Annotated in this window: 48 protein-coding genes (2 of these 48 cut by a window edge); 26 read left to right on the forward strand and 22 right to left on the reverse strand. The window is 72.0% G+C overall.

Going from position 1 to position 57,671, the window contains the following annotated elements:
* The 3 genes in view from V1634_RS19045 to V1634_RS19055 are tightly spaced (at most 56 nt apart) and all read left to right on the forward strand, a layout consistent with a single transcriptional unit that may run on beyond the window.
* Positions 1-1,023, forward strand: partial view of a Bug family tripartite tricarboxylate transporter substrate binding protein gene (locus V1634_RS19045; protein WP_331209218.1) — the 3' portion only. 3 nt of this gene lie to the left of the window's left edge; only the last 1,023 of its 1,026 coding nucleotides appear in the window; its start codon lies beyond the left edge, outside the window; the stop codon is at positions 1,021-1,023.
* Between the two features lie 56 nt (positions 1,024-1,079).
* Positions 1,080-1,541, forward strand: a complete 462-nt coding sequence (locus V1634_RS19050) for a tripartite tricarboxylate transporter TctB family protein (RefSeq protein ID WP_331209219.1) — start codon at positions 1,080-1,082, stop codon at positions 1,539-1,541.
* Positions 1,542-3,146 carry a tripartite tricarboxylate transporter permease gene (locus tag V1634_RS19055; protein WP_331209220.1) on the forward strand — a complete coding sequence of 535 codons (1,605 nt, stop codon included), beginning with the start codon at positions 1,542-1,544 and terminating at the stop codon, positions 3,144-3,146.
* Positions 3,147-3,206: 60 nt separating this feature from the next.
* Here V1634_RS19055 and V1634_RS19060 read toward each other — a convergent pair whose 3' ends face one another.
* The 7 genes from V1634_RS19060 to V1634_RS19090 all read right to left on the reverse strand — a co-directional run bounded on the left by V1634_RS19060 (position 3,207) and on the right by V1634_RS19090 (position 10,700).
* The gene (locus V1634_RS19060; RefSeq protein WP_331209221.1) at positions 3,207-4,304 is read right to left on the reverse strand and encodes a pectate lyase family protein; all 1,098 of its coding nucleotides are present in this window, start codon (positions 4,302-4,304) and stop codon (positions 3,207-3,209) included.
* 156 nt (positions 4,305-4,460) lie between these two features.
* Positions 4,461-5,642, reverse strand: a complete 1,182-nt coding sequence (locus V1634_RS19065) for a carbohydrate-binding protein (RefSeq protein ID WP_331209222.1) — start codon at positions 5,640-5,642, stop codon at positions 4,461-4,463.
* A gap of 103 nt (positions 5,643-5,745) precedes the next feature.
* The gene (locus tag V1634_RS19070) at positions 5,746-6,642 is read right to left on the reverse strand and encodes a carbohydrate ABC transporter permease (RefSeq protein WP_331209223.1); all 897 of its coding nucleotides are present in this window, start codon (positions 6,640-6,642) and stop codon (positions 5,746-5,748) included.
* Entirely contained in the window at positions 6,639-7,565 is a 927-nt protein-coding gene (locus V1634_RS19075; protein WP_331209224.1) for a carbohydrate ABC transporter permease, read from the reverse strand. Before V1634_RS19075 ends, V1634_RS19070 begins: the two co-directional genes overlap by 4 nt.
* Positions 7,566-7,571: 6 nt before the next feature.
* The gene (gene ngcE / locus V1634_RS19080; RefSeq protein ID WP_331209225.1) at positions 7,572-9,008 is read right to left on the reverse strand and encodes an N-acetylglucosamine/diacetylchitobiose ABC transporter substrate-binding protein; all 1,437 of its coding nucleotides are present in this window, start codon (positions 9,006-9,008) and stop codon (positions 7,572-7,574) included.
* Between the two features lie 19 nt (positions 9,009-9,027).
* The gene (locus V1634_RS19085) at positions 9,028-9,786 is read right to left on the reverse strand and encodes an SIS domain-containing protein (protein ID WP_331209226.1); all 759 of its coding nucleotides are present in this window, start codon (positions 9,784-9,786) and stop codon (positions 9,028-9,030) included.
* On the reverse strand, positions 9,783-10,700 hold the full coding sequence (locus tag V1634_RS19090; RefSeq protein WP_331209227.1) for a MurR/RpiR family transcriptional regulator: 918 nt from the start codon (positions 10,698-10,700) through the stop codon (positions 9,783-9,785). Before V1634_RS19090 ends, V1634_RS19085 begins: the two co-directional genes overlap by 4 nt.
* 106 nt (positions 10,701-10,806) lie before the next feature.
* On the opposite strand from V1634_RS19090, the gene V1634_RS19095 reads away from it, so the two are divergent.
* Positions 10,807-11,793 carry an N-acetylglucosamine kinase gene (locus tag V1634_RS19095; protein ID WP_331209228.1) on the forward strand — a complete coding sequence of 329 codons (987 nt, stop codon included), beginning with the start codon at positions 10,807-10,809 and terminating at the stop codon, positions 11,791-11,793.
* A 59-nt stretch (positions 11,794-11,852) separates the two neighbouring features.
* On the opposite strand, the gene V1634_RS19100 is transcribed toward V1634_RS19095, so the two are convergent.
* The 3 genes from V1634_RS19100 to V1634_RS19110 all read right to left on the reverse strand — a co-directional run bounded on the left by V1634_RS19100 (position 11,853) and on the right by V1634_RS19110 (position 17,869).
* Positions 11,853-15,182 (reverse strand): ThuA domain-containing protein, encoded by a 3,330-nt coding sequence (locus V1634_RS19100; RefSeq protein ID WP_331209229.1) that lies wholly within the window; start codon positions 15,180-15,182, stop codon positions 11,853-11,855.
* A gap of 45 nt (positions 15,183-15,227) precedes the next feature.
* A complete protein-coding gene (locus V1634_RS19105) occupies positions 15,228-16,334 on the reverse strand; it encodes a sugar phosphate isomerase/epimerase family protein (protein WP_331209230.1) in 1,107 nt (368 codons plus the stop codon).
* Positions 16,335-16,627: 293 nt separating this feature from the next.
* Positions 16,628-17,869, reverse strand: a complete 1,242-nt coding sequence (locus V1634_RS19110) for an alanine racemase (RefSeq protein WP_331209231.1) — start codon at positions 17,867-17,869, stop codon at positions 16,628-16,630.
* A gap of 153 nt (positions 17,870-18,022) precedes the next feature.
* Between V1634_RS19110 and V1634_RS19115 the strand changes: the two genes are divergently transcribed.
* The 8 genes from V1634_RS19115 to V1634_RS19150 all read left to right on the forward strand — a co-directional run bounded on the left by V1634_RS19115 (position 18,023) and on the right by V1634_RS19150 (position 27,148).
* Positions 18,023-19,351 carry a helix-turn-helix domain-containing protein gene (locus tag V1634_RS19115; protein ID WP_331209232.1) on the forward strand — a complete coding sequence of 443 codons (1,329 nt, stop codon included), beginning with the start codon at positions 18,023-18,025 and terminating at the stop codon, positions 19,349-19,351.
* The gene (locus tag V1634_RS19120) at positions 19,348-20,649 is read left to right on the forward strand and encodes an amidohydrolase/deacetylase family metallohydrolase (protein ID WP_331209233.1); all 1,302 of its coding nucleotides are present in this window, start codon (positions 19,348-19,350) and stop codon (positions 20,647-20,649) included. The genes V1634_RS19115 and V1634_RS19120 overlap by 4 nt, the downstream gene beginning before the upstream one ends.
* Before the next feature lie 3 nt (positions 20,650-20,652).
* The gene (locus V1634_RS19125) at positions 20,653-21,033 is read left to right on the forward strand and encodes a RidA family protein (protein WP_331209234.1); all 381 of its coding nucleotides are present in this window, start codon (positions 20,653-20,655) and stop codon (positions 21,031-21,033) included.
* 171 nt (positions 21,034-21,204) lie between these two features.
* Positions 21,205-22,491 carry an extracellular solute-binding protein gene (locus tag V1634_RS19130; protein WP_331209235.1) on the forward strand — a complete coding sequence of 429 codons (1,287 nt, stop codon included), beginning with the start codon at positions 21,205-21,207 and terminating at the stop codon, positions 22,489-22,491.
* Positions 22,492-22,497: 6 nt separating this feature from the next.
* Entirely contained in the window at positions 22,498-23,397 is a 900-nt protein-coding gene (locus V1634_RS19135; protein WP_331209236.1) for a carbohydrate ABC transporter permease, read from the forward strand.
* Positions 23,398-24,231, forward strand: coding sequence for a carbohydrate ABC transporter permease (locus tag V1634_RS19140; protein WP_331209237.1), 834 nt, complete (start codon positions 23,398-23,400; stop codon positions 24,229-24,231). It abuts the gene before it with no gap.
* Positions 24,231-26,039: a beta-N-acetylhexosaminidase gene (locus V1634_RS19145; protein WP_331209238.1), complete on the forward strand. Its 1,809-nt coding sequence runs from the start codon at positions 24,231-24,233 to the stop codon at positions 26,037-26,039. The genes V1634_RS19140 and V1634_RS19145 overlap by 1 nt, the downstream gene beginning before the upstream one ends.
* Positions 26,040-26,062: 23 nt before the next feature.
* Complete coding sequence (locus tag V1634_RS19150) at positions 26,063-27,148, forward strand: hypothetical protein (protein WP_331209239.1); 1,086 nt, start codon at positions 26,063-26,065, stop codon at positions 27,146-27,148.
* A gap of 111 nt (positions 27,149-27,259) precedes the next feature.
* On the opposite strand, the gene aceB is transcribed toward V1634_RS19150, so the two are convergent.
* Positions 27,260-28,891: a malate synthase A gene (gene aceB, locus V1634_RS19155; RefSeq protein ID WP_331209458.1), complete on the reverse strand. Its 1,632-nt coding sequence runs from the start codon at positions 28,889-28,891 to the stop codon at positions 27,260-27,262.
* A gap of 29 nt (positions 28,892-28,920) precedes the next feature.
* Entirely contained in the window at positions 28,921-30,207 is a 1,287-nt protein-coding gene (aceA, locus tag V1634_RS19160) for an isocitrate lyase (RefSeq protein WP_331209240.1), read from the reverse strand.
* Positions 30,208-30,408: 201 nt separating this feature from the next.
* Here aceA and V1634_RS19165 point away from each other — a divergent pair, with 201 nt between their 5' ends.
* The gene (locus V1634_RS19165; protein ID WP_331209241.1) at positions 30,409-31,806 is read left to right on the forward strand and encodes a short-chain fatty acyl-CoA regulator family protein; all 1,398 of its coding nucleotides are present in this window, start codon (positions 30,409-30,411) and stop codon (positions 31,804-31,806) included.
* Between the two features lie 327 nt (positions 31,807-32,133).
* Positions 32,134-33,831, forward strand: coding sequence for a peroxidase family protein (locus V1634_RS19170; RefSeq protein ID WP_331209242.1), 1,698 nt, complete (start codon positions 32,134-32,136; stop codon positions 33,829-33,831).
* 73 nt (positions 33,832-33,904) lie between these two features.
* On the opposite strand, the gene V1634_RS19175 is transcribed toward V1634_RS19170, so the two are convergent.
* From V1634_RS19175 to V1634_RS19185, 3 genes are all read right to left on the reverse strand, one after another.
* Complete coding sequence (locus V1634_RS19175) at positions 33,905-34,447, reverse strand: dihydrofolate reductase family protein (protein WP_331209243.1); 543 nt, start codon at positions 34,445-34,447, stop codon at positions 33,905-33,907.
* 98 nt (positions 34,448-34,545) lie between these two features.
* Positions 34,546-35,598, reverse strand: coding sequence for a sigma-70 family RNA polymerase sigma factor (locus tag V1634_RS19180; protein WP_331209244.1), 1,053 nt, complete (start codon positions 35,596-35,598; stop codon positions 34,546-34,548).
* 58 nt (positions 35,599-35,656) lie between these two features.
* Positions 35,657-37,240 carry a phospholipase D family protein gene (locus V1634_RS19185; RefSeq protein WP_331209245.1) on the reverse strand — a complete coding sequence of 528 codons (1,584 nt, stop codon included), beginning with the start codon at positions 37,238-37,240 and terminating at the stop codon, positions 35,657-35,659.
* A gap of 228 nt (positions 37,241-37,468) precedes the next feature.
* Between V1634_RS19185 and V1634_RS19190 the strand changes: the two genes are divergently transcribed.
* On the forward strand, positions 37,469-38,152 hold the full coding sequence (locus tag V1634_RS19190) for a superantigen-like protein SSL4 (RefSeq protein ID WP_331209246.1): 684 nt from the start codon (positions 37,469-37,471) through the stop codon (positions 38,150-38,152).
* 97 nt (positions 38,153-38,249) lie between these two features.
* Here V1634_RS19190 and V1634_RS19195 read toward each other — a convergent pair whose 3' ends face one another.
* The 3 genes from V1634_RS19195 to V1634_RS19205 form a co-directional block, all read right to left on the reverse strand.
* A complete protein-coding gene (locus tag V1634_RS19195) occupies positions 38,250-39,950 on the reverse strand; it encodes a CocE/NonD family hydrolase (protein ID WP_331209247.1) in 1,701 nt (566 codons plus the stop codon).
* 145 nt (positions 39,951-40,095) lie between these two features.
* Positions 40,096-41,334, reverse strand: coding sequence for an FAD-dependent monooxygenase (locus tag V1634_RS19200; RefSeq protein ID WP_331209248.1), 1,239 nt, complete (start codon positions 41,332-41,334; stop codon positions 40,096-40,098).
* A gap of 119 nt (positions 41,335-41,453) precedes the next feature.
* Complete coding sequence (locus V1634_RS19205) at positions 41,454-42,017, reverse strand: MarR family winged helix-turn-helix transcriptional regulator (protein ID WP_331209249.1); 564 nt, start codon at positions 42,015-42,017, stop codon at positions 41,454-41,456.
* A 152-nt stretch (positions 42,018-42,169) separates the two neighbouring features.
* Between V1634_RS19205 and V1634_RS19210 the strand changes: the two genes are divergently transcribed.
* From V1634_RS19210 to V1634_RS19220, 3 genes are all read left to right on the forward strand, one after another.
* A complete protein-coding gene (locus V1634_RS19210; RefSeq protein WP_331209250.1) occupies positions 42,170-42,829 on the forward strand; it encodes an FMN-dependent NADH-azoreductase in 660 nt (219 codons plus the stop codon).
* A gap of 89 nt (positions 42,830-42,918) precedes the next feature.
* Complete coding sequence (yaaA, locus tag V1634_RS19215; protein WP_331209251.1) at positions 42,919-43,716, forward strand: peroxide stress protein YaaA; 798 nt, start codon at positions 42,919-42,921, stop codon at positions 43,714-43,716.
* 116 nt (positions 43,717-43,832) lie between these two features.
* Complete coding sequence (locus tag V1634_RS19220; protein ID WP_331209252.1) at positions 43,833-44,630, forward strand: SAM-dependent methyltransferase; 798 nt, start codon at positions 43,833-43,835, stop codon at positions 44,628-44,630.
* 60 nt (positions 44,631-44,690) lie between these two features.
* Here the strand turns inward: V1634_RS19220 and V1634_RS19225 are convergent, their stop codons facing one another.
* The gene (locus V1634_RS19225; RefSeq protein ID WP_331209253.1) at positions 44,691-45,638 is read right to left on the reverse strand and encodes a LysR family transcriptional regulator; all 948 of its coding nucleotides are present in this window, start codon (positions 45,636-45,638) and stop codon (positions 44,691-44,693) included.
* A gap of 70 nt (positions 45,639-45,708) precedes the next feature.
* Between V1634_RS19225 and V1634_RS19230 the strand changes: the two genes are divergently transcribed.
* From V1634_RS19230 to V1634_RS19260, 7 genes are all read left to right on the forward strand, one after another.
* A complete protein-coding gene (locus V1634_RS19230; protein ID WP_331209254.1) occupies positions 45,709-46,488 on the forward strand; it encodes a class I SAM-dependent methyltransferase in 780 nt (259 codons plus the stop codon).
* 1 nt (position 46,489) lies between these two features.
* Entirely contained in the window at positions 46,490-47,323 is an 834-nt protein-coding gene (locus tag V1634_RS19235; RefSeq protein ID WP_331209255.1) for a class I SAM-dependent methyltransferase, read from the forward strand.
* Between the two features lie 144 nt (positions 47,324-47,467).
* Positions 47,468-47,878, forward strand: a complete 411-nt coding sequence (locus V1634_RS19240; protein WP_331209256.1) for a hypothetical protein — start codon at positions 47,468-47,470, stop codon at positions 47,876-47,878.
* A gap of 205 nt (positions 47,879-48,083) precedes the next feature.
* Positions 48,084-49,238, forward strand: coding sequence for a sensor histidine kinase (locus tag V1634_RS19245; protein WP_331209257.1), 1,155 nt, complete (start codon positions 48,084-48,086; stop codon positions 49,236-49,238).
* Complete coding sequence (locus tag V1634_RS19250) at positions 49,235-49,891, forward strand: response regulator transcription factor (protein WP_331209258.1); 657 nt, start codon at positions 49,235-49,237, stop codon at positions 49,889-49,891. The genes V1634_RS19245 and V1634_RS19250 overlap by 4 nt, the downstream gene beginning before the upstream one ends.
* An 81-nt stretch (positions 49,892-49,972) precedes the next feature.
* Positions 49,973-50,650 (forward strand): MBL fold metallo-hydrolase, encoded by a 678-nt coding sequence (locus V1634_RS19255; protein ID WP_331209259.1) that lies wholly within the window; start codon positions 49,973-49,975, stop codon positions 50,648-50,650.
* A 187-nt stretch (positions 50,651-50,837) separates the two neighbouring features.
* On the forward strand, positions 50,838-53,627 hold the full coding sequence (locus V1634_RS19260) for an AfsR/SARP family transcriptional regulator (RefSeq protein ID WP_331209260.1): 2,790 nt from the start codon (positions 50,838-50,840) through the stop codon (positions 53,625-53,627).
* A 28-nt stretch (positions 53,628-53,655) separates the two neighbouring features.
* Here the strand turns inward: V1634_RS19260 and V1634_RS19265 are convergent, their stop codons facing one another.
* Together V1634_RS19265 and V1634_RS19270 are read right to left on the reverse strand one after the other, a co-directional pair.
* A complete protein-coding gene (locus V1634_RS19265) occupies positions 53,656-54,825 on the reverse strand; it encodes an epoxide hydrolase family protein (RefSeq protein ID WP_331209261.1) in 1,170 nt (389 codons plus the stop codon).
* A 167-nt stretch (positions 54,826-54,992) separates the two neighbouring features.
* On the reverse strand, positions 54,993-55,598 hold the full coding sequence (locus tag V1634_RS19270; protein WP_331209262.1) for an amphi-Trp domain-containing protein: 606 nt from the start codon (positions 55,596-55,598) through the stop codon (positions 54,993-54,995).
* Positions 55,599-55,902: 304 nt separating this feature from the next.
* Here V1634_RS19270 and V1634_RS19275 point away from each other — a divergent pair, with 304 nt between their 5' ends.
* Complete coding sequence (locus V1634_RS19275) at positions 55,903-56,919, forward strand: NAD(+)/NADH kinase (RefSeq protein ID WP_331209263.1); 1,017 nt, start codon at positions 55,903-55,905, stop codon at positions 56,917-56,919.
* Between the two features lie 60 nt (positions 56,920-56,979).
* Here V1634_RS19275 and V1634_RS19280 read toward each other — a convergent pair whose 3' ends face one another.
* Positions 56,980-57,671 carry the 3' portion of a coiled-coil domain-containing protein gene (locus tag V1634_RS19280; protein ID WP_331209264.1) on the reverse strand. 679 nt of this gene lie beyond the right edge of the window, so the window shows 692 of its 1,371 coding nt (coding positions 680-1,371); the start codon falls outside the window, past its right edge; the stop codon is at positions 56,980-56,982.

A 57,671-nucleotide genomic window follows, 5' to 3' on the forward strand; every position in this document is an offset into this window, starting at 1 on the left:
ACCGAATCGAATCCGCGGCACCCGTTGGACCGGCGTGCCGTCCTGCGCCTCGGCGCGGGGCTCGGCGCGGGAGCCTTCCTCGCCGGTTGCCGCGTGCAGACCGGCGACGGCGGCGACGAGGGCGGCTCGGGATATCCGGAACGCTCCGTCGAGCTGATCGTGCCGTTCGCACCGGGCGGCAGCACGGACCTGATCGCCCGGACCCTCGGCAAGGCGATCGAGAAGCCACTCGGCCAGTCGATGGTGATCGTCAACCGGGACGGTGCGGCCGCCGCCGTCGGCACCAGGGAGGTGGCCTCGGCCGAGGGCGACGGTTACAAGATCGGCTTTCCGCCCAGCTCGCTCTTCACCCTCACCCCGCAACTGGGCAGGGGCGCCGCCACCGTCTCGCTCGACGAGCTGCGGGTGGTGATCGGGCTGACCGTGGAGAACATCGTGCTCGTCGCGCACCGGGACTCCCCGTTCAAGACCATCGACGACGTCATCGCGCTCAGGGGCAGCGGCCGACGGATCACGTACGGGCACTCCGGGGTGGGCACCGGGGCGTACTTCGCGCAGACCGCGTTCTACAAGCTCGCCGGGATCAACGCCACCGACGTACCGTTCGGCGGCGGCGGTCCGGCCGTCACCGCCGTGCTGGGCAGGCAGGTCGACATCGGCGCCTCCCAACCGGCGGAGTCGATGCGGCTGGTGCAGTCCGGCGAGCTGCGCTGGCTCGGTGTCTTCAGCCAGCAGCGCAGTCCCTCGCTGCCCGACCTGCCGACCGCCGTCGAGAAGGGCTTCGACCTCACCGTCGACCAGGCCCGGTTCATCGCCGGGCCGAAGTCGATGCCGGACGACGCGGTGACCGCGCTCCAGGAGGCGTTCCGGGAGGCGGTCAAGGCACCGGAGTACGACGACTTCCTGAAGAAGAACTACATCGACCGGTTCGAGGTCGCCGGTACCGAGGTGGCGAACAAGATCAGGGGTGACTTCGACCGGTACAAGGCCCTGATCGACCGGTTCGGGTTGGGGCCGAAGTGAGCCACTCCGGCCTCGACGGGGCTCCCCCACCCGCCGGGGAGGGGGAGCCCGGCGCATTGCCCTCCGACGAGATCCCGCCGGCCGGCCGGACCGGACAGCTCGTCGCGGGCGTGGTACCGGTCGCGCTCGGCCTGGCCGGGCTCGCGTACTCGGTCTCGCTCTCCCTCGGTACCCCCGCCGAGGCCGGGCCGGGGCTCTGGCCGGCACTGGCCAGCCTGCTCCTGCTCGGCGCCGGCCTCTGGTCGCTGGTCTTCGAACGGAAGGCGGCGGCGGTCGAACAGTTCAGCCGGGGCGGGATCGGGATCGCCCTCGGTGTCGTCAGCCTGATCGTCTTCGTACTGCTGATCAGCCGGATCGGTTTCGAGATCCCCACCCTGCTGGTGCTGGCGTTCTGGCTCAGGGTGCTGGGCCGGGAGTCCTGGCTCGCCACCGCCGTGGTCAGCATCGCCACCACGGCCGCGCTCTACCTGCTGTTCATCACCCTGCTGGACGTGAAGCTCCCGAGATTGGCCTTCTGAGTGGACTTCCTCGACCCCGTCCTGGCCGGCTTCGGGGTGGTCTTCACACCGGTGAACCTGCTCTACGTGCTGGCCGGTGTCGTGATCGGCATGGTCATCGGGGTCCTTCCCGGCCTCGGTCCGGTCGCCACGATCGCCCTGCTGCTGCCGATCACCTACGAGATCCCGGCCGAGTCGGCGATCATCATGCTCGCCGGGATCTACTACGGCGCCATGTACGGCGGCACCATCACCTCGGTACTGCTGCGGCTGCCCGGCGAGGCGGCCACGGTGATCACCACCATCGACGGCTACCAGATGGCCCGGCAGGGGCGGGCCGGCTCGGCGCTGGGCATCGCCGCGATCGGGTCGTTCATCGGCGGTACGGTCAGCATCGTCGGGCTGACCCTGGTCGCCCCGGTGCTGGCCAGGTTCTCGCTCGGCTTCGGGCCGCCGGAGAACGCCGTACTGGCCGCGATGGGGATCCTGCTGGTCGCCAGCCTCGGTACGGTCTCGACCGCGAAGAGCCTGGTCGCGGCGGGACTCGGCCTGCTGCTCGCCGCCGCCGGACCGGACCCGCTCTTCGCCTCGCCCCGGTTCACCTTCGGCAACATCAACCTGGCCGACGGCGTCGACTTCGTCGCCCTCGCGATGGGGCTGTTCGGGCTCGGCGAGATCCTCTACCTGCTCGAACACCGGGCCCGGAACCGACTGCCGAAGCCCCGGGTCAGCAACGCCTGGCCGTCCCGGGAGGACTGGCGGCAGTCCCGGGGAGCGGTGGGGCGCGGTTCGGTGGTCGGGTTCTTCATCGGGCTGCTGCCCGGTGGCGGCGGGGTGCTGTCGTCGATGGCCGCGTACGCCCTGGAGAAGCGGCGGAGCAGGACGCCGGAGCGGTTCGGCCGGGGCGCCATCGAGGGGGTGGCGGCGCCGGAGACCGCGAACAACGCGGCCGCGACCTCCTCGTTCATCCCGCTGCTGACCCTGGGCATCCCGACCAACCCGGTGATGGCGCTGATCTTCGGCGCGCTGCTGCTCCAGGGCATCCCGCCCGGCCCCCGCCTGATCAACGAGAACCCCGAGGTCTTCTGGGGCGTCGTCGACTCGATGTACGTCGGCAACATCTTCCTGCTGATCCTGAGTGTTCCGCTGGTCGGCGTCTTCGTCCGGCTGGTCTCGGTGCGGGACAGCATCCTCGCGCCGGTCGTGGTGACCGTGACGATGCTCGGCGTCTACACCGTCAACAACAGCACCTTCGACATGCTGCTGGTGATCGTCTTCGGCGTCGTCGGGTACCTGATGAAGAAGACCGGCTTCGAGCCCGGCCCGCTGGTCCTGGCGTTCGTGCTCGGCAGCGTGCTGGAGACGGCGTTCCGGCAGTCGATGCGGATCTTCGACGGCGACCCGAGTGGGTTCGTGACCCGGCCGATCTCCGGCACCCTCTTCGTGGTCACCGTGCTGGCCCTGCTCGTGCCGGTCGGCGTACGGCTGCTCCGGCGGCGCCGGACGGCCGGGGCGGCGCGGCAGACGGCGGTACCGGCTCAGCGGGAGGGTGCGGCAGTGCCGGACCGGGACGCCGACGAGGAGCTGCGCCCACCCGCCGCTCCCGGCCCGTCCGATCGGCCGTGACGGGCGACGGCCTACCGGACGGTGCCCGGGAGCGGTGGGTGGGCGATCCGGTGCGGCGGGCTACGGGACGATGTCCGCGCCGCCGACCCCGGCGCCCGCGGACGGCGGGCTGCTGCTGGCGGAGCCGGCCGAGTAGCTGTACGGCGGCGGCCCGACGCTGCCGTCGGCACGCAGCCAGTCATCCTTGGTCTTGCCGCTGTCGTTCGCCCGGGTGATGGTGGCGATGTCGTAGAAGTTGCTGTTGGTCCAGGTCAGCCGGGCGTTGCCGAAGTCCTGGGTGATGGTCTTGGCACCCCGGACGTAGTTGCTCTCGGCGTAGATCCGGCCCTCGACCCCGAGCCCGATGAAGTAGTCGTCGACGCTGACGTAGTTGGCGTAGACGTGGGCGTAGCCGAACCGCACCCGGGGGTGGCGGGTGTTCGACCCGTCGAACCAGTTGTGGTGGTACGTCACGCGCAGGTAGCCGGTGTCCTGGGCGGCGTTGTTGTCGCTGTGCCCGAGCAGCATCGACTTGTCGGTGCCGGCGAACCGGTTGTACGAGACCGTCGCGAGATCGGACCCGCGCTTGATGTCCACCGAGCCGTCCGAGGCCGGGTAGAAGGTGTTGTGGTCGATCCAGACGTGGTGCGAGTAGCACTGCACGTTGATCGAGTCGTCCGGCGAGTTCCGGAACGACAGGTTGCGGATGATGACGTTCTGCACGGGGGTGAAGCGGTCCCGCTCGGCGGGGTCGCAGGTGTCGCCGCCCCAGTCCACCTCCGCCGGCCCCCAGCCGTTGACGTCCAGCCCGAAGCCGCTGATCGTCGCCGACGATCCGACGCCGATGATGGTCTTGTTGGAACCGACGTCCAGCATGTCGTCGCCGCTGCCGGTGATGGTGCCGGAGACCCGGACGATCCTCGGCAGGTCGTCGGCGACCGCCGCCGCCAACTGCGCGTAGTTGCCGACCGTCACCGTCGGGCCGCCGGTCCCGCCGTTGGTGCCGGTGCGGCCGTACCCGGAGATGGTGGCGAAGCCGACCAGGCCCTCGCTGGACACCGCGGCGGCACCGGCGGGCGCGGCGGAGACGACCGCGGTGGCGGTCAGCAGCGTGACCACGCCGCCGGCCAGTGACCGGCCGAGCCGGGCTTTCGGGCGGACTGGAGCACGGACACCCATGGGTGCCTCCCTGTGCGGTTGCGGGATGGGGTGGACGATGAGCAGGAAAGCGCTTTCCTGAAACAGGATGGTAACGATCTGATTCAGGTCCGTCAATGTCTTCCGCCCACCCCGGCTCTCCCGCCCCGACACGCGGGCGGGAGAGCCGGCGCTCGTTCAGCAGGGGCCGAGGTCACGCCACTGTGCGGTCAGGCCCGGCTCGGAGCCCTGGGTCCACCAGTTCGCCTGCCAGAGCCGGCCGTTGTGCCGCACCCGGGCACCCTCCAGATAGACCGTCCCCCACTCCCACGCTGGCGCACCGGCGCAGTTCACCGGCGGCTGGGTGGTCGGCGGGGTCGTCGGCGGCCGGGTGGTGGGTGGCGTCGTCGGCGGCCGGGTGGTCGGGGGCGTCGTCGGGCACGCACCGCCGCTACCCACCGTGTCGACGTGGCCGGTCCCGGCCGACCGGTACGCGGCCACCCGGTTCTTCGCCTCGGCGGTGCTGATCACCTCCCGGTCGGCGTAGTAGAGGTAGTCGACCTGCTGGATGTAGCTGGCCGATCCGGTACCGGTCCGGCCGGTCAGGTCGATGAACCAGAGGTTGAAGTTGATCGACATCGACGTCTCCGGGTAGTACCGGTCGCCGTGGTCGGCCACCTGCTGACCGTCCACGTAGTACTTCACCCGGCCGCCGGAGACGGTGAAGACCAGGTCGTGCCAGCCGGCGAAGCTGCTCCGCTGTGCGGTGTGCGTGTTGTCGGCCTGCCACGGCTCGTTCTGGTACGTCTCCCAGGTGGTCTGGTAGAAGATCGGCCCCTGCTCGCCCCACCCGCCGTTCGGCAGGTACTCGAAGTCGATCTCGCCGTAGTTGGGGTCGAGCGGCCGGTCCAGCGGGGTGATGGTGAAGAAGGTCTCCACCAGGTGGTCACCGTCCGGCCCGGACTGCGGCGCGTCGGTGAACCGCACCCGGCTGGCGTAGGTGCCCTCGAAGAACTTCCGCTGGTGGAAAAACTCGGCGTGGCTGGTGCCGCCGGCCGTACCGTCGGTGCGGGCGGTCAACTGGAGCACCTTCTGCCCGCTGTCGGTGGGGAAGCTGACGTTCGACGCCGGCCAGGCGGCACCGGGCACGCCCGGGCCGCCGGAGTTGGTCCGCACCGTCCAGCCCCGGGCGGCGATGGCGGGATCGGACGGCGACGAGTAGCCGAAGTCGTCGAAGAGGACGCCGCAGGCGGCGGCGAGGGCGGGGGCGGCGGCCGGTACGGCACCGGCGGTGGTCGCGGTGATGCCGGCGAGCGTGCCGGCGGCCAGCAGGGCCGCCGTACCGGCGGCGAGGCTTCGCGCGCGGGGTCTGGCTGACACGGGGGTTCTCCTCCCGGTGGGGGTGACAAGGGGTTGCCGGACGCCGGCCGACGGTGGCCGGCGCCCGGGTGGTGACCCAGGAGAGGTGCGGTGCTGCGGGGGTCTAGCGGACCGCACCGGCGGTCAGGCCGGTCCGGATCTGGCGTTGGAAGAGCACGTACGCGGCGAGCACCGGCAGCATCGAGATGGTGAGGCCGGCGAAGAGACCGCTCCAGTCGCTGCGGTAGCCCTGGCTGACCGAGAGCGCGGCCAGCCCCTGGGCCAGCACGTACCGCTCGGGGTCGGGATTGAGCACCAGCGGCAGCAGGTACTGGTTCCACAGGCCGAGGAAGTTGAAGATCGCGACGCTGACCAGCCCCGGCCGGGCCAGCGGCAGCATCACCCGGAAGAGCACGCCCCAGTGCGAACAGCCGTCCAGGAACGCCGCCTCGGCCAGCGCCGAGGGGAGCGACCGGAAGAACCCGTGCAGGAAGAAGACGGTGAACGGCAGGGCGTACGCGGTGTAGACCAGGATCAGTCCGGGATAGGTGCCGAGCAGCCCGAGTTGGCGTACCACGAAGAAGAGCGGCACCAGGGCGAGGAAGACCGGGAAGAGCAGCCCGGCGACGAAGAGGTGGTAGAGCAGGCGGTTACCCGGGAACGAATACCGGGCCAGGGCGTACGCGACCAGCGCGCCGAGCAGCATGGTCAGCACCAGCGCGATGCCCACCACGATCGCGCTGTTCAGGAAGTAGCTGCCGATCGACGCCTGGTTCCAGGCCCGGGCCCAGTTGTCGAACCGGGGCGTCGCCGGCACCGTCCACGGGCTGGTCAGGATCTCCCGGTCGGTCTTCAGCGAGCTGAGTACCGCCCAGAGCAGCGGCACGGTGACCAGCGCGGCCCAGCCGACCAGGAAGAGGTGCGCCGCCGCGTCGCCGAACCGCCCGGTGCGGCGGGCCGGGGTGCGGGCCGGTGCGGCGGCCGGCTGCCGGCGGGCGGGACGGTCGACCAGGGTCGTCATGACAGTTCCACCCGCTCCCGGCGGCCGGCCCGCAGCGCCACGACGGCGAGCGCGAGGGTGAGGAAGAACAGCGCCACCCCCATGGCGGCGGCGTAGCCGAACCGGCCGTAGGTGAAGGCGTTGCGGTAGAGGCCGAGCCCGATGACCTCGGTCGACCCGTCCGGCCCGCCGGGCCCTACCGTCATCACCTGGACGACCGCGAAGCCGTCCAGCGCGAGCACGCCGAGGTAGACGAAGGCGACCTGCACGTTCTCGCGTACCAGCGGCAGCACCACCCGGCGGAGTACGGCGAGCCGGCCGGCGCCGTCCAGCACCGCCGCCTCCAGTACGTCGCGCGGGACCGACTCCATCGCGGCGGAGAAGAGCACCATGTAGAAGCCGACCGACGACCAGACCAGCACTCCGGCGACGGCCCAGAGCGCCAGGTGCGGGTCGCCGAGCCAGGTCCGGGCCAGGAAGTCCAGCCCGACGGCCCGCAGTGCCCCGTTGAGTACGCCCTCGTTCGGGTGGTAGACGAACTGCCAGAGCACCGCGATGATCGGCAGCGAGAGCAGTTGCGGGAAGAAGTAGGCGACCTTGTAGAACTCGCCGCCGCGGACCCCGCCGACCATCGTGCTCCCCCGCCGGCCGCCGAAGTTGACCAGTGCGGCGAGCAGCAGGCCGAGCCCGATGGTGACCGCCGGGACGACGAGCAGGAGCAGCCCGTTGTTGCGCAGCGCCGCCAGGAAGAGCGGATCGTCGACGAGCCGCCGGAAGTTCTCCAGCCCGACGATCTCCACCTGCCCGGAGACTCCGGTCCAGTCGGTCAGCGCCAGATAGAACGCCTGCGCGTACGGGGAGAGTACGAAGACCGCGTAGAGCAGCAGTCCGGGCAGGATCGCCCCGGCGAGGAAGCGGTACTTGCCGTGCCGCAGGGCCGCCATCTGGACCTACCGGCTGTACTTCTTGACGGCGGAGTCGGCGGCGATCGCGTCGGCGGCCTTCTGGATCCGGTCCGCCCACTGCCGGGGGCTGATCCGGCGGGTGGCGAGTTCGCCGGTGGCGTCGTCGACCGCCTTGGCCAGCGGGGCGTACCAGGTGCGGAACCGGTAGGTGACGGTGTTCGCCCCGGCGGCCTGCACGGCGGAGCGTACCGAGCCGAGCCCGGTGCTCAGGGTCAGCCCGTCGGTGGCTCCGGCGACGCTGGGCAGCGTGCTGTTCAGTTCGGCGAACCGCCGGGCGCTGCCGGCGGAGAAGAGCACCCGGAGGAACTCCAGCCCGCCGCGCGGGTTCTTCGCTCGGGCCGGGACCAGGAACGATTCGCTGCTGGCGGCCTGGACCGTCCCGTACGGCAGCTTGTCGGCCGCGCCCAGCGACGGGACCGCACCCATCACCATGTCGAAGCCGGCCGGGGTGACGCCCTTCTGCTCGGCCTCCAGCCAGGAGCCGCACGGGATGATGGCGGCCTTCCCCTGCGACCAGGCGGCCTGGGCCTCGGTGTGCGACAGCGCCTCGGAGCCGGGCAGCAGGTAGCCCCGGCCGGCGAGTTCGGCGATCGCGGTCGCCGCGTCCAGCAGCGGCTGCTGTTTCCAGGCGCCCGGCTGGAGGTTGTCGACCGCCTTCACCAGCTCCGGCCCGCCGGCCTTGGCCGCCATCGCCAGCAGCGGATCGTTGAGGTATTCCGGATATTTGCCCTGGTAGGTCCAGGGTGCGATGCCGGCCTTCTTGATCTGGGCGCAGAGCGCCAGCATCGCGTCCCAGCTCGTCGGGTACGCCCAGCCGTGCTTGTCGAAGAGCGGCTTGGAATACCAGAGCCCCCAGACGGTGTAGGTGAAGTTGAGCGTGTAGACCTTGCCGTCGAGGGTGCCGTCGGCGACCACCCCGGGCAGCAGGGTGTCCCGGACCTTCGTGCCGGGGTCGTCCAGCGAGGGCGCGTCGAGCAGTTCGGTGAGGTCGGTCAGCTTGCCGGCGCCGACCAGGGTGGCCAGGTCGAGCCGGCCGGCGCCGGTGTTGTCGACCACGTCCGGCGGGGTGTCGGCGACGAACCGGGGTTGCAGCGCCTCGCCGACCTTCTGGATCGCCTTGTGCTCGACCGTGGCGCCGGGAAACCGTCCCTTGTAGAGGTTTTCGGCGTTGACCGCGTACTCGTCGCCGTAGCCGCCGTCGAAGACCACCACCTCCAGCGGGGTCGAGGCGGGGACCCCGAGCGGATTCTCGGCGCTGGTCTCGCCCTTGGCGGCGGCTGGCCGGCCGTCGTCACCGCCGCTGGTGACGCAGCCGGCCAGCGCGGGAGCGGCCAGCCCGACGGCGGCGGCCCGCAGCACGGCGCGTCGTCTCGGGCCGGTGGTCGGTGCCGGCCCGGAGCGGGCCGGACGGAAAGAGTTCATGGCGCCTCGCCTTCTCTGCTCAGGCGGTGCGCCGGATGCGTCCGGCGTACCGCGCCTCTAGCTCGCTGTTGCGCTCCCGGCCGCCCGGTACGTTCGCGGACAGGTAGACCGGTGGCCGGGTACCGGCGTCGAGCAGCCGGGCGACGACCTCGGCGACGACCTGTTGGGCGAGCAACGCGCCGGTGATCGAGGAGATCGCCCCGACGGCACCGCCGTCGGGCAGGGGCAGGGCGGCGTCGCCGTACGGCGCCCCGTTGTCGAGTACGACGTCGGCGAGGTCGGCGAGCCGCTGCCCCGACGGGTGGCCCGGGGTGACCCGGGCGGTGTGGTCGAGGGAGGTGATCCCGATCAGCGGGTGGCCGTGCTCCTTGACCAGCAGGGCGAACTCGACGATCACCCCGTTGACGCCGGAGTTGGAGGTGAGCACGAAGACGTCGTCGGGCTTGACCGGGGCCAGTTCGTAGAGCCGGTGCGCCACGGTCGGGTCGCGTTCCAGTAGCGGATCCTCGAGTATCGACCGGTCGGCGCCGCCGTAGAGCACCAGGTCCCGCAGGGCGATCCGATTGCTCGGGACCAGTCCGCCGGCCCGCCCGGCGATCTCCATCGAGAGCGCCTCGGAGTGCCCGCAGCCGAACGCCTGCACCACGCCGCCCCGGTCCAGCGCGGCGGTGATCAGGTCGGCGGCCCGGCGTACGCCCTCGGTCTGGGTCCGGGCGACCCGGTCGATCGCGGCGGTGACGGCGGTGAGGTAGGCGGGTGCGCCGATCTCGTTGGTCATTGGCCCTCCGTAACTTTGAGCTGTCGCCGTGCCGCCCGTGGCGACTCGTCCGGCACCCGGTGCGCGTCGACGGCCCGGGCGGTCACCTCGAACGCCTCGGTGGTGCGCTGGTAGGTCCGCTGGGCCACGGCGACGTAGATCAGGTCGAGCACCAGCAGTTGGGAGTGGAGCGCGGAGAGCGCCGCCAGCCGGAACGTCGTCTCCTGCACGGCGGTGGTCAGCACCACGTCGGCGACCTCGGCCAGCGGCGAGCGCCGGAACGAGGTGACCGCGACGGTCAGCGCGCCGTGGTCGGCCGCCTCGGCCAGCACCTCGATCACCTCCCGGGTACGCCCGCTGTGTGACAGCCCGATCGCCACGTCGCCGGGGTCGAGCAGCGCGGCGTTGGTCAGCGCGGTGTGCGGGTCGGCCCGGTGCCAGACCGGGATCCGGATCCGTTCCAGCCGGAACGCCATCTCCCGGGCGGCGTTGCCGGAGCTGCCCAGCCCGAACAGGTCGACCCGGTTGGCCCGCGCGACGGCCTCGGCGACCCGGTCGACGGCGGAGAGGTCGACCTGTCCGGCGGTGTCCTGGATCGCCCGGGCGTCCGCGCTGGCCACCACCCCGAGCAGGTGGTCGAGCGGGTCGTCCGGCCCGATCTCCCGGTCGATGTCGGTGTCCCAGCGCGCCTGGGCGGCTCGGCCGATCTCGGTGGCGACGGCCACCCGGAGCTGGGCGTAGCCCCGGTAGCCGAAGACCCGGCAGAACCGGGTCACGGTCGCGGTGGAGGTGCCGGCGCGCTCGGCCAGGTCGATGATCGTGGCCCGGGCGGTCTCCTCCGGTGCGATCAGGATCTGCTCGGCGACCCGCTGTAGGGCGACCGGCAGCGTGGCCAGCTCGGTGCGCAGCCGGCCCAGCAGCCCGCTCTCCTCCATCAACATTCCTTTCACGACTTCCGGGTGATGAAAAAAGTTATGACCGTCGAGCCGGTCGAGTCAATAGGTTTGACATTTTCTATCGGTACGCCGCACCATCGGCAGCGTGACCGATGCGCTCGTGCTCGGCGTCGACTGCGGCGGCACCGCCACCCGGGCGGTGCTGGCCACAGTGCACGGCCGGATCGTCGGGCGCGGCCGGGCCAGCGCCGGCAACCCGGTCGCCGCCGACCCGGCCGTCACCGCCGCCGCGCTCGGCGAGGCCGCCGGGGCGGCGCTGCGCGGACACTCCCCGCACCGGGTGGTCGGCGCCGTGGTCGGACTCGCCGGAGTGTCCCGGCTCGCCGAGCCGGAGGTCTCCGCCCGGTACGCCGCGCAGTGGGCACGGCTCGGGCTGACCTGCCCGATGCGTACGGCCGGCGACGCCGTGGTGGCGTTCGCGGCCGGCACGGCGGCGGAGCGCGGGACGGTGCTGATCGCCGGCACCGGCGCGGTCGCCGCCGAGGTGCACGACGACACGGTCGGCCGGACCGCGGACGGCCTCGGCTGGCTGCTCGGCGACGAGGGCTCGGGGTTCTGGCTCGGCCTGGCCGCGGCGCGGTCGACGGCCCGGGCACTCTACCGGGCCCCGCCGGCCGGTCCGCTGGCCCGCACCGTGGCCGGCGAACTCGGCAGCACCGATCCGGACGCCTTCGTGACCCGGGTCTACCAGCTCGGCCGCGACCGGCTCGCCGGGCTCGCCCCGCTGGTCAGCACGGCGGCCCGGGAGGGTGACCCGGACGCGACGGCCATCCTGGAGACCGCCGCCGAGCGGCTCGCCGGCACGCTCCTGTCGCTGCATCCGCTGCCGGGCCCGGTGGTGCTGGCCGGCGGTGTCCTCGCCGGGGTACCGGAGATCCGCGCCGCCGTGCAGCAGCGGCTCACCGCCCGACTGGGCCAGCCCGGTGTGCCGGCCGGCGACCCGGCCGCCGGCGCCGCCTGGGTCGCCCTCCGTCTCCTCGGGTACGCCGACCCGGCGCTGCACGGCCGGCTCCTGGCCACCCCGCCCGGCACCGCCGGTCCGGGGTGGACGGACAACCTACAGTCCCACTGACGGAGGTGCCAGGAAGTCATGGTGACCTCCTGGCACCCCGCCCGTTCGATCCCTCGGCACTACCTGGGGGTGAACTCCACCCAGTTGAGGTTCACCAGCCCGGTGGTCGGGCCACCGGTGACCGGCTGGAAGACCAGGTAGAGCCGGTGGCCGCCGGCCGGCTGGTCGACCGCCACGGTCTGGCTGGACCAGTCGTTGTTGCCGGTCGTGGCGTTCAGCGTGGCCGTACCGACCAGCGGGCCGGTCGGCGAGTCGAGCCGCAGCTCGACGGTGGCCCGAGGCGTACCGGCGGTGGTCGCCGAGCCACCGGAGACCCGGAAGGTGACCGCGCTGGCATCACCCAGGTTGATCGGGTCGAACGCGATCGCGTCACCCGCGTCGATCCCGTTGACGTGCTGGCCACCACCGGCGTCGCTGGTGTTGGCGACCGTCACGTTCTGCTTCACCTGGGCGAACTCGGCCTGCTGCCGGGGCGTCTGGATCACGACCTGGTTCACCGTGGTCAGCGCCGGCTGGCCGCCACCGCCGAGATCGGTGTAGGAGGCGCTGATCCCGCCGTACAGGTAGCCGCCGGCGTGGTCGGCACCGTCGGCCGGGGAGAGCAACGTACCTGTGCAGCCGGTGGTCGAGCCGTGCTCGTGGCCGTGGGTGTCGTGCCCGAGTACGAAGCTGACCGTCACCCGGGAACAGTCGATGGTGCCGTCCTCCGGGTCGGTGACCGTCACCGTGTACGGCACCGGGTCACCCCAGTTGAAGAAGGAACCCGGGATGGGGCTGGTCACCGTCACCGTCGGGGCGGTGTTGCCGACCGTGATGGTCCGGGTCAGCACTCCGGTCCTGCCGCTGGAGTCGGTCACCGTCAACCGCGCCGTGTACGTCCCGTTCGCGGTGTAGGTGAACGACGTGGTCGGGTCGGCCGAGTCGACCGTACCGTCGCTGGTGAAGTCCCAGGCGTAGGAGATCGACTCCCCCGGGTCGGGGTCGTGCGAGCCGACCGCCGAGAAGTTCACCGTCAGCGGTGCCTGCCCGGAGGTCGGGCTCGCGTTCAGCACCGCGACCGGCGACCGCTTGCCCTTGACGTAGCGGATCACCGAGAGCTGGGCGTCCGGGTTGGCGGTGAAGAAGCCGTCGCCGTACTCCAGCAGATAGAGGCTGCCGTCCGGGCCGAACTCCATCTCCATCGGGTTGTCGAAGACGAAACCGGGCAGCAGTTGCTCGACGCCGGCCAGGTTGCCCCTGCCGTCGGTCCGCATCATGAAGATCTTGTCCCGGGTGAACTCGCCGAAGACCACGGCGTTGTCGTAGTACTCCGGGAACTTCGTCTCCGAGGTCGACTCCGGGTCGTAGTTGTAGATCGGTCCGCCGTGCGGGCCGACCCCGCCGGTCCCGATCACCGGCCACTTGAAGTCGCAGCCGCGCGGCGGCGTCTCCAGGTACGTCCCGGGGCACGGGGTACGCGCCTCGTAGGTGTACCAGAACTGCGGGTCCTGCACCGGCGGCAGCACCGTCCGGCCGGTGTTCCGGGGCGAGTCGTTGACCGGGGCACCGCAGTTGAACGGCTTCCCGGAGGTGCGGGTGGCGAAGTCGTAGTCGACGTACGGCAGGGCCGGCGAGTAGCAGTACGGCCAGCCGTAGTTGCCGGCCTTGTCGGTGGCGAACCACCGACCGGTCCCCTCCGGTCCCCGCGCCGGGTTGGCGGTCCGGCTGTCCGGCGAGTAGTCGCCGACGTAGACCCGGCCGGAGGCGTCGACGTCGAACCGGAACGGGTTGCGCAGCCCCATCAGGAAGATCTCCGGACGGGTTCTGTCGTCGTGGTCCTGCGCCTCCGGGAAGAGGTTGCCGGCCGGGATCGTGTAGGTGCCGTTCGGCCGTACCCTGATCCGGAGCAGCTTGCCGCGCAGGTCGTTGGTGTTGCCGGCGGAGCGCTGGGCGTCGTAGCCCGGGCCCTGGGTCGGCGACTCGTTGATCGGGGCGAAGCCGTCCGAGCCGCCGGCGTTGGTGTCGTCGCCGGTGATCAGATAGAGGTTGCCCCTGCCGTCGAACTTCACCTTGCCGGCGACGTGGCAGCAGATGCCCCGGTCCACGTCGACCCGCAGGATCTGCTGCTCGGTGCTCATGTCCAGGTGCGGGTTCTCGCCGTCGACGAACTTGACCCGGGAGAGCTGGTTGTAGCCCTTGAACTTGTCCCAGACCGTCGGGTCGGTGCTGGTGGCCGGCGCGTCACCCTCGTTGACCCCCGGGGTGGCCGGGTTGTCGACCGGGGTGGAAAGCGGCGGCGAGTAGTAGAGGTAGACCCACTTGTTGGTGGCGAAGTCGGGGTCGATCGAGACGGTCTGCAGGCCGTCCTCGTCGTGGCTGTAGACCGGGATCGTGTTGATCACCGGGCTGGCGCCGCTGGCCGGGTCGTAGAGCCGGACCTGACCGCCCCGGGTGTTGTGCAGCACCCGGCCGTCCGGCAGCACGGCGAGCGACATCGGCTCGCCCGGCTCGTCGTTGAGGGTGACCTTCTCGTAGTTGCCGGTCACGGTCGCCCCGCAGTCGCCCTCGACCACGCCGGCCGCCCACCGGATGCCGCCGAGCAGGTGCCGGGTGAACGGCTTCGAGCGATAGGTTTCGATGGAGTGGCCGAGTCCGGTGTACCAGGAGCGCCCGCCCTGGTAGTCCTTGCACCAGGCGATCGGGTGGTCGAACCCCATCGCGCCGTCGGCGAAGCTGCGCTCGTCGGCGGTGGCCAGCACGTGCGAGACGCCCCGGACGTTGGCGGAGAAGTTGTACCACTCCTCGGTCAGGGTCAGCGTGCGCGGCACCGTCTCGGTGGAGGGGTGCGCCCGGTCGGCGACGTCGACGTTGCCCGGCTCGACCGGGGATGCGCCGGTGGCCTTCGCCCCGAGCAGGCTCTGGTAGAAGGCCCAGTCCGGCTCGGTCTCGGCCGCCGCGTGTACCCCGGCGAACCCGCCGCCGGCCCGGACGTACTTCTCGAACGCCGCCTCCTGGGTGGCGTTCAGGATGTCGCCGGTGGTGTTGAGGAAGACCACCGCCCGGTACGTGCCGAGGTTCTGCTCGGTGAACGCGGCCGCGTCCTGGGTGACGGTGACCCGGAACCCGTGTTCCCGGCCGAGGTCACGGATCGCCCGCACACCGTCCGGAATGGACGCCCGCCGCGCCCCCGCCGTCTTGGTGAAGACCAGTACGCCGTAGTCGCGTGGCGCCCGGGCGTCCGAGCGGAGCGCCACCGGACCGTTCTCCTCGGCCACCAGTTGCTCGGCGGGTACGCCGCCGGAACCCGGGCCCGGGTCCGGTACGGCCACCGCCGGGGCCTGGGCCGTCAACGGGACGATCGTCGCGGTTGCCGCCAGTACGGTCAGCCAGCGCCGCATCCTTGTCGTCATCTCTCCTCCGTCTGCACGCCGTAGGGGGTTACGGGAGGTGGGCGGTCACCGGCGGTAGATGGTCAGCTCCGACATGTTCGTGTAGCTGAGCGCCGCGAAGTCGAGCGACTGGCCGGGGTTGGCCGCGCCGCCGGGTGCGGTGTCCTGCTCCCAGTTGGCGTGCCGGAAGTCCGGGTCGCCGATGGTCTGGAAGAACTGCTGGAAGTTGATGTCGCCCTCGCCGAGCGGGGTCATCTCGTAGCCGTTGGCCAGTGCGGCGTTCCGGTTGCCGTCCTTGGCGTGGAAGAGCGGGAACCGCCTGCTCTGCGAGACCACGTTGAGGATCGGGTCGAAGAGGTCGGTCTTTTCCCGGCCCCACCGGTCGACGTACTTCTGGTGCTTGAAGCGGGCGACGTAGGCCCAGTAGATGTCCAGCTCGAAGAAGACGTACCTCGGGTCGGTCTTCCGGAAGAAGTACTCCAGCCGGCGGGTGCCGGAGGAGCGGGTCGGCTTGCCGTTCGCGTCCAGCGGCCCGGCGTCGAGCAGAAAGGAGTACGCGGTGTCGTGGTTGTGGGTGTAGAGCCGCAGCCCGCGCCGACGGGCCTGCCGGCCCAGCTCGTTCCAGACGTCCGCCGCCGCGTCCCAGTCCGAGGTGTACGCCGAGTTCGTCGGGTCGCTGCCGGTGCCGATGTTCCGCATGCCGAGCGTCTCGGCGATGTCCATCTGCTGTTCGAAGGTGGCCGGGTTGATCGAGGTGTGGGTGCCGTTGGCGACCAGCCCGTTGTCGTCGAGGATCTTGCGGATCTCGGCCGGGGTGATCTGCCGGCCCAGGATCTCCGGGCTCTGGGTGTAGCCGGCGAACTCGACCTCTTCGTAGCCGAGTTCGGCGATCCGGGCCAGCACCCGCTCGAAGCCGTACGGCACACCGCTGTCGTCCGGTGCCGCGGAGATCCGGTCCCGGACGCTGTAGAGGATGATGCCCCGGTTGCGGCTCGGGATCAGCGGCTCGGCCCGCAGTTGCCCGTGCGCGACGGCGGGGGTCTCGGTCCGGACCACGTTGGCGCCGACCGCGCTGAGCGCGGCGGCGGCGCCCGCCGAGGCGGCCAGGATGCTCCGCCGGGTGAGCCGACGACGTTCGGCCGGGTCCATCGGTTCGCGCTGCGTCTTCCCCATGTCCTGCACCTTCCCGATTGGATCGATTCAAGGGCTCCTCGTTGGACAGCCCGGATGCTCCGGTGAGTGCCCTCGCGAAGAGGTCGAGGAGTACGGGCGCGCTCACGTGCCACTCGCGGCGCGCGGAACGTACGTCGCGGCCGTGGCGGGCCGGACGCGAGATATGACGATCAGCGGTCGTCTCTGTTACGAATAGACACACGCTAGAGGCTGTGCCGCCAGAAGAAAAGAGTAGAGCTCGGCAACTTTGGTCGCGATCTACAAAAGTTCGCCGTGCCCGACGGAAAGTTTCGTCAGAAGTAGGTGCGCAGCAGGTCCACGATGGTCTGGTCGTCGTCGACCACCGGCAGCACCCGCCACTTGTCGAAGGCGGTGCACGGGTGGGAGATGCCGAAGCAGACCAGGTCACCGGGGTGCAGCTCGACGCCGGGCGGCACCGCGAGATAGCCGTGGTGGTCGTTGAGCCGGCTCACCGTCATCCCGGTGACCGCGTGCTCCTCGCCGGAGCGGTGCCGGATCCGCAGCGGCACCGGCAGGCCCTCGTCGTACGGGGCGTCCCGCTTGCCCATCCCGACGATCGCCAGCCCCGGCTCCGGAGTGGAGGTGACCTGCGCCCAGAGCTCCAGTGCGGCGTCGAGCCGCCCCTGGCCCGGCATCCGCCGGAACGGCGTGTGCTCGGCGTAGAAGCCGTGGTCGTGGGTGACGTAGGCGCCGCTGCGCAGCACCACCCGCAGGTCGTGACCGGTCAGCCAGGCACCGCCGAGTTCCTCGGCGACCAGATCGAACCAGGCACTGCCACCGGCGCTGACCACCACCTCCGGGCCGACCAGCCCACGGCGGGCCAGCTCGGTCGCCGCCGCCCGGAGCCGCCGCAGGTACGCCGACACCGCAGCGCCGTCCGGCAATCCGCCCTCGTAACCGGCGACGCCGTCGAGGCGTACCCGCCGGGTCGCGCCGAGCGCCTCGGCGACCTCGACCACCTGCTCGACGGTGCGGCAGCCGGTCCGCCCGCCGGGGAAGCCGAGTTCGACCAGCACCCGCAGCGGCGTACCGGCCGGCTGGTCGGCGAGGGCCGCGCGGATCGCCTCGACCCCGGCGAGCGAGTCCACGAGGAAGAGTGCCTCGAAACCCCGGTCGACCTCCCGGGCCAGCCAGCGCAGCGGCGCCGGGTCGAGCAGTTCGTTGGCGAGCAGCACCCGGGGTACCCCGAGGGCCCGGCAGGCGAGCGCCTGGTTGGCGGTGGCCACCGTGATCGCCCAGGCACCGGCGGACAACTGGGCGTCGAGCAGCGACGGGGCCATGGTGGTCTTGCCGTGCGGCGCGAACGAGAAGCCGTACCGGGCGCAGAACCCGGCCATCGTGGCGATGTTGTGCGCGACGGCGGAACGCCGGACCGCGAGTACCGGCCAGGTGACGGCGCCGCCGAAGAGCGAGTGCCCGGCGGCGCCGAACGCCGCGTCCGGGACCGGCTCGTCGGGCTGCCAGAACCCCCTGGCGCGCCAGTCGAGCGCGGGGTCGTCGAGTTGGTGGCGCACGGCTCTCCCCGGACAGGTTCGGATGTGGCTCGCTGTCGGCTGCCCAGCCTGCCCGAAGCGAACCTTCTTCGTCAACGACTTGACGAGGAGGGCCGGCAGGGCGAGGCTATCCGCGCCACCGTTAACGGACCATTTTCGAACCTGGGGAGCCGGATGGTGATCGGTCTCGTCATCCACGCCAGCCACCGCGCCGTCTTCGAGGACGCCGCGCGCACGCTGGCCGGGGTGACGCTGGAGTGGGTCGTCTACGAGCACGAGGACGACGTCCGGAGACTCGTCGACGGCCTGCTCGCCCGGCAACGCGTCGACGGCCTGCTGCTCGGCCCGGTCCCGTACGCGAAGTGCCGGGACCTGCTCCCGGCGGACCTGCCGGTGGCGATCCTGCGCTCGGCCGGGCTGGACCTGTCGCTGGCGCTGTTCAAGGCGCTGTCCCGGGGCTGGCGGCCCACCCCGGTGAGCATCGACACCTACGACGTCCAGACCGTCGACGAGGTGGCCCGGGCCCTGGAACTGGACCGGACGCAGATCAACTGCCTGCCGTACGACCCGGAGCAGAGCGTGGCCGAGATCGTCGCGTTCCACCGGGCGGCGCTGGCCCGGACCGGCGCCGACTACGTGATCAGCCTGCGTACGGCGGTCGCCGCCCAGCTACCGGAGAGCACCCGGGTCCTCGGCGGCCTGCCCGGGCCGGCCACCCTGCGGGCCCAGCTCCACGAGCTGGCCCTCCAGATCCAGTCCAAGCAGGCCAGTGCGCTGCGCTTCGCCGCCGGCATCTTCCTGGTCGGTCGGGCCGGGCCGCAGTTCGACCTGGACCGGGCCCGGGTGGGACTGATGAACCTGCTGCTCAACACGCCGGAGTTCGGCGACGCCTGGATCGAGAACCGGGGCCGGCGCGGTGTGGTGGTCTTCGCCCACCAGGCGCTCTTCGAACAGGCGACCAACAGCTGGGTGTCGCTGCCCGCGCTCGGCCAGGCGCAGGAGACCCTCGGCATCCGGGTGGCGGCCGGGTTCGGGGTGGGTGCCTCGGCCCGGAGCTGCCTGCACCTGGCCGAACGGGCGGTCGCCCGTGCCGAGCAGGAGGAGTCGCCGAGCGCGTACCTGGTCGAGGACGGTGGCGTCATCATCGGCCCGATGAGCCCGGCCGGGGCCGCGCTCGCCTTCACCTACCGGGAACACGGCGCCGAACTCGAACGGCTCGCCGGTGAGGTGGGGCTGAGCGCCGCGACGCTGTCCCGGCTCGCGGCGATCGAACGGTCGCTGGAGGGTCGGGCCATCTCCCCCGCCGACCTGGCCCAGCAGCTCGGCATCACCGACCCGAGCGGTCGGCGGCTGATCCGCAAGCTGAGCGACTCGGGACTGGTCGAGGTGGAGGGCAGCACCCAGGTACACCGCAAGGGTCGCCCGGCCCGGCTCTACCGGCTGCGCATCGGCGCCGCCGGTGAGGCAGGGCCGGCGGCCACCCCGACCGAGGCGGTCCGGTGACCGGGCCCGCCGTCGAGCCCACCGTCGAGCCCGGACGGGAACGCTGGGACCTGCTCTTCACCGGCGCGGAGCTGCTCGACCCGGGTACCGGCCGGACGGGGCGGCACGACGTCGCCGTACGGGACGGCCGGATCGCGGCGGTCGCACCCGTACTGCCCCGGGACCGGGCCGCCGAGCGGGTGGAGCTGCCCGGCAGGCTGGTCACGCCCGGCCTGGTCGACCTGCACACGCACGTGCACGCCGGCGCGACCTACTGGGGCATCGACCCCGACCCGGTGGCCTGGCGCTCCGGCGTGACCACCTGGGTGGACGCGGGCTCCGCCGGGGCGTACGGGTTTGCGGCCTTCGCCGCCGCCTCGGCCCGGTACACCGTCCGGGTGCCCGCACTGCTGAACATCTCGGCGGTGGGGCTGGTCGCCCCGGTCGGCGAGTCCCGGGAACTGGCCAACTGCGACGTCGAGCTGGCGGTGGCGACCGTACGGGCGCACCGGGAGCGCATCGTCGGGATCAAGGTACGGATGGACCGGCACAACGTCGGCACGCACGGCCTGGCCCCGTTGCGCCGGGCGGTCGAGGCGGCGCAGGAGTGCGGGCTGCCGGTGATGGTGCACATCGGCGCCGCACCGCCGACGGTGGCGCAGATGCTGCCGCTGCTGCGCCCCGGTGACCTGATCACGCACTGCGCCAGCGGCATCGCGGCCGGACCGGACGGCTTCGACCCGGCGGCGAAGGAGGCGTACCAGGCGGGGGTGCGCTTCGACCTCGGGCACGGCTCCGGCGGTTTCGCCTTCGACGTACTCGAGGCGCAGTTGGCGGCCGGGATGCCGCCGCACGCCGTCTCCACCGACCTGCACAGCCGGTCGCTGCACGGACCGGTCTTCGACCTGCCGACCACGATGGCCAAGATGCTGGCGGTCGGGATGAGCCTGCCCCAGGTGGTGGCGGCGGCGACCGTCGGACCGGCCCGGGCGCTCGGCCTGGCGGACGGGGTCGGCACGCTCGCGGTCGGCGCCCCGGCCGATCTCGCGGTCTTCTCGACCGAACCCGGCCGGCACGAGCTGGTCGACGTGCACGGGCAGCGCCGGTACGCACCGCTGCGGCTGGTCAACGAGCTGACCTACCGGGCGGGCCGGCTGCTGCCGCCCCGGCAGCCCGAACCCGTGCCGCCGTGGATTCCGCTCACCGAGGCGCAGCGGGCAGCGCTGGCCGACCGGGACCGGGCGGTACGCCGACTTCTCACTCCACCCCTGGTGGGTCCGGACGGGCTCGCCGAACAGTTTCCCCGACACGGAGGTTGACCCATGCCCAAGCAGATCGTCGTGGCCGACCAGGCGGCGCCGCCCGGCGGGCCGTACTCGCACGCGGTGCTCGCCGGGGACTTCGCGTACCTCTCCGGGGCCTGCCCGGTGCGTCCGGACGGTGCCTGGGTGCAGGGCGACTTCGCCGAGCAGGCCCGGGCGGCGTTCAGCAACCTGGCGAAGGTGGCCGAGGCGGCCGGCGGTGACCTCGACCGGGCGGTACGGGTCGGTGTCTACCTGCGCGACTTCGCCGACTTCCCGGCGATGAACGAGATCTACCGGGAGTTCTTCGGCACCGAGAACCTGCCGGCCCGGACCACCCTGCCGGTGGCGCTGGAGGGCTTCGACATCGAGATCGACGCGGTGCTCTACCTGGGCGACTGAGCCGTCCCGGGCAGTGCCGTCCGGCCGGGCCGGACGGCGGTTCCGCGCTGTCCTCGCAGCGGCTCTGAGCAGGGAAATTGTTACTTGACGGGTAGCCGGCGGAACCCCAGCCTGGATGACATCCATATCGACCTAATTACGAACCTAGCTCGTTATTCGAGGAGGAAGCCCGTGCGGAAACTCCTGGCAATTCCCGCGCTGCTCGCGCTGGCGCTCGGCGCCGGCGCCTGCGCGCCCTCCACCGACGCGCCCACCGACAGCACCGACAGCCGGACCGGCACCCTGCGGGTCTGGCTCTTCGACGAGGCCAACCGGGCCGCCAAGGAGGCGGTGGTCAACGAGGCGATCGCCGAGTTCACCGCCAAGAACGCCGACGTGAAGGTCGACGTCAGCTACCTGGCCACCGACACCCGGGCCGAGAAGTACAAGGGCGCGCTGAACGACCCGGCGAGCGCGCCGGACGTCACCGAGGTCGGCAACACCGACCTGGCCAACTTCGTCGCCTCGGGCGGGATGGCCGACGTCACCGAGGAGAACAAGAAGTGGGCCGAGGCGGCCGACCTGCCGGCCGACCTGGTCCAGACGGTGACCGTGGCCGACAAGGCGTACGGGGTGCCGTGGTGGATCGGCGTCCGTGCCCTCTACTACCGCACCGACGTCTTCACCGAACTCGGGCTCAAGCCACCGACCTCGTACGCCGAACTGGTCACCGCCGCCAAGACGATCCGGGCCGAACGCAAGGACATGCTCGGGATCGCCGTCGGCGGGCTCTACACCTTCGGCGCGCTGCCGTTCGTCTGGGACGCCGGGGGCGACATCGCGACCAACTCCGGTGGGAAGTACACCGCGGCCATCGACTCGCCCGGGTCGAAGGCCGGGATCAAGGCGTACACCGACCTGTTCAGCCCGGAGATCTGCCCGGCGCAGCAGTGCGTCGACCTGACCGGCGGCGGCACCGTCGAGGCGTTCGCGGCCGGCCGGGCCGGGATGGGCATCCTGGGCAACTTCAACCGTTCGGCGGTCGAGGCCGGTGCGGTGAAGGGGAAGTACGCGGTGGTGCCGCTGCCCGGCGCCAAGCCCGGCTCGATCGCGCCGGCCTTCGCCGGCGGCAGCAGCCTCGGGGTGTTCCGCTCCACCACGCACCGCAGCCTGGCCGTCGAGTTCATGCAACTGCTGGCGAGCAAGAAGTACACCCTCAAGCTCTACGACGCGATGGGCTTCGTGCCGGCGATGAGGTCCGGCCGGACCGAGGTGATCGCCAAGGAGCCGTTCCTGAAGCCGTTCGTCGAGACGATGGAGGCGGGCACGAGGTTCGTCCCGGTCGACAAGGCGTGGACCACCATCGACGCCGAGAAGATCCTGCCGAACATGCTGCAAAAGGTGATCACCGGGCGGGCCACCGTCGACGCCGCGGCCGCCGAGGCGAACACCCAGATCACCGCGGCGTTCGGGAAGTAGCCAGCGGTGCCCTCCTCCGCAACGATCCGCCGGCAGCAGCGGCTGATGCCGCTCTGGCTGCTGCTGCCGGCGCTCGCCGTGCTGGTGCCGATGTTCGGGTACCCGCTCTACCAGCTCGGCCTGCTCTCCCTCTTCGACTACGGGCAGCCGCAGGTCTCCGGCGGCGAGCCGGCCCGGTTCGTGGGGGCGGGGAACTTCCGTACCCTCTTCGGCGATCCGGCGTTCTGGACCGTGCTCGGTCAGACGGTGGTCTTCGCCGCCGGCTGCGTGGTGGTGACCCTCGCCCTGGGTGCCGCGCTGGCGGTGCTGATGACCCGGATCGGCGCTCTGGCCCGGACCCTGCTGTCGTACGCCGCGCTCACCGCCTGGGCGGCGCCGGCGATGACCGGCTCGGTGGTCTGGATCTTCCTCTTCGACAGCAACCTCGGACTGGTCAACGAGGTGCTGGGGCTGGACGGCTACAACTGGCTCTACGACCGGACCGTGGCCTTCGCCCTGGTCGGCGCGGTGGTGGTCTGGCACTCCTTCCCGTTCGTGATGATCACCCTGTACGCGGGGATCCAGGCCGTCCCGCCGTCGGTGCTGGAGGCGGCGGCGCTGGACGGTGCGGGTGCGGCCACGGTGTTCCGCCGGATCACGGTGCCGATGCTGCGGCCGCTGATCGCGATCGTGGTGATCCAGTCGATCATCTGGGACTTCAAGGTCTTCACCCAGATCTACGTGATGACCCGGGGCGGCGGCATCGCCGGCCAGAACATGGTGCTCAACGTGTACGCGTACCAGAAGGCCTTCGCCTCGTCCCAGTACGGCCTCGGCTCGGCGATCGGCATCGTGATGACCCTGATCCTGCTGGCGGTCACCCTCTTCTACCTGCGCGCGCTGCGCCGCACCGGGGAGGTGCTCTAGTTGCGTCGTCGTGTCGCGGACGTCATCGCCATCCTGGTCGCGCTGGTCACGGTCTTTCCGATCTACTGGATGGTGCTGTCGGCGCTGAAGCCGACCGGCGAGATCCTCTCGGCCGACCCGCGCCCGTGGACGCTGCACCCGACGCTGGACCACTTCCGCTCGGCGCTCGGGGTGAGCGGCTTCGGCCGGTACTTCCTGAACAGCCTGGTCGTGGCGCTGGCCGTGGTCGCGCTGAGCGCGCTGGTCGCCTTCCTGGCCGCGGTGGCGCTGACCCGCTACCGGTTCCGGACCCGCAGCACCGTCCTGGTGATGTTCCTGATCGCCCAGATGGTGCCGGTCGAGGCGCTGAGCATCCCGCTCTTCTTCCAGATCCGCGACCTCGGCCGGACCGTGCCCGGAGTCGGGCTGAACACCCTCGGCTCGCTGGTACTGGTGCAGTTGGCGTTCAGCCTGCCGTTCGCGATCTGGATGCTGCGCGGCTTCGTCGCGGCGGTGCCGCCCGAGGTCGAGGAGGCGGCCACCATGGACGGTGCCTCCCGGTTCACCATCCTGTGGCGGATCCTCTTCCCGCTGATCGCGCCCGGTCTCGCCGCCACCAGCGTCTTCTCCTTCATCACCGCCTGGAACGACTTCCTCTTCGCCAAGACCTTCATCATCAGCGCCACCGAGAACCAGACGCTCCCGGCCGCGCTGCTGGTCTTCTTCAAGCCGGACGAGAACGACTGGGGCGGCATCATGGCCGCCTCCACCCTGATGACCGTTCCGGTACTGGTCTTCTTCGTCTTCGTCCGGCGCCGGCTGGTCTCCGGGCTCGGTGGGGCGGTGAAGGACTGATGCCGCTGCCCCGTCCGCTCACCACCCGCGCGGGGTCCGGGAGCTTCGTCCTCGGCCCGGCGACGACGCTGCGCGCCGACGCCGGCTGCGCCGGGGTGGCCCGGCTGTTCCGGGAGACCCTCTCCCGCTCCACCGGCCTGCCCCTGCCGGACCCCTCCCCCGGTGACGGCGCTCGCAACGGGGGTGGCGCCGTCACCGGGGGAGGCAGCATCGCGCTCGCCGTCGACCCGGCGCTGCCCGCCGAGGGCTACCACCTGCGGGTACGCCCCGACGGCATCACGATCACCGGTGGCGCGCCGGCCGGCGTCTTCTACGGCACCCAGACGCTGCTCCAGTTGCTGCCGCCGGCCGTGCACCGCCGGGCGCGGGTCTCGGCCGGTCCGTGGCCGGTGCCGGCCGTCGACATCACCGACGCGCCCCGGTTCGGTTGGCGCGGCTGCATGCTCGACGTGGCCCGGCACTTCATGCCGGTCGCCGGGGTGCTGCGCTTCGTCGACCTGCTCGCCGCGCACAAGCTGAACGTGCTGCACCTGCACCTCACCGACGACCAGGGCTGGCGGGTGCAGATCCGGCGCTACCCCCGGTTGACCGAGGTGGGCGCCTGGCGGCCCGAGTCGATGGTCGGCTCCCGCCAGCACGAGCGCTTCGACGGCCGACCGCACGGCGGCTACTACAGCCAGGACGACCTCCGGGAGATCGTCGGGTACGCGGCGGAGCGCTTCGTCACCGTGGTACCCGAGATCGACCTGCCCGGGCACACCCAGGCGGCGATCGCCGCGTACCCGGAACTCGGCAACGACCCCGGCGAACCGGTGGCGGTCTCGACCCGGTGGGGAGTCTCCCGGCGGGTGCTGAACGTCTCCGACGGGACCCTCGACTTCGTCCGGCACGTGCTGGACGAGGTGCTGGAGCTGTTTCCGAGCCGGCACGTCGGGATCGGCGGCGACGAGTGCGACAAGTCCGAGTGGCGGGCCAGCCCGGCCGCCCAGCGGCGCCGACACGAGCTGGGGCTGCGCGACGAGGACGAGTTGCAGAGCTGGTTCGTCCGGCAGCTCCAGCGGCATCTGGCGGCCCGCGGCCGGGTGCTGTTCGGCTGGGACGAGGTGCTGGAGGGCGGGCTGCCCGGCGAGGCGACGGTGGCGGCCTGGCGCGGGCCGGCGCTGGCCGTCGCGGCGGCCCGGGCCGGGCACGACGTCGTCTCCTGCTGGGACACCTCCGCCTACCTGGACTACCGGCAGTCGGACCGGCCGGAGGAGCCGATCCCGGTCGGCACCGTACTCACCGTCGCGGACGTCCGGGCCTTCGAACCGGTACCCGCCGAACTGCCGGCCGAGCTGCGGCACCGGATCGTCGGCGCCCAGTGCAACCTCTGGACCGAGCACGCCGACAACCCACGTACCGTCGACTTCCTGGCCTTTCCCCGGCTCTCCGCGTTCGCCGAGGCGGTCTGGTCGCCGCCGGACTCTGCCGAGGGCTTCGGCGACCGGCTGCGGGAGCACCTGCCCCGGCTGGACGCGCTCGGTGTCGAGTATCGCCCGCCGGCCGGGCCGCTGCCGTGGCAACGCCGGCCGGACGCGGCGGGCTGGCCGCGCCAGCGGGCCGACCGGGACGCCGAACTCGCCAAGCTCACCGGTAACGTGCTGCGACCCCCCCGGGGCCGAACCCGGTTCCGACGCTGGGCCGACTCCGCCCGATCCCGGCTGTCCGGTCGCTTCGTCGAGTTCATGATCCGGGGCAGCGCCTCGACTGTCCTATCTGGAACAATGCTCGCCGGATCCGGCGCCCTGGCGTACCAGCAGAGAGGCTGACCCCCGTGTCGATACCGCAAGCCGTGGACAGTACACACCCGGAGCCGACGCCGAGGAGAAGTTCCCGACGCTCGATGATCCGTGGCGGCGGCCTCGCCATGGCGGGTCTGGCGGGCGTGACCGGTGCCGGCATGTTCGACCCGGAGCCCGCGTCGGCCGCCGTTGTCGGACCGTGGGAGTACGTCGCTCCGGGCGGCTCCATCCAGGCGGCGATCAGCGCGGGTGCCACGGCAGTCCAGCTCGGCGCCGGTAGGTACACCATCGCCGCGCCGATCGTGCCGACCCGGGGCTGCACCATCCGTGGCGTGGGCCGGCTCACCGAGATCGTCGCCCAGTCGTCGGTGACCGCGATGATCGAGATCGGTCAGGGCCGCGCCACCGACGGCGTCTACGTCGGCGACCTGGTGCTGGACTGCCAGCAGCGGGCCACGACCGGCATCGACGTGCACATCGTCGGCACCGAGGGCAACTACAAGGGCGAACCGGACTCGATGTGTCGCCTGGACAACATCTGGATCTACAACCCGGTCCAGGACGGTGTGGCCTACCGGGGTACGGACACCCAGGCCACGGTGACGAGCCGGCTCCGGGTACGCGGCGCGGGCCAGTACGGGTTCATGATCGACGCACCGGACAACTGGTGGCACGCCTGCGAGGCGACCACTCGTGACTCCACCGGGGCGAACGCCGGCTTCTACGTCGGCGCCAACGCCGCCAACAACTTCTTCCAGGTGTGCAAGTCCTGGTACACCCGGGGCTACGGTTGGCACATCAGGGCCAACCGGAACAAGTTCGTCGGCTGCGAGTCCCAGGACACCAGGCTGCACGGCTGGTACGTCGAGTGGGACCGGAACACCTTCGTCGGCTGTGTCGCCGACACCGCCGCCATGTACGACGTGCAGGGCACCGCCAACACCGCTGACGGTTTCTACGTCGCCGACGGCGCCGCCACCTCGATGGTCGGCTGCCAGGCGTTCGACCGCAGGCCCGGTGGCCGCGTCGCACAACAGCGTTACGGCTTCAACGTCCCCGCCACCATGGTCAGCGGCGGACGACTCGTCGCGGCAACCGGCTGGGACAACACCGGAGGACTGATCCGGCAACGGTAGCGCGACGGACCCGGTGGCAGGCAGCGGGCAGACAGCCCCGGGACGACGGCGGGCCGCACGGGCCACTGTGGCACGCGCGGCCCCGTGACCGGGCCCGGGACCTCCGGTCCGCTATGCCGCCATCGCCGCGCCGGTCCGGGCGGTACCGCCTGACTGTCGCGCCGTCACCAGGTGCCGGGCGTACGCCTCGGTGGTGAAGAAGGCCGGCAACTCCTCGCCGAGGGCGACCCGCACGAAGATCTCCGCCGCCCGGGTCGACCGGTCCCGCTCCGCCACCGACCGTTCGGCGTTCAGCCGCGTCACCTCCTCGACCAGGATCGACCGGACGAGTTCCTCGGTGACCCGGCCGCCCTCGGCCAGCGGCGTCGCGTGGTGCAGCCACTGCCACACCTGGCAGCGGGCGATCTCGGCGGTGGCCGCGTCCTCCATCAGGTCGAAGATGGCCGCCGCGCCGGTGCCGCCGAGCCAGGCGTCGAAGTAGCGCAGCGCCACCGCCACGTTGCCGCGCAGTCCCGCACCGGTCACCCGGCCCGCCGTCCGGTCGACGGAGAGCAGGTCGTCCGCGCCGACGGCGACCTCGGGACGGCGCCGGTCGAGCTGGTGCGGCCGGTCGCCGAGCACCGCGTCGAAGGCGTCCCGGCAGATCGGGACGAGGCCGGGGTGGGCCACCCAGGAGCCGTCGAACCCGTCGGCGGCCTCGCGCTCCTTGTCGGCCCGGACCTTGCCGAGGGCGACCGCGTTGACCTCCGGGTCACGGCTCGGGATGAAGGCGGCCATCCCGCCGATCGCGTGCGCGCCGCGCCGGTGACAGGTCCGGACCAGCAGTTCGGTGTACGCCCGCATGAACGGCACCGTCATCGTCACGTCGCCCCGGTCCGGGAGTACGAAGTCGTCCCGCCAGCCGAAGTTCTTGACGATGCTGAAGATGTAGTCCCATCGTCCGGCGTTCAGCCCCGCGCAGTGCTCGCGGAGTTCGTACAGGATCTCGTCCATCTCGAACGCTGCGGTGATGGTCTCGATCAGCACGGTGGCCCGGATGGTGCCCTGCGGGATGCCGAGCCAGTTCTGCGCGAACCGGAAGACGTCGTTCCAGAGCCGCGCCTCGCGGTGGCTCTCCAGCTTCGGCAGGTAGAAGTACGGGCCACTGCCCGCGTCGAGCTGCCGCCCGGCGCAGTGGAAGAGGTAGAGCCCGAAGTCGACCAGGCTGGCCGAGATCGCCCGCCCGTCGACCACGATGTGCTTCTCCACCAGGTGCCAGCCGCGCGGCCGGACGACGATGGTGGCGAGGTCGTCGCCGAGGGCGTAGCGCTTGCCGCCGGGCGCGGTGAAGTCGATCCGCCGGTCGATCGCGTCGACCAGGTTGAGCTGGCCGCCGATCACGTTGTCCCAGGTCGGCGCGAGCGCGTCCTCGAAGTCCGCCAGCCACACCCTGGCGCCGGAGTTGAGTGCGTTGACCGTCATCTTCCGGTCGGTCGGGCCGGTGATCTCGACCCGCCGGTCGTGTAGGCCCGGTGCCGGCGGCGCCACCCGCCAACTCGGGTCGGCCCGGATCGCCTCGGTCTCGGGCAGGAAGCCGGGGAGCTGGCCCTCGGCGTAGCGGGCCCGGCGGGCCCGGCGGGTGTCCAGCAGGGCCACCCGGCGGGCCGCGAACTCGCTGTCGAGCGCGACCAGGAAGTCCAGCGCCTTGGGGCTGAGGATCTCCTCGTAGCGCTCCCGCATCGGGCCGTGCACCACGATTCTCATGCCGGCACTGAGTTGGTTGATTCGCTCGCTCATGCGAACTGCTCCTCCTCGGTCGAACCGCGCAGCGCGGTGGTCTCGGCGGCCGGGTTCAGCACCGTACCGACCAGGTCGAAGTAGCCGGTGCCGACCTCGCGCTGGTGCTTGACCGCCGTGTAGCCGTACGCCTCGGCGGCGAACTCCCGCTCCTGCAACGACACGTACGCCGGCATGCCCTCGGCGGCGTAGCCCCGGGCGAGGTCGAACATCGAGTAGTTCAGCGCGTGGAAGCCGGCCAGGGTGATGAACTGGAAGCGGTAGCCCATGTGCCCGAGTTCCCGCTGGAACTTGGCGATGGTGGCGTCGTCGAGGTGCTTGCGCCAGTTGAACGACGGCGAGCAGTTGTAGGCCAGGAGTTGGTCCGGGTACACGGCCCTGATCTCCTCGGCGAACCGGCGGGCCAGTTCCAGGTCCGGGGTGCTGGTCTCCATCCAGAGCAGGTCGGCGTAGGGGGCGTAGGCGAGTCCCCGGGCCACGCAGGCGTCGAATCCGTTGCGGACCCGGTAGAAGCCCTCGGCGGTCCGCTCGCCGGTGACGAACGGGCGGTCCCGCTCGTCGACGTCGGTGGTGAGCAGCGTCGCCGCCTGTGCGTCGGTACGCGCGATGATCACCGAGGGGACGCCGGCCACGTCGGCGGCGAGCCGGGCGGCGTTGAGGGTACGGATGTGCTGCCCGGTCGGCACCAGCACCTTGCCGCCGAGGTGCCCGCACTTCTTCTCCGAGGCGAGCTGGTCCTCCCAGTGCACCCCGGCCGCGCCGGCAACGATCATCGCGGTCATCAGCTCGTACGCGTTCAGCGGCCCGCCGAACCCGGCCTCCGCGTCGGCGACGATCGGGGCGAGCCAGTCGATCCCGCCGTCGTCGCCCCCGGTACGGCGGCCCTCGGCGGTCTCGATCTGGCCGGCGCGCAGCAGCGCGTTGTTGATCCGGCGCACCACCGCCGGGACCGAGTTGGCCGGGTAGAGGCTCTGGTCCGGATAGGTGTGCCCGGAAAGGTTGGCGTCGGCGGCGACCTGCCAGCCGGAGAGGTAGATCGACTTGAGCCCGGCCCGGACCATCTGCACCGCCTGGTTGCCGGTGAGCGCGCCGAGCGCCGGCACGAAGTCCTCCCGGTGCAGCAGTTCCCACAGCCGCCGGGCTCCCCGGTCGGCGAGGGTGTGCTGCTCCTGGAGTACGCCGCGCAGCCGGACGACCTCCTCCGGCTGATAGGCCCGCTCGACGCCCCGCCAACGCGGGTCGGTGGCCCATTCGGTACGCATCCGCTCTGCCGGCGTGCTCATGGAAGTCTCCTCCGGGGTTGGGTCTACGGTCGGCAACTCGCCGTCGATCAGGACCTGGCGAAACTGTGACACGCACTCCGCCGACGGGTCGAGACACGGAAACAGCCAACTATTGAAAAGTCGGATCGCCATTCTGCGAAGTTGCGAATGCCCTCTTTACAGTTGTGTTAATGTGACGGGATCCGGGCGGAGGGAGGCGCCGTGGCCAAGACGTTCGCGGGTGCGCGGCTGCGCCGGTTGCGCGAGGAGCACGGCATCAACCAGATCGAACTGGCCCGGCAGCTCGCCATCTCGCCCAGCTATCTCAACCAGATCGAGCACGACTCCCGCCCGCTCACCGTCCCGGTGCTGATCCGGATCACCGAGGTCTTCGGCGTCGACACCGCCTACTTCGCGCCGCACGACACGCCGCGGCTGGTCGCCGAGCTGCGCGAGGCGCTGCCGACCCGGGCCAGCCTGCCCGACCTCACCGAACTCGCCGGCAAGCTGCCCGAGGTGGCCGAGGCGGTGATCGACCTCTACCGGCGCTACCGGCAGGTCGACGACCAGCTCGCCGAGGTGCTCGGCGACCGCGAGCTGGTGCCCGGCCGGAACCCGCACGACCAGGTCAGCGACTTCTTCTACCGGCGCCAGAACTACGTCCCGGAGCTGGACGAGGCGGCCGAGGCGCTGGCGGCGCAGATCGGGATCCGCCGGGGCGAGACCCGGGCCGCACTGAGCGACCGGCTGGCCAACCGGCACGGCGTCCGGACAGTCCGCCAGGACCCCGACTCGCTCGCCGGCGACCTGCACCGCTACCGGCCGGAGACCCGGACCCTGCACCTGTCGACGTCGCTGCGCTCGGGCCAGCGAGCTATCCGGATGGGCGCCCAGATCGCACTACTCGAATTCGCCGACGTCATCGACGAAATCATCGAGGAGGAAAACGTCGCCGACCTTCAGACGCAGATCCTCATGCGGGTCGGATTGGCGAACTATTTCGCGGCCGCGCTCGTTCTGCCGTACCGGGAGTTCCTCACCGCGGCCGAGACGATGCGCTACGACATCGAACTACTGACCGACCACTTCGCGATGGGCTGGGAGAGCGTCTGCCACCGGCTGAGCACGCTGCAACGCCCCAGGGCGCGCGGGGTGCCGTTCTCGTTCGTCCGGGTGGACCGGGCGGGCAACATGTCCAAGCGCCAGTCGGCGACCGGCTTCCCGTTCTCCCGCTCGGGCGGTACGTGTCCACTCTGGAACGTTTACGAGGCGTTCGGCGCGCCGGGCCGGGTGATGACCCAGGTGGCGGCGATGCCCGACGGTCAGCGCTACCTCTGGATCGCCCGTACGGTCACCCGGCACCACGGCGGGTACGGCCAGCCCGGCAAGACCTTCGCGATCGGGCTGGGCTGCGAGACCCGGCACGCCGGCCGGCTCGTCTACTCGGCCGGGATGGACCTGCACGCCACCGAGGCGGCCACTCCGATCGGGCCGGGTTGCCGCACCTGCGAGCGGATGACCTGCCCGCAGCGTGCCGCGCAGCCCATCGGTCGGGAACTCGACCTCGACGAGAACCGCAGCACCTTCATCCCGTACCCGTTGCGGGAGCGGGACAGCTAGTCCACAGGAGACACTCAGCGGAGGCCGATAAATCGCTTACAGTGACGGATGAATCGTCTCTGCGTGACAGTACGGCCCGGCTTGCGTCGCATGCTCGACACTAGGTGGACGACCCCGGTGGCACTGCGGACTCTTGGCCCTAAGTCGACTGAGACCGGCATGGTGCACCGGGCCGGGTCGGCTCGTCCGCGCCGATCGCGGACGTTCACGGGGGTTCAGGCCGAGCGGACGCGTTCCGTCGTCGTGCGTACGTGCCTGTCGTGCACATCCCTCCCCCGTCAGCCGAACCGGGTCCGGGTGCTGGTCACCACGAGGGAGGAACGACGAATGAAACGGCACATGCGGGAGGACTACCTCGTCGAGGGCGAGGGTTTGCTCCTCTTCGACGACAATCACGAACCGACCACCCGCCGCCCGTCGACAACCGCCGAACTACGCAAGTTCCGGTTCTCCCGGCTCGGCCCGGAGGGTCGGGCGCTCTCCGAGCCGACCCGCACCGCCGTCGCCGAGGCGATGGTCGCCGGTGCGAACGCCGACTCGGCGGACCCGGCTGTTCCGGCCGGGTACACCTACCTGGGCCAGTTCGTGGACCACGACCTGACCATGGACAACACCGCTGCCGCGCTGGGCGAGGACGTCTCCGTCGACGAGTTGCTCCAGGGCCGCTCGCCGGCGCTGGACCTGGACTCCCTCTACGGCCGGGGGCCCGGGGACAAGCACGACCGGGTCTTCTACGCGGCTGACGGCGTACACCTCAAGACCGGCACCACGGCGGCGGTGGCCGGCGACGACCCGGTGGTCAACCAGGACCGGGACGGCTTCGACCTGCCCCGGTCCGGGCTGGGGTCGAGCAAGCGGGAGCGGCGGGCGGCGCTGATCCCGGACGCCCGCAACGACGAGAACCTGGTCGTCGCACAGACCCACCTGGCGTTCATCCGGTTCCACAACCGGGTGGTCGACCAGTTGGCCGAGGGCGGACTCGCCGGACCGGCGCTGTTCCGGACGGCCCGCTCGGTGGTGGTGAAGCACTACCAGTGGCTGCTGGTGCACGACTTCCTGCCCCGGATCGTCTCGCCGGACGTCGTCGACGACGTGTTCAGCCGGGGGCGCAGGTTCTTCGAGGTCTCCCCCGGCTACGGCTCCCGGCGGCGGGACCGGGCGGTGCAGCCGGGCGACCGGCCGACCATGCCCATCGAGTTCTCCGTCGCGGCCTACCGGCTCGGACACAGCATGATCCGTGCCGTGTACGACTGGAACCGCGTCTTCAACACCTCGGACCACCCGGACGTGCTGGCACCCGGCACCCTGGAACTGCTGTTCCAGTTCTCCGGTACCAGCGGCATCCTCTCGCCGGACGGCACCGTCGCCGATCCGGAGTCCGGGTCGTTCGAGCGGCTGCCGACCAACTGGATCGCCGACTTCCGCCGCCTGTACGACTTCACCGAGGCCGGCCGGGACGACCTGGTCGCGGTCGTCAGGCGGGACGAGAGCGATCCCGGGCAGCGGCAGCTCAACCTGACCCAGCGGATCGACACCCGACTGGTGGACCCGCTGCGCAACCTGCCCCTCGGCTCGTTCGGGGGCCAGGACGCACCGCCGCCGATCGAGCTGAACCTGGCCTTCCGCAACCTCACCCGGGCCGTGATGGTCCGGCTGGCCAGCGGTCAGCAACTGGCGCAGCTCTTCGACCTGGTGCCGCTCAAGGGCGACGAGATCCTGAGCGGCCTGGACGGGGCCGTACTGGACGGGCTGAGCGACGAGCAGAAGGCCGAGCTGACCACCAACACCCCGCTGTGGTTCTACATCCTGCGCGAGGCGGAGTTCAACGGCGGCCGGCTCGACGGTGTGGGCGCCCGGATCGTCGCCGAGGTGTTCCACCGGGCCATCGAGGGGAGCCGGATCTCGATCCTGCGTGACCCGACCTGGCGGCCGACGCTCGGGCCGGACGACGAGACGTTCCGGATGGTCGACCTGCTGCTGTACGCCTTCGAGGGCAAGGCCGAACTGCTCAACCCGGTCGGCTGATCCGAGCCGTACCCTCGACGCGCCGACCCGCTCGGTGTGCCCGGCAAGTGTGCCGGGCACCGGGCGGGTCGGCTCAGCGGGCGACCCGGTACCAGAGGTTGCTGCCCGACGCCGCCTCGGTCACGCTGATCCGTTCGAGCCTGACGTCGGCGCCGCCCGGCTGGGCGAAGAGCCGGGTACCGTCGCCGAGCAGGACCGGCACGACGCAGACCAGGATCTCGTCCAGTACCCCGGCGGCGAGGCACTGCCGGGCGACGTCGGCACCGAGCACGTTGACGTACCCGTCCCCGGCGGCGGAACCGGCGGCGGCGACCGCGCTCGCCAGGTCAGCGACGAAGGTGGCCCCCGGGACCGGTCGTTCCGGCGGGCGGTGGGTCAGCACGAACTGCGGCCCGCTCCACCCGCCGCCGAACGCCTCGCCCTCCTGCGGCGTGTCCCGGTACGGGTCGTCGCCGCCGTAGCTGCGGTTGCCGGCGAGAATGGCGCCCACCTTGCCGATCAGGTCGTCGATCGTGGGGTTCGGCCCGAGATACCTGGTCAACCAGGACATGTCGCCCCCGGGGCCGGCGATGAATCCGTCCAGGGACATGCTCGCCGAGTAAAGGAACGTGGCCACGGTTACCTCCGGGTCGGTTGGCTCTCACTCTCCTCCGTTGGGACGGCCGGCCGACCGGAAACTCATCGGTGCTCGGTCAGGCGGATGGTCGGGCCGGCTCACGAACGGTCGGTGGCCGGCAGCGACGGGGGCAGCGCGAACGCCGGAAACAGCCGGGGATCGTGGAACGCGACGATCTCGGCGATCTGACCGGCCTCGAACCAGAGCAGGGAGATCGCGAACGGCTGGTAGTCGGGGTCTCCGGGCCGCCGAAGGTACCCGGCCACCGCCGGCCGCCCGTTCGCCCGGGTCGGCAGCGTCCGGAACCGGCCGACGTACCCGGGCAGCGCCGGGTCCCAGCTCGTCGCCAGCGCCCGCATCACCGACGCCCGCCCCAGGAACCAGGTCGGGTACGGCGGCATCGTCGTCCGGACGTCCTCGGCCAACAGCCCGGCCACCGTGGCCAGGTCCGCGCGCTCCAGCGCGTCGACGTAGCGGCGCAGCACCGCCCGCTCCGCCTCGCTGGGTGCCGCCGAGGGCGCCCAGTCGAGGCGGCGCTCCGGCAGGTGCTCCCGGATCGTGGCCCGGGCCCGTTGCAGGGCGCTGTTCACCGACGCCACGCTGCCGTCGAGCAGGGTGGCGGTCTGGCTGGCCGGCCAGCCGAGCACGTCCCGCAGGATCAGCACGGCCCGCTGTCGCGGCGGCAGGTGCTGGATCGCGGCCAGGAACGCCAGCTCGATCGTCTCCCGGGTGACCGCCACGGCCTCCGGTTCGGTCTCGCTCGGCGCGGCCGGCTCCCACAGCCGGTCCGGGAACGGCTGGAGCCAGTGGATGTCGGTAGGCGGCGCCAGGTCGTCGTCCGGGTCCGAGGGGCCGCTCAGGTGGTGCGGGAGCATCCGCCGGGTACGGCCTTCGAGCGCGTCGAGGCAGGCGTTGGTGGCGATCCGGTAGAGCCAGGCCCGGATCGTGGAACGGCCCTGGAAGCCGGCGACGTTCTTCCAGGCGCGCAGGAACGTCTCCTGCACCAGGTCCTCGGCGTCGTGGTAGGAGCCGAGCATCCGGTAGCAGTGCACCCGCAGCTCGCGCCGGTGCCGCTCCACCAGGATCGTGAACGCGGACTCGTCGCCGTCACGCGCCGCCGCGACGAGCGTGTCGTCGTGCCCGGTGCCCACCTGTCGACCTCCATCCGCCCCGGCTCCGGTCCACCAGGTGCCCGTTGCCGGCGCCGGTCTACCAGTTGCCGGCGCGGCGGTCCCGCCAGGCCCGACCGTCCGGATCGTAGACCAGCCGGTACGTCGGGACCGCCCAGAGCCGCTGGTGCCACGGCAGCCGGTTCGTCTCGTGCGGGACCAGCCGTCCCGGTGGCCGGGGACCCTGCCGGCCGCCCGCGTGCCAGTCCCGCAGCGCGTTCGCGGCGGCCTCGACGGCGTCGACCGCCGAGTCCGGGTCGAGGAGATCGTCGTCGTCGCCGGGCGCCCGGTCCAGGTGCTCGCGGAGCAGGGCCAGCCGCAGGTCGCGGGGGAATCGGCGAGCGCCGTCGCCGAGGCCGGCCGGGTCGCGCGGCTCCCGTTCGTCGCGGGTGTCGTCGAGTACGGCGCAGGAGAGTTCGCTGTCGTGGGTCCAGGAGCGCCGGTTGAAGTTGTCGCTGCCGACGCTGCACCAGACGTCGTCCACCACGCAGACCTTCGCGTGCACGTAGACGGGGGTGCCGGCATGGTTCTCGACGTCGTACACGTGCACCCGGTCGGCGGCGGCCTCCCGGCAGAGTGCGATGGCCTGTTCCCGGCCGACCTGGTTCGGTGGCAGCGCGAACCGGCCGTCCACGTCCGGATGCCGGGGCACGACGGCGACCAGGTGCAGGTCGGGGTTCTCACGTAGCGCGTCGGCGAAGAGCTTCGCCACCTCCCGGGACCAGAGATACTGGTCCTCCAGGTAGACCAGCCGGCGGGCCCGCTTGATCGCCTTGGTGTAGCCACGGGCGATCGTCTGCTCACCGAGCTTGGCGAAGCCGTAGGCCGGGCGCATCGCCGGATAGGTCCGGAGCACCTGGATCCGGTGCGGTCCGCAGGCCGGCGGGTCGGGCGGCTGCGGCGGCAGCCGGTCGGCGTGCAGGTCCGCGCCGCCGAGCTTGTCGCGTAGGGTGCTGATCGGCCCGTGCTGGTCCAGCGGCGCCGGGTCGGTCCAGCGCTCCCGGAAGGTGAGGTCGAGTGCACCCACGACCGGGCCGCGCAGCGCGATCTGCACGTCGTGCCAGGGCGGGTGGTCGCCGTACGCGCTGGCCATCCGCACCGCCTGCGGGTCGCCCCGATGCTCGGCGTCGTCGCGCCGACTGTGGCACAGGTCGATGCCGCCGGCGAACGCGACGTCCCGCTCCGGCCGGCCGGGATGCCGCAGTACGACCAGCTTCTGGTGGTGGGAGCCGCCACGCCGGACCCGCTGGTCGAGCAGTACCTCGCCGCCGGCCGCCTCGATCTCCTCGCCGAGGTGCCGGTTCTCCTCCTCGCTGTAGGCGAACCGGTCGAGGTGGGAGCGCCAGATCAGGCCCTTGACGACCACGCCGCGCCGGGCGGCGTCGGAGAGCAGCTCGACGATGGTCGGGCCGTCGTCGCGCAGCCGCTCGTCCGGGTCGCCCCGCCAGTCGGTGAAGAAGACGTAGTCGCCCTCTTCGAGGGCCTCGACCTCGGTGACGAGCCGGTCGAAGTAGGTGGCACCGTGGATCAGCGGCTCGGCCAGGTTGCCGTCGGTCCAGGCGGGGAGGGCGGAGTCGGGGTTGTCCCGCTCCGCCTCGCTGAGAAACCAGTCCTGAACAGGCACGGGGCACCTTCCGCTAGGCGATCATCCCACCGTAGGTCGGGCGCCGGCCACCCGCATCCCGTACGCCCTGTTCAACGAACCGGTGTCGGGAGATGTCTGATCTATGCCTACGACAACCGCAGCGGTCGGCCCGTTCGACGTTCATCTGTGGAACAGGCATCTTCAGGCACCCGGTCAGCCCTTCCGACTGATCTATCGACATGGACATGGAGCTCTAGCGTTACCTTTATGAGGCTGACGTGGGCTGCCCTATGGGCGACCGCAACCGTGATCTTTGCCGTGCTTGTGATCATCCTTGTCCGCAGGGTCTTCGCGTGGCGGAACGGCGCGGCGGAACGGTTGCCGGAGCATGCCGGAGCGGAGGACTCCTCCGCCGGCGGACGCAGTGACAGTGGTGCGGTGTTGTCTCAGGTCATTATTGCTCTCGTGGCACTTGCGGCCAGTGTCTTCTTCGGCGTAATGACGGTACCTCCTGCCACCAGCGAACCGCCGACGGCACCGACCTCCAGCCCACAGCCGACCACGCCGGTACCGACGGAGGCGTCAACAACGCCTCCGGATCAAGCGGTACAGGATGTCGCGAAGATTGTCCGACTGACCAACCGCCCCGGCGTGGTGGCGGTTACCGTGCAGGTCGACGCGCCACCTTCCGCAGGTACGGAATATCTGTTGGTCGCCCATTTCCGTGGGTCATACCAGCTCAAGGGAAGGGTGAGCGCAGAGCAGGGCCGACACACCATAAACGCCGACGTGCAACTCGCCGATCCGGGTTCATGGCGCGATTTCTTCATCGTGACCGCCACCCCGACAGCGGCGGCGGACTGGAATGAGAGCACCAAGGACCCGATCCTGGAGATGCCGTCGGGGTCGAAAGAGGTAGGTCAGTCGGTTGCGCATCAGATGCCCAGGTGATGCTTATCGGCGACCCGCCCGTACCGGCGCGGGATCGGCGGGATTCCGGCGGGGGGGGGGCCCCCGCGCCGCGGGGCCCCCCCCCCCCCGGAGCCCGTCAGTTCGTCAGTGGCAGGGTGAGCCGGCTCGGCGAGAGCTGCACGGTGACTCCGGCCGCCAACGAGTCGGTGGTCAGATATTCACCGTGGTTGGCGACCAGCACCAACCCGATCCGGCTGCCGACCGGGAAGACGTAGTCCTTCGGCTCCAGCCGGATCGTCACCGTGTAGGCGGTACCCGGCGTCAGCGGCGTACCTGTCGTCAGCGAGCTGCGGTTCTTGGTGTCGATGGCGCCCCGGCTCACCACCCGGGTCGGTACCCCGTCGGTGTAGTGCACCAGCACGGCGGTCAACGGGGTGCTCGTCGAGGTGGCGCTGAACCGGACCTCGGCCGTGCCGGCCCCGGCCAGGCGCCGGGCGGTGGTCAAGGCCGGGGCGAGGTAGACCAGCCGGTTCGGCTTGGCGGTCTCCGGCTGGCTGGTCATCGCGTACTCGAGCTGGCCCCGGCTGTCGGTGAACGACTGGCTGGCCGCCGGGCCGGGCGCGCTGAGCAGGGTCCCGGCGGCGCCACTGCCCGGCCCACCGAGGTAGTAGTTGGTCGAGGTGACCGTCCCCGGCCAGCTCGGATAGGTGCTCGTCGTGCCGCCGGGCCGCTTGACGGTGGCCTGCGGCTCGCTCATGATCCCGTTGGCGATGCCGTAGAGCCAGTGGTCCATCCAGCGGCCCACGGTGTCCCGCCCCGCCAGGTCGCTGCCGAACGGGTCGACGTGCCCGCCGTCGTGCAGCCACAACTTGCGCGGCACGCCCTGGGCGGCGATGGCATCCCAGTACCGGCCGAAGTGGGTGGTCTTGGTGTTGTTGTCCTGCTGGCCGTGGACCAGGAAGACCGAGGCGTCCACCGAAGCCGCCCCGTCCCGGTAGTCGCGCTGCTGCCAGAAGGCGTTCATGTCGGCGGTGGCGTCGTCGGCCGAGTTGCCGAGCGCGGTGTACCGGGTGTCGCACTCGGCGTCGTGCGCGGGCGAGGAGACGTACCGGGCCAGGGATTCCGGGTAGCGGCTGCCGAAGCCGCCGTACGCGATGCCCTGGGCGCGGGCGTAGTCGTACCAGGCGGAGATGCTGGCGATCGGGACGATCGTCTCCAGCCCCTCGATGCCGGTCTCGGCGACGGCGATCGGCAGGGTGCCGGCGTACGAGACACCGATCATGCCGACCGCGCCGGTGCTCCAGTCGGCGACCGCGGGCGTACCGTCGGAGTAGGTCGCGGTGGCGCGACCACCCAGCCAGTCGATGGCGGCGCTCGCGCTGCGGACGTCCTCCGGGCCGCCGATGGTGGCGCAGCCGTCGGACCCGGCGGTGCCCTGCATGTCGACCTCGACGACGGCATAGCCGCGCGGCACGAAATAGTCGTCGTACCAGGCGGTGAAGTGTGCCGGGACGATCAGGCCGCCGCGCGGTGCGGTGCCGTCCCCGAAGTACGGGCTGGCGTGCATCACGGTGGCGACCTGGAGCCCCGCCTCGGTCTCCTCGGGCCGGATCACCTGCACGGCGATCCGGTCCGTCGCGCCGTCACCGTCACTGTCCATTCCGGAGTTGACGTAGACGGTCTCCTGGATCGCCGCGTCCCTGGCGAAGACGGGCTGGGTGGCGCCGTTCTCGACCCGCAGGCCGGGAGGTGTCGCGGCGACGGCCGGTGCCGGGCCGACCAGCACACCTCCGGCCGTCAGCACCCCGGCCACCAGGGCGGCGATCGATCTGGACATGGCTGTGCCAACGCGCTGACGCATGGTCCCTCCCCCGTACCGGACACGTGGCGCCACCATATCGACTCGGCACGATCTGACGGAAGTCGATGTGACGCCCGTCCAAAAGCCACTACCGGTACGCCCGTCCGGCCGGAAGCCGGGACTACGGGCCGGTGACGGAGGCGTCGTGCCGGTAGATCCAGGCCACCGCCTCGACGGACCAGTCGGTACCGCCGCCCGCCATCCGGGCGTCCCGGTCCCGCTGCTCCGGCCCGTCCGGCAGGTGGAACCGGATCTTGTTGTCGGCCGACAGCGCCTGCATCCGGGAGGTCCGGGGCAGCCGTACCCGCTCGTAGCGGGCCAGTGCCGCCGCCGGGTCGGTGCCCGGCTCGGCCAGGCAGGTGGCCAGGGTCGCGCCGTCCTCGATCGCCTGCGCCGCACCCTGGGCCATGAACGGCAGCATCGGGTGACAGGCGTCGCCGAGCAGCGTGACCCGCCCGACCGACCAGCGTCGCAGCGGCGGCCGGTCGAACAGCGCCCAGACGTACGTCTCGTCGACCGCCGACAGGATCGCGCGGACCTGCGGATGCCAGTCCGCGTACGCGGCCAGCGCCTCGCCGAGGTCGCCGCGATCCGTCCAGGACTCCCGCCTCCAGGCGTCCCGCTCCAGCACGGCGACGAAGTTGACCAGCCGGCGGTCGCTGACGAAGTAGTGCACGAAATGCCGTCCGGGTCCCAGCCAGACCTCTCCGGAGACCTCCAGCTCGAGGTGGCGAAGCCGATGTGCCGGCACCAGTCCCCGGTAGGCGACGCAGCCGGTGAACCGGGCCGCCTCGGCGCCGAACAGTTCCCCGCGGACCGTCGAGTGGATGCCGTCGGCACCGACCAGCACGTCGCACTCCGCCCGAACACCGCCCTCGAACGACGCCGTCACGGAGTCGCCGTGCTCGGTCAGGCCGGTGAGCCGGTGGCCGAGGTGCAGCCGGTCGGCCGGTACCGCCCGGGCCAGCGCGGCCAGCAGGTCGGCCCGGTGCATCTGGTAGTACGGATAGCCGAACCTCTCCTCCAGCGCCGCGCCGAGCGGTGCGCGCAGCAGGGTCCGGCCGTCCGCCCAGCGGCGCTGGTGCAGTGCCACCGGACGTACCCCGGTCCGGGCCAGCTCGGCGGCGAGGCCGAGCCGGTGCAGGATCCGGGAGGCGTTCGGGCTGATCTGTACCCCCGCGCCGGTCTCGGCCAGCGTCGCCGCCCGCTCGTAGACCCGCACGTCGAAGCCGGCCCGGAGCAACGACAGGGCGGCGCTGAGCCCGCCGATGCCGCCGCCGACGATGCCGATCCGGAGAGGGTCCGGCGGAGACGGGTGCGTTCCCGCCCGGCTCGCGGTCGAGCCGTCGGAGCGCACCATCCGGTCAATATATCGACGGGGCCTACTGGCGGGTGCCACCCGAACGGCGATCGCGGCCGAGCAACCCGGCCCGACCGGGAAGAGGTACCCGGCCAGCCGGGCGGCCGGAGCCGGCGCGGTCAGCGCCGGCGGCGGCTCCGGTTCTCCTGCTCGTGCAGCTCCTCGACCACCTGGCAGGCGTTGTGCATCGGGTCGAGCCGGTCGGCGTGGATCGCCACGCGTTGCAGCAGCTCCTTGAAGGCCGACTCGTCCCGGCCGAGTACGCCGAGGATCTCGGCTTCGGCACCGGCCAGCGCGGCCTGCCGGTCCTGCCAGAGCGCCTTGCCGGCCTCGGTGGCGACGACCCGGCGGCTGCGCCGGTCGGCCGGGTCGGGTTGCCGGGAGACCAGTCCGGCGGTCTCCAGGTCGTCGATCAGATAGGTGAGGACCGTCCGGTCGATGCCGAGCTGGGCGGCCATCGCACCCTGGTTGGTCGCCAGGTTCTGGCTCGCCGAGGCGACGACCTGGTAACCCCGGGGGCCACCGGGCACGTCCTTGACGATCTCCTCCGCGGCGCGGAGGTAGCGCCGCATGATCACCCCGAGCGCCCAGGCGAAGTCGTCCTTGAGCAACTCCGCCGCGATCCGACCGCCGCCGTCCTCGGGACGTGCGGCGGAGGGTGCGGGAGCTGCGGCGTCGGACACGTGACCAGCATACCCGTCAAGAAGATCATCGCCCGCTAGATATTCTGTCGGACAGAAGTATTTCGTCTAAGATAATCTGCGTCACAGTTATGCTGTGTAACCGCTTGTCTGTGACTAACTTGGTCGTCGATACAGAACTTCTGGAGGTAAGAGTGAGCCTGTTCCGACTCGACGCCAGCATCCGCGGCGAGCAGTCCGTCAGCCGAGCCGTCGCCGACACCGCCGAGGCGGCCTGGACCCGCACCCACCCGTCCGGGTCGGTCACCCGCCGCGACCTGGCCGCCTCACCGGTACCGGTGGACGCCTGGGCCACGGCGGTCAGTGCGGGATTCGTCCCGGCCGACCAGCGCGGCGAGGCGCAGGCCCGGGCCGCCGCCCTCGCCACCACCTACGCCGACGAACTCGTCGCCGCCGACGCCTACCTGCTCGCCGTGCCGCTCTACAACTACGGCGTGTCCCAGCACGTCAAGTCCTGGATCGACATCCTGCTCACCGACCCCCGACTCGCTCCGGGCCAGCCGTCGCCGCTGCGCGGCCGGCCGGCGGCGCTGATCGTCACCCGGGGCGGCGGCTACGGTCCGGGCACCCCACGGGAGGGCTGGGACCACGCCACGCCGTACTACCGCCGCTTCTTCGGAGACATCCTCGAACTGGACCTGCATGTCTGCGAGGTCGAGCTGACCCTGGCCGAGGTCACCCCGGCGATGGAGCCGCTGCGGGACCTGGCCCGGCAGAGCCTCGAAGCCGGCCACACCTCGGCCGGCAAGCACGGCGAACTGCTGGCCCAGCACGTGCTCGGCAAGGTGGCCTGACCGGCCGCTCCGACCGGTACGCGTACGGGGCCGCCGCCCGGCACACACCCCGTACGCGACCGCCGGCCACCTGCGTAGGCTTGCTGCTCGTGCTGATCCTGCTGCCTCCCTCGGAGGGGAAGACCGGTCCCCGCTCCGGCCGGCCGGTGAACCCGGACGCGCTGAGCCTGCCGGCGCTCAACCCCGGCCGGGAACGCGTCCTCGACGCGCTCGTCGCGCTCTGCGCCGGACCGGACCGGGTCCGGGCCCGGGAGGTGCTCGGACTCAGCCCGGGGCAGGACGAGGAACTGGACCGCAACGCCCGGCTGCGCACCGCGCCGGCCCAGCCGGCGGCCAAGGTCTACACCGGGGTGCTCTACGACGCGCTCGGCTTCGGCACCCTGCCCGGTGCGGCCCGGGCGCGGGCCCGGCGTTCCGTACTCGTCTTCTCCGGGCTCTGGGGCGCGCTCCGGATGGACGACCGGATCCCGGCGTACCGCTGCGCGATCGGGGTGAACCTGCCCGGGCCGGGTGGACTGGCGGCGTACTGGCGCGGGCTGCTCGACCCGGTGCTCACCGAGACGGCCGGCGGCGGGCCCGTGCTCGACCTCCGCTCCAGCGGGTACGCGCCGATGTGGCGGCCCACCGGCCGGCTGGCCGAGCGCACCGTGACGGTCCGGGTGCTGCACGAGCAGGTCGTCGCCGGCCAGGTCCGACGTTCGGTGGTGAGCCACTTCAACAAGGCCAGCAAGGGTCGGCTGGTCCGCGACCTGCTGCTGGCCGGCGCGGCACCCCGGTCGACCGGCCGGCTGGTCGAGGCGCTGCGCGACCTGAAGTACACCGTCGAGGAGCAGCCGGCGGTCGCCGGCCGCCCGCGTCAGCTCGACCTGGTGGTCACCGAACTGTGACGTCACGGACCGGCCGGGGAACCCCTTTCCCGCCGCCCCTGAGCGTGTTTCCGGTTCCCGGCGGGCTAAGATCGGCGCGCCGATCGCAGCCCTCGACCCCATTTCCGGGAGTGCTCGTGACCAACCAGGACTCCGTGCCGTCCGGTATCGACACCACGCAGATGAGCCACGCCCGCGCGTACGACTACGTGCTCGGTGGCAAGGATAACTTCGCGGTGGACCGGGAGGCGGCCAAGCAGGTCATCGCGCTCGCCCCGGACCTACCCGCCCTCGGCAAGGCGCAGCGGCGGTTCCTGCTCCGGGTCACCCAGATGTGCGCCGACGCCGGCATCACGCAGTTCCTCGACGTCGGCGCCGGCATCCCCACCGCGCCCAACGTGCACGAGACCGCCCGGGCCATCACCCCGGACGCCCGGGTGGTCTACGTGGACAGCGACCCGATCGTCTTCATCCACAACCGGGCCCTGCTGGCCACCGACGAGAACGTGGCCTCGATCCAGGCCGACGTACGCCGGCCGGACGAACTCCTCGACGACCCGCAGGTGCGGCGGCTGATCAACCTCGACGAGCCGGTGCTGCTGCTCTTCATCGGCCTGTTCCACCTGGTCACCGACGCCGAGGACCCGGCGGCGCTGATCGCGCGGTTCCGCGACCGGTTGGCTCCGGGCAGCTACGTCTGCATCTCCCAGTTCTGCACCGACGGCAGCGACCCGGCGGCGAAGGCGAAACTGGAGGAGATCTCGGCCAACTCCCCCGCGCCGATGACGTTCCGGGGCCGGAACGAGATCGAACGGTTCTTCGACGGCTTCGAGTTGCTGTCGCCCGGTGTCGTCGACGTGCAGGAGTGGTGGCCGGACGAGAAGGCCCCGCCGACCATGCTCAAGGTCGCCGCCGGGGTCGGCCGGAAGCTGTAGCCCGGCCAGGGCCGCCCGGGGGTCATTCCGACCGGTGCCGGTCGGGCGCCGTCAGTACGGTCAGTTCCGGTGCGCGGCCAGATCGGCCAGTACCTCCAGCATCGCGGTCACCGCCGGGGCGCGGAACTCCGGTCTGGCCGTCACCGCGTGCAGCCGGCGGGTCGGCAGTACCGGGATGGTCGGACGCAGTACCACGTCACGGCGCACCGCCACGGCGGCCAGGGTGGGCATCAGCATCACGCCGACACCGGCCGCCACCAGGGCCTGCTTGCCGCTCCAGTCGTCGCACCAGAACCCGATCCGGGGTGCGGCGCCGAGCGCCTGGGCGAGCGGAGCGACCGGGCCGAGACAGTCCGGATGCGCCCCGTCGATCCAGGTCTCGCCGCCCAGCTCGGCCAGGCGGACCCGGCGGCGCCGGGCCAGCCGGTGCTGGGCCGGCAGGACGACCTGGAGTTCCTCGTCGAGCAGGGGCACCAGGTCGACACCCTCGACGTTCATCCGGGCCGGGTCGGCGCCGATCGGGGCGTCCCGGGCCGCCTGTGGCTCGTCGTAGAGGTGCCAGTCGGTCACCAGGGCCAGGTCGATCCGCCCGTCCCGGACCGACGGCAGCAGCGCCGCCTGGTCCAGTTGCCGGAGGCTGAGCACCACACCAGGGTGGAGCCGCCCGAACCGGCGGACCGCCTCGGGCACGAAGTGCGTGTTGACGCTCGGAAAGGCCGCCAGCCGAAGTTCGCCCGACTCCAGTTCGGCGAAGGAGGCCAGCCGGGCCTCCAGATCCCGCAGCCGGTCGAGACTCTCCCGGGCCAGTTCGATCGCGACCGCACCGGCCGGGGTCGGCCGGACACCACGGGCGTCCCGGCTGAACAGCCGTACGCCGAGCCGCCGCTCCAGACCCGCGACCTGTCGCGAGACGGCGGGCTGGGTCAACGAGAGCGCCGTGGCCGCCGCCGAGAACGAACCGCGCTCGCCGACCGCGACGAGTACCTGCAACGACCAGGGGTCAAGCATGCGTCAAGCTTATGGCAGACCCAACCAACCCGCAGTTGTCCGCATGGCAGATCCGGTCGACGCTTGACCGGTGAGTCCAATCAGCACGATCCGGGCCTACGAGCCGGACAGCGGCCACGTCACCGCCGCCCGGATCGCCGAACAATTGACCTTCCTTGCCGGACGGCTGCCCCCGCCGCCGGCCCGGATCCTCGACGCGGGCTGCGGGCACGGCGACCTCGCCCGAGCCCTCGGCCAAGCCGGCTACGCCGTCCTGGGCGTGGACGCCGACCCGGTGGCCGTCAACTCGGCCGCCGCGCGCGGCGTCGCGGCCCTCAGCGCCGACCTGGCCGACTACCAGGACGAACACCCCTTCGACGTGGTGCTCTGTTCGCTCTCCCTGCACCACATGGCGGACCTCCCCGGCGCGGTGCGGCGGGCATGGACGCTGCTGCGGCCGGGCGGGACGCTGGTGGTCGACGAGTTCGCCTGGGAGCGGGCCGACGCCGCCACCGCCGGCTGGTACCACGACATGGCGGCGGTGCTCGGTGCGACCGGGACACTCCGGCCGGAGCCCGACGGCCGGCCGGTCGAGCCGTCGCACGCGCACTGGGTCGAGCGGCACCGCGACGGGTACCGCCTGCACCCGGGGGAGGCGGTCGTCAGGGAGATCGCCGGGTTCTTCGACATCCGCGAGACCGTGCGGGTGCCGTACCTGCACCGCTATCTCGGAGACCGGCTCGGCGACGACGCCGACGGGTTGGCGGTCTTCACCGTACTGCGAGACATCGAGCGTCTGCGGGTGGCCGACGGCGGCCTCACCGCGGTCGGCCTGCGGCTGCTCGCCCGGGCCCTACCGAAAGGGAACTGAGATGCGCATCGTCAACACCGACCAGGCCGAGGCGTGGAACGGGCCGGAGGGCGTCAACTGGGCCGCGCAGAGCGAGCGGGACGACCCGGTCAACGGGGCGCTCACCGAGACGCTGCTCACCGCCGCCGCGATCGAGCCGGAGGACCGGGTGCTCGACATCGGCTGCGGTACCGGCGGGACGACCCGGCTGGCCGCCCGGCTGGCCGCCCGGGGCCGGGTGCTCGGCGTCGACCTGTCCGCACCGATGCTCGACCTCGCCCGGACCGCCGCCGCCTCGGCGGGCCTGCGCAACGTCGAGTTCACCCGGGGCGACGTGCAGGTGTTCCCGTTTCCGGACGGCGGATTCGACGTGGCGATCAGCCAGTTCGGCATCATGTTCTTCGCCGACCCGGTGGCGGCGTTCGGCAACGTCCGCCACGCGCTGCGGCCGGGTGGACGGCTCGCCTTCGTCTGCCCCCGCGACATGGTCGACAACCCCTGGTACGTGGCGCCGATCTCCGCGCTTCACCGCCAGCCGGACCCGTACCGACTGCCCGACTCGGCGATGTTCTCGCTGGCCGATCCGGCGCGGCTGGTGGAGGTGCTGGGCGGGGCCGGCTTCACCGACGTACGGCCCCGGCCCGTCGACGCCCCGATGGCGTTCGGGGCCGACGCGGACGAGGCGGCCGACGGCTTCCTCGGTTCGGGGCCGGTACTGGCGGTACTGCAACAGGACGGCGGGCCGAGCGTCGAGGCGGCCCGGGAGATCCTGGTCGAGACGCTGCGCCCGTACGAGGGCCCGGACGGAGTACGCATCCCCGGCGCGCACTGGCTGGTCACCGCCGTCCGACCGTAGCCGGAAACCGGCCGTCAACCTGGACAGCAACCGGCGGGCCGCCACCGGTGCAGCGTCACCACCTCGCCGTTCCCGGGCGGTCAGCCGGGCCTTCCGCTCCGGCCCCGGATGTCAGATGCTGGATCCATGGGCGAGGTGCGACCGATGCCGAGCGTTGGCGATCTGTTCATCGACACCCGTGGCGGCGACCGGACGATGCGGGTCAGCTACCACGGCGACCGGGGCACCGTGGTGGTGTCCCTCTGGCTCGGCACGGTGTGCCGGGGATCGTTCCGGATGGCGACCGACGACGTGCGCAGGTTGATCGCGACGCTCAACGAGATCAGCCTCTCCGCCGCGCCGACCGTGCCGATCGGGACGGCTTCGCCGGGCTCGCCGCCAAACGCGACCGGCCCGGCGACCGTCGACACCGCGCCGACCGGACCTGACGGACCAGCCGCATCCGACGGAGCGGCGCCCGGAGCTGCCGGGGCGGCCGACCCGCCGATCGACGAGACCGGCGACATCTCCGGCCTGGCCCGGATCGTCGCCACGCCGGCCCTGCGGGTCGCCTGAGCCGGGTCGGACGCCGCACCCCGCCCGGGGCGCGGCGTCCGACGCCGGGCCCGCGCCGCCGGGGGTACCGCGATCTTCGTTCCGGCCGAACCGGACGGTCGGGTGCTCGGATCACCCTCGGCACCATCTCCGGCCGGGTTTCCGCCCCTGCGACCGTACTTTCGGCCGGTTCGGCGCCCCGGCCCGGTTCCGTAGCCTGACCGGCGTGAACGTTGCGAACCGGTCGGCCGGTCGGGCCCGGGTCGCCGACGCCGGGCTCGGCATCCTCTTCGGCGCCGCCCTGCTGACCACGGCAACCGCGCTCGCCGCGAGCTGGGGTGGCCGCTACTGGCTGTTCGGCTGCGCCGTCGGAGCGGTGGTCTGCGCCCTCGCCCTGACGCGTCGGCGGCAGCGGCTCCGGGCCGCGGTCGCCGGCCTCGCCGTCGCGGCCGTCGCCATCGTGGTCGCCCGGGCCGCCGGACTGCCCGCCGAGCCCGGCCCCGCCTCCGCCCTCGCCCTCTCCGTGCTGGTCGGTTCTGCGGTCCGGACCCTCCCGGTGCGGTCGGCCGGCGCGATCGCGGTCGCCGGGCTGGCGATCGCGGTCGGGGCCCAGCTCGCCTTCCCACCCTCCGGCACCGTCGTCGGCGGCGTCGCCGGGCTGAACGCCCTGGGCTGGCTCGCCGCGCTGACGGTCGGGCTGGGCCTGCGGCTGCTGGCCGCCCGCCGCCGAGCTGTGGCCGAGCGGGTACGCCGGGACGAGCGCCTGGAACTGGCCAGGGAACTGCACGACGTCGTCGCGCACCACATCACCGGCATCGTGGTGCAGGCCCAGGCGGCCCAGATCGCCGCCCGCCGGCATCCCGAGCGGGCCGGCGCGGCCCTGGCCGGCATCGAGTCGGCCGGGTCGGACGCGCTGGCCGCGATGCGCCGGGTGGTCGGGCTGCTGCGCGACACCGACGACGCCGCGCCGACCAGCCCCAACCCCGAACACCTCGGCGACCTGGTCCGGCGCTTCGAGGGCCACGGGCCGGCGGTACGGCTGCGGCTGCCGGACGGCGCGGAGACCTCGACCTGGCCGCCCGAGGTGACCAGTACGGTGCACCGGGTGGTACGGGAGTCGCTGACCAACGTCGCCCGGCACGCCCCACACGCCCGCTCGGTCATCGTGACCGTCGGCCGGGACCGGACAGCCGTCACCGTCGAAGTCGTCGACGACGCCCCGCCGGCCACGACCCGCTACCCCCACCGGGCCGGCTACGGGCTGATCGGGATGCGGGAGCGTCTCGAGGCGCTCGGCGGCACCTTACGGGCCGGTCCGGGTCCCGTCGCCGGCTGGGCGGTACGCGCCACCGTGCCCGTACCGGCCGGGAGCCGTCGATGACCATCCGGGTGCTGCTCGCCGACGACCAGGCGATGGTACGCAGTGGTCTGCGGCTCATCCTCGAGGACCAGCCCGACATCGACGTGGTCGCCGAGGCCTCGGACGGAGGGCAGGCGGTCGCGCTCGCCCGACGACTGCGCCCGGACGTCAGCCTGGTGGACATCAGGATGCCCCGGCTCGACGGCATCGAGGTGACCCGCGCGCTGGCCGGCCCCGACGTCCCCGATCCACTCCGGGTGGTCGTGGTCACCACGTTCGACCTCGACGAGTACCTCTACGGCGCACTGCGCGGCGGAGCCGTCGGCTTCGTACTCAAGGACGCCGGCCCGGCGCTGCTGGTCGAGGCGGTCCGGGCCGCGCACGCCGGTGACGCCCTGGTCTCGCCCTCGGTCACCGTGCGGCTCCTACGCCACCTGCGGACCATCGGGGCACCCGGCAGCGGGCGGGCCGTCCGGGCCCTCTCCGAACGGGAGACGCAGGTCGTCCGGGCCATCGCCCGGGGTCGCACCAACCAGGAGATCGCCGCCGAGCTGTTCATCTCGATCAGCACGGTCAAGAGTCACCTCTCCGGTATCCAGACCAAGTTGGGGCTGCGCAACCGGGTCGAGATCGCGGCCTGGGCCTGGGAGAACCACGTCGTCGGGCTCGGCTGAGGGCTTCGGCCACCCGGTTGCGGGTTTGCCCGCCGAATTCGCCGGGTAGCCGGCCGGGGCACCCGGGGAACGGAGCCGGCGGTGAGGATCGCGAAATACCTGCACTCGTGCCTGCTCGTCGAGGAGGGCGGGGTGCGGCTGCTGATCGATCCCGGCCGGTTCAGCTTCGCCGAGGGCCGGGTACGCCCGGAGGACTTCGGCCGGCTCGACGCCGTCGCCCTCACCCACCACCACCCGGACCACGCCGACCCGGCGGCGCTGGTCGAGATCGTGCACCGGACCGGCGCGCGACTGCTCGGCAACCGGGAAACCGCGCAGTCGCTGCGCGGGCACGGACTCGACGTGACGGTGGTGGAGGCGGGCGAGTACCGGGTCGGGGCGCTGCGGCTCGACGCCGTGCCCGCCGACCACGAGCCGATCCTCGACGACCACACCCCGGCCAACACCGCGTACCTGGTCGACGGGGTACTGCTGCACTGTGGCGACTCGCTGCATCCCGGGCTGCTGGCCCACCGGGGTGTCGCGGTGGCGGCGGTACCCGTGACGGCGCCCTTCCTGACCGAGCGCGCGGTGGCCGGATTCGTCGCCCAACTCCAGCCCGGTGCGGTCCTGCCGGTCCATGACGGTCACGCCCGGGACTTCTTCCTCCGGCAGCGCTACGACACCTACCGCCGGTACGTCGAGCGGCTCGGCGTCGTCTTCCACGCCCTGACCGAGCCGGGCGCCTGCATCACCGTCGGTCGACCCGGCCCCCCTTGACGCCGCCCGGCCGGGGCGAATCGTCAATGCATTGCGGAATTGCGCAACGGATTCAGAAATTGATCTCCGTCGCGTCGGTAAACCGATATTGTCTGTTCCCGCGACCCTGTATGTGTACGTCAGGCTGCGTATTTCCGATTGTCCGCTGCTGTGTCAGCCTGTCGGAGACGCGGGGGCGGAGAGGGCGATGGTCAACGGGGTGGAATTCGGGCTGCTCGGGCCCATCGACGTGCGGGTGGACGGCCGGCCGGTGCCGATCCGGTCGCCGAAGTGCCGGACACTGCTGGCGACACTGCTGCTGGAGCCGGGCCGGCTCGTCTCGGTCGGACGGCTGACCGAGGCGATCTGGGACGACCGCCAGCCGGACAATCCTCGCCGGGCAACGCAGTTGTACGTCACCCGGCTGCGCGCCCTGCTCGAAGAGGCGGGCTCGCCACCACTGATCACCACCGGTTCGGACGGCTACCTGATCGAGGCCGACGACGACCTCGTCGACCTGGGGCGGTTCCGGCACTGGCTGCTGGCGGCCGACCTGGCGGCTCGGCGGTCCGATCCGGACGGCGAGTCGACGGCGCTGCGCGCGGCGCTGCGGCAGTGGCGCGGCGATCCGCTCTGCGACGTACCGTCCGAACTGCTGCACCGGGAGAGCGTTCCGGGCCTGTGGGAGCAGCGACTCCGTACGCTGGAGCGGCGGATCGACGTGGACCTGCGGCTCGGCCGGCACGCCGATCTCGTCGAGGAATTGCGCGGCCTGACCGCCCGGGACGGGCTGCGGGAACGGCTGTGGCTGCAACTGGTCACCGCACTGCACCGCAGCGGGCGCCGGGCCGAGGCGCTGGACGCCTACCACCAGGGCTGCCGGCACCTGGCCGAGGAGCTGGGGCTCGACCCGGGCGAGGAGTTCCAGCGACTGCACGCGCGGGTGCTCGCCGGCACCCCGACGGCAGCCGCCGGGGCGGTGGGGCTGCCACCGGTACCCCGGCAGCTCCCGCCGGACGTCTCCGGTTTCGCCGGCCGGGCCGCCGAGGTGGCCCGGCTGCACACCCTGCTGGACACCCGCGATCGCCGCCCCGGTGGCGCCCCGGGCGTCCTGGTCCTGAACGGTACGGCCGGGGTCGGCAAGACGGCGCTGGCGCTGCACTGGTCCCGGCGGGTCGCGGAGTCCTTCCCGGACGGGCAGCTCTGGGTCGACCTGCGCGGTTACGACGACCGGGCCACGGTGACCCCCGAGCACGCGCTGACGCTCTTCCTGCGCGCGCTCGGGCTGCCCGCCGCGCAGATCCCCGCCGACCTCGACGGGCAGACCGGGCTGTACCGGTCGCTGACGGACGGCCGCCGGATGCTGATCGTGCTGGACAACGCGGGCGACGCCGAGCAGGTCCGGCCGCTGCTGCCCGGCGGGACCGACTGCTTCGTGCTGGTCACCAGCCGCAACGAACTCTCCGCGCTGGTGGTGACCGAGGGAGCCCGGTCGGTCCGGCTGGAGCCGTTCACCGCGTGCCAGGCCCGGCAGATGCTCGGCGCCCGGCTCGGCCGGCGGCGGATCGACGCCGAACCCGAGGCGGTGGACCGGATCGTCGAGGCGTGCGGCCGGCTGCCGCTGGCCCTGGCCATCGTCGCCGCCCGGGCCGTCGCCCGCCCCGCCTTCCCGTTGGCGGCGCTGCACCGGCAACTGGCCGAGGCCGGGGACGGGCTGGACAGGTTCGCCAGCCCGGACACGGCGGTGGACGTACGCGCGGTCTTCTCGTGGTCGTACCGGACCCTCAGCGTGCCGGCCGCCCGGCTGTTCCGGCGGCTCGGCCTGCACCCCGGCCCGGAGCTCTCCGCCCCGGCCGCCGCGACCCTGGCCGGGGTCGACGAGCCGCGCAGCCGGGGCCCGCTCGACGAACTCGCCGCCGCGCACCTGGTCAGCGAGCACGCTCCGGACCGGTTCGTGGTGCACGACCTGCTCTACGCGTACGCCGCCGAACTCACCGCCGAGCAGGACACGCCCCCGCTGCGCGACCTCAGTCAACGCCGGCTGGTCGAATGGTTGACCCGCAGCGCGCTGAACGCCCGGCCGCTGCTCCAGCCGAGCGAGTCCGAGGTGACGGTGCCGGAAGCTCTCCCGGACGTCGCTCCGCTGACCTTCTCCGCCGAGCGGCAGGCGCGGGAGTGGTACGCGGCCGAGCGGCACAACCTGGTCGCCGCCGTGGAACTCGCGCAGGCACGCGGCTTCGACGACCTCTGTTGGCGCCTCGCCTACGCCGCCTGGGTCCACCTGCACCTGACCCGGGCCTGGACCGAACTGATCCGCACCCACCGGGCCGGACTCCGCGCCGCCGAGCGGACCGGTGACCGGATCGGCCAGGCACACATGCTCAGCGGCATCGGCACCGCCTACCGGTCGACCCGGCAGACCGCGCTGGCGGTGCGGACGCACCAGCGGGCCCTGAAGATCTTCCGGGAGCTGGCCGACCCGGCAGGCATCGCGACGGTGCTGAGCAACCTCGGCGCCGCGTACCGGGACGCCGGTGAGCACCTGCGCTCGCTACGGTGCAGCCGGCAGGCGTACGCGCTGGAACGGGCGCACGGCGAGACCGGGAACATGTCGATCTCGCTCTACCAGATCGCCCTGACCCTGACCGTCGCCGGCCGGCCCGCCGAGGCGGTACCGGTGATCACAGAGTCCCTGGAGATCTTCCGGTCGATGGGTCACCGTCGGGGCGAGGCCAGGGCGTTGCAGGCCGCCGCGACCGCGCACAGCCAGCTGGGCCGGCACGGGGCGGCGATCGACCAGTACCGGCGGGCCGCCGAGATCTACCGCGACCTCGACGACCGCTGGTACCAGGCGGCCAGTCTGCACCGGCTCGGCGACGCGCTGCGGACGGCCGGGCGCCGCCAGGACGGCCGGGTGGTCTGGCTGCAGGCCCTCGCCGTCTACGAGGAACTCGGCGCGCCGGACGCGGCGGCCCTGCGCGTCGAGCTCGGGGAGTGAGCACGGCGCCGAGCCGGTGGCGCGGCTGTCAGCGCAGTTGCCGGAAGAACTCCCGCACGTCGGCGACCAGCAGCTCCGGTGCCTCCATCGCGAGGAAGTGTCCGCCCCGGTCTAGTTCGGTCCACCGTACGACGTTGTGGTCCCGCTCCGCCCAGCGCCGGATCGTCACGTCGTGGGTGGAGACCAGCACTCCGGTCGGCACGGTGCCGCGCGACGACACCGCCCAGCCGTCGGCTTCGGCCCAGTCGGTCGCCGCCGACATCGACTCGTAGTAGATCTGCGCGGCCGAGCCGGCGGTGCCGGTGAACCAGTAGAGGGCGACATCGGTCAGCATCCGGTCCCGGTCGACGCTCTGCTCCGGCAGGCCCTCCTCGGGATCGGTGAGCTCCTTGAACTTCTCCACGATCCAGCCGAGCTGGCCGACCGGCGAGTCGTGCAGCGCGTACGCCACCGTCTGCGGCCGCTTGGAGTTGCACTGGAGGTAGCCGTCGTTGAAGTCCTGCATCGCCTGCCAGCGCCGCTGCTCGACCTCGGTCAGCCCGTCCAGTTCGCCGTCGACGCCGGCCGGAAAGGTGAGCAGGGCGTTGAGGTGCAGCCCGACCACCCGGTCCGGATGGCGCCGGGCCAGCTCCGGGCCCACCCAGGCACCGGTGTCGTAACCCTGCACGCCGTACCTCTGGTAGCCGAGTCGGGACATCAGCTCGCCGAGTACCTCCGCCATCCGGGCCGGGCCCATCCCTGGACCGGCCAGCGGGGTCGAGAAGCCGAACCCGGGCAGCGACGGGATGACCAGGTGGAACGCGTCGGTCGGGTCGGCGCCGTGCGCACGCGGCTGGGTCAGCGGCCCGATCAGGTCGAGGAAGTCCACCACGCCACCCGGCCAGCCATGCAGCAGGAGCAGCGGGGTGGCGGCCGGCTCGGCGGAGCGTACGTGCAGGAAGTGCAGGTTCTGCCCGTCGACGGTGGTGACGAACTGGGGGTACCCGTTCAGTGCCGTCTCGTGCGCCCGCCAGTCGTACTTCGTCCGCCAGTACTCGGCGAGTTCCCGCAGGTATCCCAGTGGTACGCCACGGCTCCAGCCGACACCGGGAAGTTCGTCCGGCCAGCGCGTGTTCGCCAGCCTCGCGTGCAGGTCGTCGAGCTGCGCCTGGGGGATGTCGATGCGGAAGGGACGGATCAGGGGTCCGAGATCGGTCATGGCGGCACCGTAGGCGGCACTGCGGTCAATTCCCGGCCGGAATTCCGCGCTGCAACGCCGTCCCAACGGGGCTGTGCCGTCGGGTGCTGTCGGGTCGTGCTGTCGGACCGCCGGGTGGGTCGGTCGGAGATCCGGGCGCCCACCCGGCGGCCGCCCCGACCGGAGGGTCAGGCCGCTCCGGCGGGCCGGCCCTCACCCGCCGACTCGGCGGTCCCGGGCGCCTCGGCCGGGCTGGCCGGCTCGGAGGTGCTGGATGGCGCGGCCGTGCCGAACGGCTGGGCTGGGGTGGTGGCGGCGGTGGTCGGGGCGCCCGGCCCGCTGGTTTCCGCCGCCGGCTCCGACGCTCTCACCTGCCCGGTGTCCGCCGGTACGCCCTCCGCCGCCGGCTCGGCGCTCGCCCGCCCGGTCGGCCCCGCCCCGGCTGCCGCCGTCCCGGTCGACTCCTCGTCCCCTTCGTCGTCGCTCTCTACGCCCTCGTCGCCCTCTTCCTCGTCTTCGTCTTCCTCGTCTTCCTCGTCTTCGTCTTCCTCCCCGGCGACGCTGCTGGCCGCCGCGGGATCCGTCCAGGAGAACTCGATCTCGACGGAGATCTCGGCGCCGTCGCGCTCGATCTCCAGCTCACATTCGACCTGGTCGGTGACGGTGACCGCACCGGCCGCACCGTAGAAGATCTTTCCCTCCGAATCGAGCTGGTGGGCCAACTGGCGGAGCCAGCCCGCCAGATCCGCCCGCGACACCGTACGCTCGTCCTCGTAGATTTCCATGGCCGCCATGCTCGCACTCCACACAGGACCAGCCGCGCCTGGGTCCGACCGGGCAACACCACGGCCCCGAGCCGATGCGGCGGAGCCACCATCCGGTCGTCGACCCGCCGCCGCACGCCCGAGATCGTCGACGGGTAGCTCCCTCACACCGCCGATCGGCCGGGAACAGCGGCGCCCGGCCCGGTGGCCCCGGGACCGGGTCCGTCCGGGCTGGTCGACCATGTTCGTGGTAGGCAGTGGCCAGGACCGCGACCAAATCGTTCACCGCCCGAGGGCCGGTGGCGCGGGCGCCAGGCAGGAGAGACGAGAGAGCATGACGGGTCAGCGGATCGGCTTGGTGGTGCACGAGGGCCGGGCGGCAGCGGTGACGGCGGCCGGCGCCGTCCGCCGCTGGGCGGCCGACCACTCGATCGGGGTCAGCGACATCGACGTCTGGGAGCCGTCCTGGGAGCACCGGCAACGACGCAACGCGGGTGACGAGGCCGAGGCCGCTGGGCACCCGGCGCTGGTGGTGACGATCGGCGGGGACGGGACGTTCCTGCGGGGCGCACGGATCGCCGCCAAGGACGGGGTACCGGTACTCGGGATCAACGTCGGCCGGGTGGGTTTCCTGACCGAGATCGAGCCCACCGAGATCGACACGGCGTTGGAGGCGTTCTTCTCCGGCCGGGTACAGCTCGACGAACGGCTGATGCTGACGCTCTGCGCCTCCCAGCCGCTGGAGATTCCCGGCGGGATGGAGGCGCTGCTGCGCTACGGGCGCGGGCCGCTGCTGCCACCGCCCCCGCCACTGCCCCCTACCGCCGAACCGGTCGACCAGCCGGGCGTGGCGCTGGACGTCACCGCGCTCAACGACATCGTCTTCGAGAAGCTGGCCCGGGACCGGCAGGCGAGTCTCGGGGTGTACCTGGACCAGACCCTCTTCGCGTCATACTCGGCCGACGCCCTCGTGGTGGCCAGCCCGACCGGCTCCACCGCCTACAACTTCGCCGCCGGTGGCCCGATCCTCTCCCCCCGGCTCGGCGCGCTGGTCTTCACCCCGGTCGCCCCGCACATGGTCTTCAACCGCAGCCTGGTGATGGCCGCCGACGAGGCGGTGACGGTACGCGTCCTCGACCGGTCCGGCCAGGTGGCGGTCAGCGTGGACGGGCAGCTTCGCGGCGTACTCGATCCCGGGGACTGGGTGACGGTGCTGCCGGCGCGCGAGCCGGCCCGGCTGGTACGGCTGCGTCCCTCCCGGTTCTACTCACGGTTGCGGGAGCGGTTCTCCCTCGCCGACGCTCCGGCGGCGGTGGCGGACAGCCGCCGGCCCGACCAGGCCGACGGCTGAGCGCACCCGGACGGGCCACCGCGACGCCCCGGCGACCGGGCCTGGAGGACTGGCGACTGGCTAGTACCGGCCGGGGTCGGCGCCGTTCGGCGTGTACACGGGCGGCTGCGAGTGCGGGTGCCCGTGGTGCTGCGGCTGGTGCGGGGGCTGCTGCGGCTCGAACATGTTCACGGCCGGCTCGGGCTGCTCGACCGGCTCGAACATGTTCACCGGCTCCGGCTGCTCGACCGGCTCGCGCTGCTCGGGCAGGTCGGGCTGCTCGACCGGCTCCGCCGCCGACTCGGCCATGGCCCGGTTGGCCTCCTGGCGCACCGCCACCATCTGGTATTCGCCGGTCTCGCCGGTGATCGCGGCGGCTGCCAGCACCGCGGCGGCGGCCCGGTCGGCCAGCCGCTTCGCCTCGCGCTGCGTCCGGGCCCGCACCTCGGCCGCCTGCCGCTCGGCCTGCTCGGCCGCCCGGCGGGCCTCGTCCAGCCGGTTGAGTTCGGCGGTCAGGTCCTGACGGACCTCACCGAGCCGCTGCTGCAACTGGGCGAACTCCTGCTCCGCCGTGGCACCCTCCTGGCGGGACTGCGCCAGCTTCTGCTGCGCGGTCTCCTGGGCCGCCTGCAACTGGCCGAGCGACTGCTGCCGCGTCTCGATCTCCTCCTGGAGCGCCGCGAGCTGCTGCTGGTGCGCCGTGGCCTGCTCGTCCGCCCGTCGACGCAGGTCGGAGGCGTACTGCTGCGCCTCCGACCGGAGGTTCGCGTTCT

Origin of the sequence: Plantactinospora veratri (assembly GCF_036421995.1) — a bacterium.
GTDB classification, from domain to species: domain Bacteria; phylum Actinomycetota; class Actinomycetes; order Mycobacteriales; family Micromonosporaceae; genus Plantactinospora; species Plantactinospora veratri.

Bases quoted from the DNA above. Each gene is read 5' to 3' on its own strand.
- V1634_RS19125 (WP_331209234.1), top strand. From the start codon at position 20,653: ATGCCCAAGCAGATCGTCGTGGCCGACCAGGCGGCGCCGCCCGGCGGG.
- aceB (WP_331209458.1), bottom strand. From the start codon at position 28,891: ATGAGAATCGTGGTGCACGGCCCGATGCGGGAGCGCTACGAGGAGATC.
- V1634_RS19090 (WP_331209227.1), bottom strand. From the start codon at position 10,700: ATGGAGGAGAGCGGGCTGCTGGGCCGGCTGCGCACCGAGCTGGCCACG.
- V1634_RS19265 (WP_331209261.1), bottom strand. From the start codon at position 54,825: ATGACCGATCTCGGACCCCTGATCCGTCCCTTCCGCATCGACATCCCC.
- V1634_RS19145 (WP_331209238.1), top strand. From the start codon at position 24,231: ATGCCGCTGCCCCGTCCGCTCACCACCCGCGCGGGGTCCGGGAGCTTC.
- V1634_RS19200 (WP_331209248.1), bottom strand. From the start codon at position 41,334: ATGGTGCGCTCCGACGGCTCGACCGCGAGCCGGGCGGGAACGCACCCG.
- V1634_RS19170 (WP_331209242.1), top strand. From the start codon at position 32,134: ATGAAACGGCACATGCGGGAGGACTACCTCGTCGAGGGCGAGGGTTTG.
- V1634_RS19240 (WP_331209256.1), top strand. From the start codon at position 47,468: ATGCCGAGCGTTGGCGATCTGTTCATCGACACCCGTGGCGGCGACCGG.
- V1634_RS19085 (WP_331209226.1), bottom strand. From the start codon at position 9,786: ATGACCAACGAGATCGGCGCACCCGCCTACCTCACCGCCGTCACCGCC.
- V1634_RS19070 (WP_331209223.1), bottom strand. From the start codon at position 6,642: ATGACGACCCTGGTCGACCGTCCCGCCCGCCGGCAGCCGGCCGCCGCA.
- V1634_RS19225 (WP_331209253.1), bottom strand. From the start codon at position 45,638: ATGCTTGACCCCTGGTCGTTGCAGGTACTCGTCGCGGTCGGCGAGCGC.
- V1634_RS19100 (WP_331209229.1), bottom strand. From the start codon at position 15,182: ATGACGACAAGGATGCGGCGCTGGCTGACCGTACTGGCGGCAACCGCG.
- V1634_RS19260 (WP_331209260.1), top strand. From the start codon at position 50,838: ATGGTCAACGGGGTGGAATTCGGGCTGCTCGGGCCCATCGACGTGCGG.
- aceA (WP_331209240.1), bottom strand. From the start codon at position 30,207: ATGAGCACGCCGGCAGAGCGGATGCGTACCGAATGGGCCACCGACCCG.
- V1634_RS19060 (WP_331209221.1), bottom strand. From the start codon at position 4,304: ATGGGTGTCCGTGCTCCAGTCCGCCCGAAAGCCCGGCTCGGCCGGTCA.
- V1634_RS19275 (WP_331209263.1), top strand. From the start codon at position 55,903: ATGACGGGTCAGCGGATCGGCTTGGTGGTGCACGAGGGCCGGGCGGCA.
- ngcE (WP_331209225.1), bottom strand. From the start codon at position 9,008: ATGAACTCTTTCCGTCCGGCCCGCTCCGGGCCGGCACCGACCACCGGC.
- V1634_RS19235 (WP_331209255.1), top strand. From the start codon at position 46,490: ATGCGCATCGTCAACACCGACCAGGCCGAGGCGTGGAACGGGCCGGAG.
- V1634_RS19105 (WP_331209230.1), bottom strand. From the start codon at position 16,334: ATGGGGAAGACGCAGCGCGAACCGATGGACCCGGCCGAACGTCGTCGG.
- V1634_RS19270 (WP_331209262.1), bottom strand. From the start codon at position 55,598: ATGGCGGCCATGGAAATCTACGAGGACGAGCGTACGGTGTCGCGGGCG.
- V1634_RS19115 (WP_331209232.1), top strand. From the start codon at position 18,023: ATGGTGATCGGTCTCGTCATCCACGCCAGCCACCGCGCCGTCTTCGAG.
- V1634_RS19075 (WP_331209224.1), bottom strand. From the start codon at position 7,565: ATGGCGGCCCTGCGGCACGGCAAGTACCGCTTCCTCGCCGGGGCGATC.
- V1634_RS19195 (WP_331209247.1), bottom strand. From the start codon at position 39,950: ATGTCCAGATCGATCGCCGCCCTGGTGGCCGGGGTGCTGACGGCCGGA.
- V1634_RS19250 (WP_331209258.1), top strand. From the start codon at position 49,235: ATGACCATCCGGGTGCTGCTCGCCGACGACCAGGCGATGGTACGCAGT.
- V1634_RS19190 (WP_331209246.1), top strand. From the start codon at position 37,469: ATGAGGCTGACGTGGGCTGCCCTATGGGCGACCGCAACCGTGATCTTT.